Here is a 57,671-nt window from a genome sequence, read left to right as displayed (position 1 = left end):
AAGGAGCGCGCGGAGAAAGAAAAGAAGGACAAAGAGGAAAAAGACCGTATAGCCAAAGAACAAAAGGACAAGGAAGATAAAGAGCGCACAGAGAAAGAAAAGAAGGACAAAGAGGAAAAAGACCGTATAGCCAAAGAACAAAAGGATAAAGAAGATAAAGAGCGTGCTGAGAAAGAAAAGAAGGACAAAGAGGAAAAAGACCGCATCGCCAAAGAACAAAAGGACAAGGAAGATAAAGAGCGCGCCGAGAAAGAAAAGAAGGACAAAGAAGACAAAGACCGCATCGCTAAAGAACAAAAGGATAAAGAAGATAAAGAGCGTGCTGAGAAAGAAAAGAAAGACAAGGAGGAAAAAGACCGTATTGCCAAAGAACAAAAAGACAGGGAAGATAAAGAGCGCGCTGAAAAAGAAAAGAAAGACAAAGAAGAAAAAGACCGTATAGCCAAAGAACAAAAGGATAAAGAAGATAAAGAGCGTGCTGAGAAAGAAAAGAAAGACAAAGAAGAAAAAGACCGCATCGCCAAAGAGCAAAAGGATAAGGAAGATAAAGAGCGGGCTGAGAAAGAGCATAAAGAGAAAGAAGAAAAAGACCGTATAGCCAAAGAACAAAAAGAAAAAGAAGACAGGGAGCGGGCAGAAAAAGACCGCATCGCTAAAGAACAAAAGGATAAAGAAGATAAAGAACGCGCCGAAAAAGAGCATAAAGAGAAAGAAGAAAAAGACCGTATAGCCAAAGAACAAAAAGAAAAAGAAGACAGGGAGCGGGCAGAAAAAGAACGCATCGCTAAAGAACAAAAGGATAAAGAAGATAAAGAGCGCGCCGAGAAAGAGCATAAAGAGAAAGAAGAAAAAGACCGTATCGCCAAAGAGCTAAAAGAGAAAGAAGACAGGGAGCGGGCAGAAAAAGAACGCATCGCTAAAGAGCAAAAGGAAAAAGAAGATAAAGAACGCGCCGAAAAAGAACGCCTGGCTAAGGAACAAAAAGACAAGGAAGAAAAAGAGGGCGCCGGCAAAGAGCAGAAAGAGCAGGAAGAGCAAGACAAGAAAGAAGCAGAATCAAAGAACCAGCCTGTAAAACCGAATGGTCCGGCCAAAGAAAAAGGCGAGCTTGGTCCCGGCCGTTTCAGCCCCAGGCCCCGCGGTTAACAAAAAACAGTCATAAAAGTGAAGGATTAATAACAGGAAAGCCCCGACGCTGTCGGGGCTTTCCTGTTTAATAAGTTCATGCACCGATCCTTATTCTTCCGGTGCAATAATGCTCATGATGCTGCGCTTTAATGCCGGGTCGGGCTGCAGCATCTGGTATAATATTTTGGTAGATTCTTTCTCTGAATTCACAAGGTCATGCAGGGTCACTTTATCAAGTAACTGATCCAGGGTATACTGGATCATCTGCCACAACGAACGGGCCGAACAATCCACTGAGTTGGTACATAACTTCATGGTGCCGGCATGCGATCCACAAAACGTGTTATTGAACATGGGACCGCCCAATGCCTTTAAGGCATCATTGATCACAATTTCTTTCGCGGGTTTGGCCAGAACATAGCCGCCCTTATATCCCGGAGTACTGTTTATAAAACCTTTCATTCGTAATATACGCGTCAACTTGGCAACATATGTGCCCGTAAGCCCTTCCGCTTCACTTAACTGCGGAATGCTCATGCCATTCGTATCCTTGCAGGCTGCAAGTCGTATTAATATACGCAAACCGTATTCTTCCTGTGCAGTTATTTTCATGTAATTTTTATTTAAAACCAGCTACTTACTACCGCCTACATAAATCCCAATTCTAATTGAGCCGCTTCAGACATCATGCTCTTATCCCAGGCTGGTGTCCAGGTTACGGCAACATGCACATCATTCACGCCTTCTATCGCGCGCACTTTTTGATCTACTTCAACCGGTAAGGACTGGGCTGCGGGGCAACCAGGCGCCGTTAAGGTCATTACGATCTGAACATTGTTGATCGGCAGTATATTTATTTCATAGATCAAACCCAGTTCCCAAATACTTACCGGTAATTCGGGATCGAAAATGGTTTGCAATACCTCAATTACTTTTTGTTTCAGCACTTCGTTCTCCATGCGACATCGTGTTTTTGATTTTATAAGCCAGCGCAAAATTTTTCATCTGCTTAACCATGGCCAGCAGCCCGTTTGACCGGGTTTGCGCAAGGTGGGTCGTCATACCGATCTTTTGAATAAATCCCAGGCTCGCCTGAATGATCTCATCAGGTGTATGGCCCGACAGTACCCTGATCAGCATGCTGATCAATCCCTTCACGATCACGGCATCACTATCGGCTTTGAAATGTACTTTGCCATCGATATAATCAGCTACCAGCCATACGGTGCTCTGGCATCCGCGCACCTTATTCTCATCGAGTTTGTGCTTATCTTCCAATACAGGCAGCTTCTTACCCAGGTCGATAATATATTCGTATTTATCATCCCATGAATCGAACAGGGAAAACTCTTCCACTATTTCGTTCTCTATTTCCTGGATGGTCTTTTGATCGCTCATTGTTATAATAACATTTTTAAAGCCTTCTGCAATCCAACGATCAGTTTGTCAACTTCTTCTTTAGTATTATACATAGCAAAGGAAGCCCTGATGGTACCGGGAATGCCAAAGCAAAACATCAATGGTTGCGCACAATGGTGACCGGTTCTTACCGCAATCCCGCGGTTATCCAACAAGATGCCAATATCCTGCGGATGTACTTTGTCGATCACAAAAGAAAGCACGCTTACTTTTTCAGCAGCGCTTCCGATGATGCGAATGCCCGGTATCTGTTGTACCTGCTCGGTTGCATAGGCCAGTAATTCTTTCTCGTGGTTGCGGATCTTTTCCTTGCCTACCTTACTCACATAATCCAGGGCCGCTTTCAAGACCACCGCATCCCCAATATTCGGGGTACCGGCTTCAAATTTATAGGGCAGATCATTGAAGGTGGTTTTTAACATGGACACTTCCTTGATCATTTCACCCCCACCCTGAAACGGCGGCATGGCTTCCAGTATATGCTTCTTGCCATATAATACGCCGATACCGGTAGGGCCATAGACCTTATGGGATGAGAATGCAAAGAAATCACAATCCATCGCCTGCACGTCAATATCAAGGTGAACAGAGCTCTGGGCGCCATCGATCATTACCAATGCGCCGGCCTGGTGTGCCAGTTTGATAATTTCTTCTACCGGGTTCACGGTTCCCAGTGCATTGGATACATGCACCACAGAAACCAGTTTCGTTCTTGAGCTCAGTAGTTTTTTATATTCATCCAGCAGCAATTCGCCGTTCAGCTGCGGTATTACCCTTAAAGTAGCGCCTTTCTCTTCACATAATAACTGCCAGGGAACGATATTGGAGTGGTGCTCCATTTCAGTGATAATGATCTCATCACCGGCCTTGATATTTTTACGTCCCCACGTAAAAGCTACCAGGTTAATGCCTTCTGTAGTACCACGGGTAAAAATGATCTCTTCCCTTGAAGCAGCATTAATGAACTGCCGCGCGGCATCCCGGCTGGCTTCAAAAGCAGCAGTTGCTTCTTCGGCCAATGTATGTATGCCCCGGTGCACATTCGCGTTATAATTCGTATAATAATCAACCAGTGCATCAATCACCACCTGCGGCTTTTGTGTAGTCGCGGCATTATCAAAATATACCAGTGGCTGACCCTTCACCTGCCGGTTTAGCGCCGGGAACTGTTGCCGGATGGCATATACATCCAGTTCCTTTGTTATGGTGTTGCTCTGTATCATGCTAAATCAAATTCCAAGCGTTCTGAAATCAGTTTGTCAACATATTCCCGGATGGGAGCCAGTTTAATCTGTTCCAGAATATCCACTGCAAAACCGTGTAACAATAATGAACGGGCAGTGCTTTCTGAAATACCTCTTGAGCGCAGGTAGAATAAACTTTCATCGTCCAGCCGGCCAATCGTACAACCATGCGAACATTTTACGTCATCAGCGAAGATCTCCAGCTGCGGTTTTGTGTTTACACTCGCACCTTCAGCCAGCAAGATGTTCTTATTGCTCTGATAAGCATTGGTCTTCTGTGCATCCTGCCGTACAAAGATCTTTCCGTTGAATACGCCCGTGCTTTGATCATCCAACATGCCTTTATACAGCTCATTGCTTTCGCAATGGGGTTTGGCATGATCAACCACCGTATGATTATCGATATGGCTTTGGCCCTGTTGTAAATAAATTCCGTATAAATGTGCTTCGCAATACTGCTCGTCGAGCACAATGTTCAGGTTGTTACGAACCAGTCCGGCATTCAATGACACCGTTACTGTATGCGTATAGCTTTTACCGATCTGTTGTATATGGGTAGTAGCTACCTGGCTGGCATGCGAAGCGTCGGTTTGGATCTTGTAATACTCAGTGATAGCATCTTTCTCTACCACGATCTCGATCACGCGGTTGGTAAAGCTTTCCTGGGTGCCCAGGGTGTTGAAGGTCTCTACGAACTTCACCTGTGCGTTCTCCCCTACATAAACCAGCGTACGGGGTTGTGCCAGTACATTGGCCTGACGCGCGTCGGTAATATTATAAATGTAAATAGGATGCTCAATGATCTGCCCCTTCTTCACGTGTACAAACACACCATCCTGCACAAAGGCGGTACTCAGCGCCATAATACCGTCTTTCAGGTAATTACTGCTGTGGCCCAGGTGCTTCGAAACAATATCCTTGTACTCGTTCCTGGCAGCTTCCTGCAAAGGCTGTATGGTCAGTCCTTTCGAACGGATCACCGACAACTCAGGCGAATAGCGGCCATTGATGTAGACCATTTCATTGGCCTGCTCATAACCGGGCAAGCGAACGGCTGAAAGCTCATTGGCGCTTACTGTTGACTGGTTAGCCTGGTATTGATATTCTTTATTGAAGAAACTGCCGATACGGGTATACTTCCACTCCTCGTGCCGGGTGGTGGGAATACCCATTTTATTCAGCGCCTCAAATGCTTTTTGGCGAATAACGCCCAAACCATTCAGGTCGTTTATAGAAGGGAGCTGATTATAGCGTTCTTTTATATATTCCAGATTGTTCATTGTTATATCGTTTGTAACTGATCCTTTTTCACTTAAGCTTCTACCTTAAACTCGTTTTTAATAAAATCATAGCCCTTTTCTTCCAGCTCAAACGCCAGTTCTTTCGGACCAGATTTCACAATTCGTCCATTGTACAATACATGCACAAAATCAGGAACGATATAATCCAGCAGGCGCTGATAGTGCGTAACAACCAGTACCGCGTTATCCTTACTGCGTAATTTGTTCACACCATTGGCCACAATACGAATGGCATCGATATCCAGACCCGAATCGGTTTCATCGAGAATAGCCAGTTTGGGTTGCAGCATGGCCATCTGGAATACTTCATTCCTTTTCTTTTCACCGCCCGAAAAGCCTTCGTTCAGGGAACGGCTTAACAGCGACTGATCGATGTTCACCATCGCCATTTTCTCTTTCATGAGTTTCAGGAACGCTACTGCATCCAAAGGCTCTTCGCCACGGTACTTACGTACTTCGTTCACCGCTGTTTTTATAAAATTGGTGGTGCTTAAACCTGGTATTTCAACAGGGTATTGAAATGCAAGGAATAAACCTTCGCCGGCTCTTTCTTCCGGAGAGAGGTCCAGCAGATCTTTACCGGCAAACTCAACCGTACCTTCTGTTACTTCATAATCTTCCCGGCCGGCCAATACCGACGCCAGGGTGCTTTTACCAGATCCATTCGGTCCCATAATAGCATGCACTTCACCTGGTTTAATTTCGAGGTTAATACCTTTCAAAATTTTCTTATCGTCAATATTTGCATGCAGATTTTTAATTGATAACATAGTCGTTTTTATAATTTGATCTTGATCGTTAAAGTTGATTGTTGGTGTTGCCGGTTGATTAACCTACGCTTCCTTCAAGGCTGATCGCAAGCAATTTCTGGGCTTCAACCGCAAACTCCATAGGTAACTGGTTCATCACTTCCTTGGCAAAGCCATTAATGATGAGGGCAACGGCAGTTTCGGTATCAATACCCCGCTGGTTGCAGTAGAAGATCTGGTCTTCACCAATTTTAGAAGTGGTAGCTTCATGTTCCACTACCGCTGTATTGTTCTTTACTTCTATATAAGGGAAAGTATGAGCGCCGCATTTATCGCCTAACAATAAAGAGTCGCACTGGGAAAAGTTACGGGCATTGGCTGCATTTTTACCAACATGCACCAGTCCGCGGTAACTGTTGTTACTTACGCCGGCAGAGATACCTTTCGATACGATGCGGCTGCGGGTATTTTTGCCCAGGTGCATCATTTTGGTACCGGTATCGGCCTGTTGGTGATTATTGGTCACGGCTACAGAATAAAACTCACCTACTGAATGATCACCTTTCAGGATCACGCTGGGATATTTCCAGGTAATAGATGAACCGGTTTCTACCTGCGTCCAGGATATTTTAGAATGGGCGCCCTGGCAAATACCGCGTTTGGTCACAAAATTGTAAATACCACCTACGCCGTCCTTATCACCGGGATACCAGTTTTGAACAGTTGAATATTTGATCTCGGCATTTTCCATGGCGATCAGCTCAACCACCGCAGCATGCAGCTGGTTTTCATCGCGAATGGGCGCTGTACATCCTTCCAGGTAGCTCACATAACTGCCTTCGTCGGCAATCAGCAGCGTACGCTCGAACTGGCCTGTACCTTCTGCATTGATACGGAAGTAAGTTGATAATTCCATCGGGCAACGAACGCCTTTGGGAATATAGCAGAAAGAACCATCGCTGAAAACGGCTGAATTCAGGGCCGAAAAATAGTTATCGGTAATAGGTACTACAGATCCTATATATTTTTTTACCAGCTCGGGATGTTCCTGGATGGCTTCGCTGATGGAACAGAAGATGATGCCCAGCTCAGCCAGTTGCTCCTTGAAAGTGGTGCCAATAGATACGCTGTCGATAACCGCATCAATGGCTACGCCGGAAAGGCGTTTTTGCTCATCGAGGGAAATGCCCAGCTTTTCAAATGTTTTGCGCAGCTCGGGATCGATCTCGTCGAGGCTGTTTACCTTTTTCTTCTGTTTGGGAGCCGAATAATATTTAATATCCTGGTAATTAATGGCATCATACTTAATATTAGCCCAGGAAGGTTCCTGCATCTTAAGCCAGTGGTTATAAGCTTTTAACCGCCATTCCAACATCCACTCCGGTTCATTCTTTTTGGCCGAAATAAAACGGATAGTGTCTTCATTCAATCCGGGAGGCGCTTCATCCGCTTCTATTTCTGTTACAAAACCATATTTGTAATCACTAAGAACCGTTTTTTCAATTGCACTAAGCTCATTGTTCATATCAAAATACTTTTGAATTGACCTGTTTTCGAATTTGGAGCACAAAGGTACAACAATCTATACTAAAAAGTATAAACAGCATTACATCATTTCTATTTATGGCGGGATAAATTCTATTTATGAAGTCATACGCCCTGCTTTTCAGACAGTTAGAAGTGATTCAGCAGGGTGATGCGCTTTTGTTAAAAGTCTCTTCAGGAAAGAGTGCGAATGAAGACTATCGCATTGCGCCGCAAAGGTAGGTATTTATTGATTCCCGGTCACCGGTTTTCGGCCCGCAGGTACCAAAAGCAACAGGACGGTCAAAGCGACCGTCCTGCCAGTTATATTTTAATGTCAGGCGTATTGCTTTATAAGGGCTCAAGGCCAGCTCTTATTTACCGAAAGATCTAAAGCAATTGCTGCAACACCTTCCAAACGTTTTCAGCCACGATTCTGTGCCCCTCCGGGTTAGGATGAATGCCGTCGGGCTGGTTCAGCGATGCAATGCCGCCTACATGTTCAAGCAGGAAGGGAATAAGTACGAGGTTATTTTTAGTTGCCAACTGTTCAAATGTTCCACGAAAAGCGTTCGCATACTGGCGCCCCATATTCGGCGGCACCTGCATACCGGCCAGCACTATTTTGGCATCGGGATATTTCTCCCGTACACGGTCAATAATCGCTTGCAGGTTACGGGAAGTTTCTGCGATCGGAATACCGCGCAAACCGTCATTCCCTCCCAGCTCCAAAACAAACACATCAACCTGTTGCCGCAATATCCAATCAATGCGGCCCTTACCGCCTGCAGTGGTTTCCCCGCTTACGCCTGCATTAACCACCTTGTAAGGCAATTGCAGGCTGTCTATTTTTTCCTGCACCAGAGCGGGGAATGCTTCCGACGATGGGTCTACACCGTAACCAGCGGTAAGGCTGTTGCCGTAAAATACGATTGTCTTTGTTTTTTCATTTCCAGTTGTCGTCTTCACCTGCTCACGTTTCTGTTTTGTTGCCTCATTTGCTTTCTCCTCATTATTTCCGCAAGCGGCTGCCAGTATCCATATCAGCAGGCTGGCAGCCAGATACCTTCCACCCATATAAAAATTACTGCTAAACTGTTTCATCTGTACCTCCTTTAAGAATTGCCCATTTATTTTACTCAAATCACCTGCCGGATTTTCAGGATTTTGTTCCATTTAAACCGATCTTACAAGGTAGATTAGAAAGAACTATTCCTGTTTTTTCCGCTATTCCTGCCTGTGCGACCCTTCATCGGGTTTACACTCAAAATAACATTAAATTAAGCAACTTTATTACTACATAACTGTAATTAAAAGTTTAAAACTGCGGGTAGTAAATGGCAGGTGGCGAGTGGGTTTTGAATAAAGATCCCCACCAGCTATTACCATTAGCCACCAGCTTTTAAGCATATGGAAACAATTCTGAACGTAAAGAACGTAAGTAAAACGTACCAGGGCGCCGGTCAAACCCTGACGGTATTGAATGATGTGAATTTTGCGGTGGAAGCCGGTTCAACCGTTTCCATTGTGGGCCCCTCAGGCAGTGGTAAAACTACGCTGCTGGGCCTCTGCGCGGGACTTGACCGGGCCAGTAAAGGTTCCGTGGAACTGAACAATATCCGGCTCGATCAATTGAGCGAAGACGAGCGGGCACAGGTGCGCAACCGCTACGTAGGTTTTATTTTTCAGAATTTCCAGTTATTGCCCACCCTTACTGCACTCGAAAATGTGATGGTGCCGCTGGAGTTGCGGGGCGAAAAACATGTGCGTGCCCGGTCGATCGGCCTGCTGGAAAAAGTAGGCCTGCAAAACCGCATACATCATTACCCTGCCCAACTATCAGGCGGTGAACAGCAGCGGGTATCACTGGCCCGGGCATTTGCCAATAAACCGCGCATCTTATTTGCCGACGAACCAACCGGCAACCTCGATGTGGAAACCAGTGACAAAGTGATCAAACTCCTGTTCGACCTGAACCAGGAAGCTGGCACAACATTGATCATTGTTACCCATAACCTGGAACTGGCATCACAAACAAAACGAATTATAAAGATCAAAGGCGGGCATCTCGTAGCGGATGAACTGAACTAATGGACGATTGCTGATTTTGAGACTTCGGGATATTTCGATTGGAAAACATTTCCGGATAATTGCAATCTCAAAATCTCAAAATCAAGAAATCAGAAATACATACCGGATGGATTTAATGAGATTCAAATACAAAAGAAGACTTCGTTTTGGCTGGTTATTGAAAATGGCCTGGCGCGACAGCCGGCGTAACCGCTCCCGCCTGTTCTTATTTATTTCATCCATCGTTCTCGGCATTGCCGCCCTCGTAGCTATTTTTTCCCTGGGCGATAATGTGCGCAGCGACATCGACTCACAGGCAAAGACCCTCGTGGGCGCCGACCTGGTCGTTGAAAGCAACAAAAGAGTAAGTTCCCGCATTAGGCCCCTGCTCGACTCCCTCGGCGATCAGCGTTCCGTTGAACGCACCTTCGCCTCCATGATCTATTTTACCAAAAACGATGGCACCAGGCTGGTGCAGGTGCGGGCGCTTGAAGGCGATTACCCTTATTATGGTTCTATAGAAACCACGCCGGTGCGCGCTGCCCGGTCATTCCGCAAAGCGCGGCAGGCCCTTGTTGATAAAACCTTAATGCTGCAGTACAATGCGCAGGTGGGCGATTCTATTCAAATTGGCGATGTCAGCTTTGCCATTGCCGGCGTTATCACCAAAGCACCGGGCCGAACCGGCCTTTCCACCACCGTAGCGCCCCCTGTTTATATTCCGCTGAAATACCTCGACTCTACCGGACTTATTCAAAAAGGCAGCCGTATTGCAACCACCTACTATTACAAATATGCCAATCCCGATGCCATTGCATCGGTTATTTCGGATATTGAACCCCGTTTAGAGAAAGAGGGGCTCGACTACGACACCGTTGAAGAAAGAAAAAGAAATACCGGCCGCGCGTTTGAAGACTTTAACCAGTTTTTGACGCTTATTAGCTTTATCGCTTTGTTACTGGGCTGTATTGGCGTCGCAAGCGCCATTCACATTTATATGCGCGAAAAGATCGCGTCCATTGCTATCCTTCGATGCCTGGGCGTGAACTCATCACAGGCATTCCTGATCTATTTAATACAGATCGTTACTATCGGGCTCATCGGTTCTCTGCTGGGAGCCTTGTTGGGTATCGCCATTCAGCAACAGCTACCGGCCGTATTGAAAGATTTCCTGCCGGTGCAGGTAACTACCACCATCAGCTGGAAGGCTATAGGCCAGGGTATCATCTCAGGCGTAGTGATCTCTTTATTGTTTGCGCTGTTGCCACTGGTAAATGTGCGGAATATTTCTCCCTTGTATACGTTGCGCCTGTCGGTTGAAAATATTAGGTTCCGGGATCCGCTCAAATGGCTGGTGTACGCGGCTATCCTCTTTTTTGTTGCCGGCTTTACCTGGTGGCAGATCCACAACTGGCGGCAGGCGATCATATTTACCGGCAGCATTCTCGTTGCCTTCCTCTTGTTATCGCTTGTTGCGCTGACCCTGCGCTGGCTCGTGCGCCGCTTCTTCCCCGCTTCCTGGAATTATCTCTGGCGGCAGGGTTTTGCCAATTTATACCGCCCCAACAATCAAACCCTTATTCTCATTGTGACCATCGGTTTGGGCGCTGCATTTATTGGCACCTTGTACTTTATCCAGGATATTTTGATCAGCCGGGTAACCTTATCGGGCAGCGGCAACCAGCCGAACATGGTTTTATTCGATATTCAGAACAACCAGAAAGACAGTGTGGCCACCCTGGCCAAACAATATAAACTGCCCGTTATGCAGCAGGTTCCCATTGTTACCATGCGGGTAGAAGAGATCAATCACCAGACTGCCGCGCAGGTAAAAGAAGATTCCGGCTCAGGCTATCGTACGGAAGCATATGAGTGGGAATTCCGCGTAACCTACCGCGATACCCTTACCAGCTCTGAAAAACTTACCGCCGGTAAATTATACGGCCCGGTGACCGGGGAAGACGATGTGATCTATATTTCCATGGAAGACAGGTATGCCAAACGCATCCATGTGAACGTTGGCGATCATATCATATTCAACGTGCAGGGCACCCTGATCCCTACCGTCGTGGGTAGCCTCCGGCAGGTTGACTGGCAACGGGTGCAAACCAATTTCAGGGTCGTGTTCCCTACGGGTGTGCTTGAAGAAGCACCTCAGTTCCATGTGCTGGTGACGCGGGTGCCGTCACCGGAAGTATCAGCCCGCTTTCAGCAGGCCATTGTAAAAAAATATCCGAACGTTTCGGTCATTGACCTGAACCTGATACTCACCGTTCTGGATGAAGTGCTGGATAAGATCGGTTTTGTGATCCGTTTTATGGCAGGCTTCAGCATTATTACCGGTTTGATCGTGCTCATTGCTTCGGTGCTGATCAGTAAATTTCAACGCATTCAGGAAAGCATTCTCTTACGAACACTGGGCGCCAGCCGCAAACAGATATTGTTTATCACAGCGCTCGAATATTTCTTCTTGGGCGCCCTGGCTGCTGCTACCGGAATATCATTATCAATGGCAGCCAGCTGGGCATTGGCAACATATAGTTTCAAAGCGCCCTTTACGCCGCATGTGCTTCCGATTTTTGTGCTGTTTGCCGCCATTGCCTTGTTAACGGTGATCATTGGCCTGCTGAACAGCCGCAGCATCCTGAACAAACCACCCCTGGAAGTCTTGCGAAAAGAAGTATAAGCGTTCAGCGCAAGCGGTAAATGATCCGCAGCCCCCAGGGTACGGCCAGCAATATCCATTTGCGCGGCGCATTGTTCGCATTCACCTCATTTAAATTGATGCTTTGCGGCATCATACGCATGGCGCGGTCATACCGGCTATTGGCAGGCTGGTGGTATGGCCCCTCCTCTTTAAAATGTAAACCCAGCCCAAAATATAATTCCGTTAAAAAGCGGCGGTTACTGGTTAGATATTTCCTTCCGCCAATCATCAGATGTGCGCCCGTTACCGTTTTTTTATAGCGGAACCTGGTCAGCTCTTCATAGGAAGCCACACCCTGCACTACATCCCGCTCGATCCAGTCTTTGACATGATAGGTCACCTCTTTGTAGTGCAATTGCAGGTCGATAAAAAAGCTTTTGTATTTACCAGGGTATAGTCTTATGCCTGGTCGAAACAGCCAACCGGTGGCCTGCCTGGTTTTTGAAAAATATTGTGAATAGAAAATAAAGCCGGCATCCATGGTAGCCGACCAGTTTTTGTTCAACCGGTATTCTGCGCCCAAATTAACATTGTTGTCTAACAGATCAGCCCACCCCAGCGGATTGTGCCGCAGGTAAATGGTACCCGTATCGGCGCTCAGGCCCCGGTAGCTCATCGGTTGAGCGCTGCCCCTTCCTGCTACCAGCAGCAGCAAGAGGCACTGCAAATAAAAACGGACCATTATTTGATTTTTGTAATGAGGCCAGGCTCCATACGGTTGGAGATATCAAACAAATTCATCCCATCCTGCACCTGGCAGATAAGGGTATTATAGTATGGTATAACATCGAGGTACCAGCCATCACTGATCTTTTTAGTCAACTGCGGACTGAAAGCGCTGCTGATATTAAATACATACAAACCATCCCGGTTGCACACATATAATGCAGTATCGGCATAACCAAGGCCGTAAGGTTCAGATACCGGGTAACTTGCCTTCTGAACAGGCTTGGTAAGATCCTTAATATCATAAGCGGCCAGAATACTTTGCGCACCGCCGCAAACACCATTGGTGCGCAGGGTCGCATAGGCAACGGTATCTTTGGCAACAACAGGATCGCAGCGGCGGATCACCTCCGGAGATATAGCGGTGCTCAATTTCTGTGGGTTTTCAGGATCATCTACTGAGAATATATGCACTACGCTGGTTGAACCAATGAATAGCTTGTCTTTAAAGGGATAAATGGTCTCTATTTCAAAACCTACCGGTACTGTGTTTTTCAACACCGGATCAGCAGCATCCGCTATACTGAACACTTTCAGATTTGATTTATCAACTGTATACAGATGATCGCCACTGATGGCAAACCTGGCTGTGGAGCCTCCGCTGCCAGTGAACTTTCCTGAACTCGTAGCTTTATTGCATTGAACAACTGCCAGCAGCACTACTGATAGCAGTACAAAAGATAACAATTGCTTCATACCGAAATTTTTTAACGTCTGCAGTTAAAGGTTTTACCGGTTTGTACTTCCCAGGCGACCACGATGCCTTTTGCAGGATCAGGACATTCAAAATAACCTGCTTCCAGGGGATACTGCTGATTCACATAAGGGAAAGCATCCTCCAGTCTTTTCACTACAGAAGGATTGTTCATGTCCCGGATATCGATCACTACCAGGTCGTTTACATTGTTGGCATAGATATAATGGCCTTTTACCGCGAATTCAGTATTGTAGGGAATGTTCAGGAAACCGATCTTCCGGGGATGCAGCCGGTCAGCATTATCAATGATATGAATGCCTTTGTTCTGGTCGTTCTGAAAAATATAATTTCCATAAGCATATATCTTACCGGATCTTTCGGTTATTCGTGCGGTAGATAGCGAAATATTATTCTTTTCGGCAGCAGACATATACACTGGCACATAGGCGGTATCCGCAGGTGAGTCAGGCAGATCATTGGGCGTGCAACCGTACAGGCAAAGGCATAGCCCTATGCCCGAAGCAATTAGTAATGGTCGTCTCATGAGTTTAATTTGAAGGCATAAGACATTTGGCTTTTAATGCCCGTTGCAGCTGTTTTTAGGTGCCTTTCTGTTTAAGATTTCATTAACGTTTCGTCATTTCATACTGGTCATTATACTTACCTGGTGCTGGTTCCAACGCTTTACCAACCGAATCAACTTTATGGGTCACTTTAACCAGTCTGTCATCAACTTGCCAACTCATCAACTTTCCCTATCTTAGCGCCCTCTTTAACTACCTCTTCTCCACAAGAATTAAGAAACCGATAGGCAGCCCTCTTTCGCTGAATACGCAAAAAGCGTCAAAGGAAAGCACGGCTTTTCGCAGGCATTTATTTCCCGGTCCAAAGATGGTTCCCATAGCTGATTGCAGCGGGCAATGTCAGGATCGTACAGGTCCGCTATATCCTTTATGAAGCACCGTAAGCCGTTCCCGATCCTGTAACCCCTAACCAGAATGTATGCACCAGGCCTGTAAGCTGTCTGCCTTTTTTGTATTGCTGTTATTATCGCTCTTTCATGCCTCCACGGCATTCACCCAGGTGACAGCCGGCATCAGGGCCAATGGTAAAATTGTAAATCATGGCGACACAGTACGGGTATGTGAAGGCAATTCCGTGCGATACCTGAGTGCTGCGCAAGGCTCCCTGCTGATCACCTGGGCATTTACCGGCGGCAATATGTCAACCGCTGCCGGCATTGGTCCCGTTACGGTGAACTATCCTGCGGCTGGTTACTATACAACCAAACAACTTATCAGAGCCGGCTTTATGGCCGACTCCATGTTCATAGTGATACATGTTTCGAACGAAAAGCCGGCCGCCGGTTTTAGTTTCTCGCCCAATAATGTATGTGGTAATATCGATATCCAATTCAGCGATCATGCTACCGGTAGCGGTTTATCTTACTTCTGGACTTTTGGCGACGGCGCTACCAGCACTTTACCCAATCCTGCCCATCAATTCCTGCAGGCTGTAGGCATGCCCGGTACCAGCACCTATACCGTAAAGCAGGTTGTTACCAACCAGTTTGGTTGCAAAGATTCAACCACCCAGCAGGTTACCATCAAAAATGTACCCGACGCATCCATAGGAAATGCAGATGCCGCTGTTAGTTTTGGCAGTTTTAACGGCGTGGCTACTTTCAGGCGCTGCTCCAATATTGCATCCTACACCTTTAGCTTCATTAACCAGTCAGGCACTACTCCTATCAATACCAGCTATGCCATTTCATGGGGCGATGGTACGCCCGATACCTCTTTCAGCAGTTGGCCGGCGGGCACTATCATACGACATTCTTTCCCTTTAGGCAGCAGCAGCATGACCGTACGGGTATCAGGTGCACATGGCTGTATAGGCATAAAGAAATACATTGTCTTCCTCGGCTCTACACCTGCAGGTGGCCTGTCGAGTCTTGGCAATACAGATATCTGTGCTTCCGACTCCCTGCGTTTTGCGATCAATAATATTTCGGCCAATCCACCCGGAACGCAATACACCTTCCTGATCAATGATGGGTCAGATCCGCAGGTCTTTGTGCATCCACCTCCTGCTATTGCAGCGCATTTCTTTGCCCAGGGCTCCTGTTCCTTTTCCAGCAGCAGCGGTAACAACACTTTCAATAATGCATTTGGTGCTTACCTGACCATCGAGAATCCATGCGGTACCACAAGTCCATCAGTTGTACCGATCTATGTATCGGGAAAACCACGTGCAAGCATCGGCGGATCTCCTTCCGAAACGGTTTGTACCAACACAAATGTTTCCATCATCAGCACTTCCGCCTATGGATCAGTGATCACCCCCACGGGTGGTTCCAGTTCTACCTGCACCAATTCGGGCAAGCAGGTTTGGACCATCTCCCCTGCTACCGGCTATACGATCACTTCCGGCAACCTGGGCGCCTTGAACGGCAGCTCCCTGAATGGTTTTTTATGGACCGCCGGTTCCAATTCGATTGATATTAATTTTAATACCACCGGTACATACACGGTCAAGCTCTATGTTTTCAATGATAAATGCGGGCTCGACAGTACAGTAAAACTGATCTGTGTGCGCAATCCGCCCAATGCTCAATTCGCGATGAGCCGCAAAAGCAGTTGCGGTCCGGGCAGCGCCCTGTTCACGAATACCTCTCCTGTGAACGGCTGCCAGGGCGATGAGTATAAATGGGAAGTAACTTATGATGATCCATTGCATTGCGGATCGAACCAGTCGCCTGCCTGGCAGTTCTTACAGGGGGCAACAGAAGCCACCCCTTCCCCTGAGATCCGGTTCAATGTACCAGGCAGGTATATTATCCGGCTTACAGTAAGCGCTGTGGCGGCAAGATCTGCCTGCCAGGAATCATTTAAACAGGATACCTTTTATGTAAGCGGGTTACCGCAGGCAGCCATTGATCCCATTGGTGCTATCTGCATAACAAACGGCCTTGTTCCTTCTGCAACCGCAAGCACCTGTTATTCACAGGGACCGCTTGGTTATCAGTGGACCTTCACCGACGGTACACCTGCCCATTCAGATCTGCAGCACCCTGGTACGATCCAATATACCCATACCGGCCTTCATGCAATTCAGCTGAAAGTGATTGACAGCGCCTGCAATACCAGCGTATTGTTAAACACAGCCGTTACCGTAACGCCGAAGCCGGTTGCCGATGCAGGGCGTGATACCGCCATTTGCGGCCGGGCAGCTATTACCCTTGGTGCACCTGGCGTAAATGGCGTTATTTACCGGTGGTCGCCTGCAACGGGCCTCAGCGATCCGGCTATTGCCAACCCCGTGTTGCAGCTGGATTATACCGGTACGGGCAACGATACCACCTATGGTTATAAGTTAACTGCTTCCATTGGCGCCAGCTGCGCTACAGAAGACTCAGTTTATATCACCATAAAACGCCGGCCGCTAATTACCCTCACCACTGCCGCTTCAACTATTTGTATTGGCAACAGTACCCGCCTGGCAGCTGGTGGGGCTGACACTTATACCTGGTGGCCAGCCACCTCACTAGGGTATATAGCGCCTGATACGGTAGAGGTCAATCCCGGTGCTTCCACCACTTATTACCTCGCGGGCGCACTCGCCAATGGTTGTGCCGACACCAGCAGTGTGCAGGTGATCGTAAACCCCGATGCCAAAGCACAGTTCACCGCTACCGGTACCACCCAATGTGCACCGGTGAACCTGGATGCTGTAATACAAACAATGGCTTTTCCGCAAGGCAATGGGTTATATAACTGGTATGCCAACGGTACCCTCATCAGCTCAGGCGCCAATAGCGCCTTCCCCGGCTATCCCATAACCGCAGCGGGAGAAACGGTGGTCATTAAACTGGTTGCAACAAGTGTACATGGCTGTAAGCCCGACAGCATGGAATTGACATTTCATACTGTTGCCGGAGTAACAGCCGGTTTTACCAAAGACCAGTCAAAAGCCTGCGGGCCGGTGACAGTCAATTTTATCAATACCTCCAGTCAGTTGAACGGCATTCAGTTCTTCTGGAACTTTGGCAATGGCATTACCGGTAACCAGGTTTCACCTGCAGCCGTTACCTATAATCCCAGTCCTGATTTCAGGGATACCACCTATTACATCACGCTGAAGGCGTTCAACGGCTGTGATACTTCTTACCACCGCGATAGCGTATTGGTGTATGCCAATGCCAAAGCAAGGTTCACTGTTGATACCACCAAAGGCTGCTCGCCTTTCGATGTTACTATTACCAACAGATCGGCGGGAAATAATTTTGCCTACTACTGGGATTTTGGCGATGGATTTAAAGATACCACGAGCACCAACAACTCATTTGTGCATGTATATCATACAGGCACGATTAGCACCTATGAGATCCGGTTGATTGCCGAAAACCAATGCAGGCGCGATACACAGCGCATCAGTATGCTGGTGCTCCCTAACTCCATAGCGGCACACGTCACTATCAATGGCAACCAGTTGGAAGGATGCGCCCCACATGTTGTTACATTCAACAATAGCAGTATTGGCGCATCAACGCTTACCTGGGACTTCGGTGATAATTCCGCAAAAATTACCACCCCCAACGCACAGAACGTTGTAAGTTATACGTACCGGCGCAAGGGAATATTTACCGTAAGCATCAGACTGCAAAATGAGTGTTCTGATACTGTTATCTATCGCAAGGTTACCGTTCATGCGCCACCCATGGCAGGTTTCTACCTCACCAATCCGCTTGTGTGCACGGGTAACAATGTGGTTACCGTGAATACTGGGCAGGAAGCCACAGCTTATGAATGGCTCTGGGGCGATGGTCAGACCTCATCCACTGCCAATGGCTCACATGTCTACGCTTCGGCAAGCAACTATACCATTCAACAGGTAGCTAAAAAGACAAACAACGCCGGTATGGTCTGTACAGATACCGCCTCGCAGCAGGTGGTTATCACAGACAAAATAAAACCACAGATAAGCATACGGGCCGGTAAAGCCTGCATCCCCTACACATTGCAAACGAGCGCCACAGGCGCTGCCCATGCTATTAAAACAGCCTGGACATTTTACGACAGTGCGCAGGCGCCTTATACCTTCCAGGCCTCCGGTACTTCCGCCGCTCATGTATATAGGAAACCAGGAAAGTACTGGGTAAAACTGGTAGTGCATACAACCGAGGAGTGTGCCGACAGCACCATCTATTCTTTTGAAGTGTTCAATACACCGCTGGTGCTGGGTACCCCGGCCAGCAACAGCACCTGTAACCATGATACAACTTTCTCATTCAAGGCCCACCTGAGTTATACAGGAACCGATGCAGTGCAGCTGAAATGGTTTGTCAATAACGATCTGCAGGGCATGAACAATCCTTTCAGTTACCGCTTCCAGGCGCCGGTAGCCGCTACGGTCCCAACGGTGTACCAGATCCGGGTACTGCCCGAAAATGCCGCTGGTTGTGGCGATACTACTGCGGCCGGCTCAGTCAGCATCCAGCCGTTGCCAGGGCCTGCCATTGCATTGTCACCGGCCAATGTATTGCATCAACCCGATTATACATTCAGCTTCTGGGATACAGTGGCCACCAATGCCAATAAAGTGTATACCTGGGATATGGGCGATAAAACGCGGCAGCAATTATCGGGGCAGAAAATATCCTATCAATATGGCGATACCGGCGCATATAAAGTACAGTTATATGTACACGATTTCGGCACCGGCTGCAGCGGGTACGATACGGTGAACGTTCGTATTCTGCATGTACCTGGCTATTTATACATACCCAACGCCATTTGTCCGGGCTGCAGCAACCACGCATTACGGCAGTTCCTGCCCATGGGTAAAGGTTTATCGCAATACCGCTTACGCATTTTCAATACCTGGGGACAAAAAGTGTTTGAAACTACCCGGCTCGATGGCAATGGATCGCCCAACGAACCCTGGGACGGACGTTATAATGGCCAACCTGTGCAGCAGGACACCTATGGCTGGCAGATAGAAGCAAGGTATATAAATGGCACGGAGTGGAAGGGCATGCAGTTTCCCGGAAGCAATAAGGCGGTGAAGGCGGGGTTTATTACTGTTGTTAAGTAGTTGAGGAGTTGATATAGTTACATAGATAATAAGTAATAGTTATTCAGTTGTATGAAATATTTACTAGCCACCATTATGACGCTGTTTATCATTCGCCCGGCGCAGGCCCAGGACCCGGTATTTTCGCAGCCGTTCTTGTCACCAGTCTACCTCAATCCGGCGGCCACGGGTGCAGGTGATTACGATCTGCGGTTCAGCGCCATTTACCGCCGCCAATGGTGGAACATTCCATCCGAGATCTCTTACAGTGCTGTATCTGTTGATAAATTCCTGCCATCCCTGCATGGCGGTTTTGGCCTGTTGGGCACTCACTCTAACGAAGGCTATTTAAAAAAGACCGGTATTTACGGGTCTTATGCCTACACCATTTGTTCAGGCACTTTGTCCCCTGCCGAAAATGGCGATGTTCCGCGCTGGTTTGCGAGCGGCGGCTTGCAATTTGGCTTTGTGCAGCGGCGGCTCGACTACAGCAAGCTGGTGTTTGCCGATCAGTTGGATGCTGATGGAATCATTCCAGGCAGCGTATCTGCGGCCGACAAAGCCGTGAACAGTGGTAAATGGTATCCTGATTTTTCCGCCGGCCTTTTCTTCAATTATAACTGGAATGACAATAATCGCCTATTGCTGGGAGGCAGTGCACACCATATTAACCGCCCCGATGAGTCGCTCACCAATTCAGCCGATTCATTTCGCAGCCAGCTGCCCATTCGCTGGACGGGCAATATCATGTACACGTATACCAATCCTGAACAAAGCTGGTCGTACAGTGTAGCCGGAATTGTATACACGCAGGCAAAACATAACTCATTTCAGGTAGGTACCGAAATAACGCAAAATGAATACGACATCAGCCTGGGCCTATGGTATCGTGGCAGTATTAATTTCAGGAATTATGATGCCTTTACGGTTACCCTTTCAATAAACCTGGCTGGCCGCAGTGGCGATGGTTATAAAGTGCGGGCCGGCGCCGCCCACGATGCGCCTATCGGTCAAAACCGGTATTCTTATACCACCGGTAGTTCAGAACTTGGTTTCGTGTGGGACCAAAGTACTTATGACCAGGAATCGGGTAATGCGTGTAAACCACGCATAAACAGCAAAAGCGCCTGTCCGATCCAATAAACTTCAAATATGTAAACTAAACACTATCGCTCATCTCATATTACATCAACACAGGCCTCACTATTACCCTTATTGCCTTTTGTTTACCCCAGGCCTACCCCTGGATCGCCTTTGGGTCGTGTCAGATTCGCCCATATTTCGTATATGTTCCGTACATATCCCGTACATGTCTCGTATATAACCCGTTCCTATAAAGGAACGGGATATGTACGGCAGATCCACGAAAGATGTATCCGATACGAATTAGATATGGGTGAACTAAACCCGAAGCAGATGCGATCCAGGGGTTACCCGGGATGAATCAACAGGTATGAAAACTCTAAAGCATTAAATACACTGGAGATTACAAAGGATCATGGTCCTTTGCCTTGAACTTATAATCATTAAAAAGCGGAAGCGGCTCTTTTACATACAGTTTATTCGGAGCCTTTGTTTTGGAAACAGTCTTTTCCTCTTCTTGAATAACTTCTTCGTTCTTATAAACCAGCCTCAACGCGGGAGATTCTTCCAAAGCCGGTAATTCAATGAGTTGAGTAGTTCCTTTGATTTTCATGAGCGGTGCATTTAGTAAGTTATGAGGGACTTACATAGTAAAAAAAACAGACCACCGGTTTTAAGGCAGGTGATCCGCTTCGCTGCACCCCATGTGTTGACGAATTTCCTCAGTCGTACCAACAAGATCTAACAATGGGCAACCATCAGTCGGGTAACAATTCCACAAGCCCGCTTTCATGAATGGTAACGGTATCGCCTATGGTTATACTGCCGGATCCCTGGAACAATAGATTTTGTCCGAAAATGATCTTTTTATTTTTCACGCGGTAGGTACCAAGCGTTTTCAACGGTTCTTTGGCCTTTTCGGCGGTTTGTTGATCAATTGTCGTTATTACGCAGCGTGAACAGGGCTTCACCCCAAAGAAAGAGATGCCATTGATGTCAAAATGTTTCATTGAATCTTCCTGGAAAGGGGTTCCCCCTGTGAATACAATGTTTGGCCGGAACCGGTTCATCGGCACGGGCGATTCCAACCGGCTGTTCAGATCGTCGAGGGAAGCCTGGCCGATCAGCAGTAATGGATAGGCATCTGAAAAACTGGTTATTTCTTTATTACGGGCATAGCGGCCGTCAACATAGCGGCGGGTACTGTCGGTCATATATACCAGCTTGCACCGCAAGCCCAGCTGTTCACTGAACCAGGCGTCTGCAGCCTCACTTACTCTTTGTGCCCGGCAGTGGTTGCTCCACACGGTAACCGTTATGGTTTCGGAATTAGCCGGTTCAAAAGGCACCAGGTATTCGGTACTGGCAACAGCTGTATTTTTAACGAGCAGTCCTTCGCCGCTGAGCGCTACCTTCAGCAAAGCCATGCTACTTACTTCCCGTTGCGACAGGAAGCGGTCATTTTCATCGACCAGCATCCATCTTCTGTCATATGCAAAACCGCGATCGGTGAGTATGGCGGAGTTCACTGCAATGCCGCCCAGGGATTTGATGGGATAAATGTATAATTCGCTGACTGTAAGCATACGCTAAGGTAGCAAGATCAATGTTATTGGGACAGCCGTTAAAATAAAAAAAGCCATCCCGCTTGTAGTGGAATGGCTCTCCCGACACATTAGTTCGGGACAGATATTTTGATGGAACATACCCCGGCTAGGCGATACCAACCGAAAGTGTCCATGAATGATCTGTAGATTTCATGAATACCTCCTTTTCTTTGGTGAACTGTAAATATACGCAAAAAACGTCATTAACCGCCACGTAAAAACACATGCATACTCTTATAAAAATGTTATTTACTGAACAATACTATATTGTCTGTATAAGCTGGTAAATAATTTCTGGTATTAACTTTGCATTACCAGAGGCCCTGATAGCAGCACCGGCAGTTGGCGCCAGTTGGTTCAAAGGGCCTGAAATTCTATAGCAGCAAATCTACGTTAATACTTTTCTATGATACTTTCGCCTTCGGCAAAGAATATTTGCAACACCTGTGGTGTGCGCTACGGAACTTCTATTGTCCCTGCTGTTTGCGATATCTGCGCCGATGACCGGCAATACCTGGGCTTTACCGGTCAGGTTTGGACCAGTTACAACGAACTGGCCGCCAAAAGCAGCATTCGTTTTTCGCGCTTACTGTCTACATTATACGACCTCAGAATAACTCCGGCTTTTGCCATTGGCCAGAAAGCACACCTGGTATTGTCTTCCGCAGGAAATGTGCTATGGGACTGCCTCCCTTTTATCGACGATCAGACCATTGCATTTATCCGGGCGCTGGGCGGTATCAGCGCCATTGCCATTTCACACCCGCACTATTATAGTTTGATGCAGGATTGGGCAACCGCCTTTGACTGTCCTATTTATTTACATGCAAGCGATAAAGAGTGGATCAAAGATCCCGGTGGTTATATTGAATTATGGTCGGGCAGTGTAAAAACCTTATGGGACAATATAAGTATCGTACACGTAGGGGGTCATTTTGCCGGCAGCACCATCCTTCATTTGCCCGATCATGGCCGGTCGGGTTGTTTGCTGACTGGCGACAGCATTTACATTGCGCCCAGCCGCCGCCATCTGGCCTTTATGTACAGTTACCCCAATCATATTCCACTGCCTAAAAAAGACATAGAGTTTATTTACGAGCGGGTGCATCCCCTGTCATTCGATGCCATGTATGGCGCTTTTGAATGGATGAACATCACCGAAGGCGCGCGGGCCATTTTCGAAAGATCGGTCAGCCGTTATCTTTCCATTTACTGACCGCCGGAAGTTTTACTATTTAGTGACAAACGAAGACCACCGTTTTTTTGCCTTCTTAAAATGGGGTAACTACTTATTGCCAATTAGAGAAAACACTTAAGCCATTTTATAATATATTTTTGTAAACTTGCATCCCGCTGTTTCTGTGCTACAAGGCGCAGATAAAGCGATTTCAGGTTCCGCAACCGCACTGATTATAGCAACAATCTCCAAGATTTGAAACTGGAAAGTAATTCCTGTACCACAGCAATTTATTGATAGTCACTAACCTTATCTTTATAGAGTTCGGCGGTTTGCCGGGTTTTATAAAGATGTTTTGCCCATAGCTGGTTCCCGATAACAGATGATCATAAATTGAAACCCGATGAAGAAGAAATTTTTGGAAAAGGAAGATTGGCTCACAGCGTTTAATCAAGGGAATAGTAGTGCCTTTCGAATAATTTTCGAGAACTACAACAAGCTGCTTTTTACCTGTGCTGTGCAACTGGTAAAGGATAAGGAGCAAGCTGAAGATATTGTATCTGAAGCGTTTACAAAATTATGGCAACGTCGCGATGTTTTTCAGACCGAAGATCACGTAAAAGCGTTCTTATTTGTAACCACCCGCAACGCCAGCCTCAATTACCTTCGGCATATACAAAGGAAAACCGCCTCCCAGAACGAACTGTCTTATTTGCAAAAAGATAAGGACGACCAGGATGTTATAACCGACATGATAGAAGGCGAACTATTGAACAGGATCTATCCGCTTATAGAGACCCTGCCGCAGAAATGCAAGATCATCTTTAAAATGATCTATTTCGAAGACGCCAGTACCGATGAGGTAGCCGAAAAGCTTCATATTACAGCCAGAAATGTTTTGAACCAGAAAAGCCGGGCAATTCAGTTACTGAAAAAGAAATTACTGGTGGCCGTATTTATTAGTTTTTGCCTGAGTGGTTCTATTGCATGTAATCATAAAAAAGGAGGCCCGAATGAAAACATGGGGGTTTTTACTATATGCGCTGAATAACCATCACCTTTATTTATTTTTCGATTTTTTTTTGTCAAATACATCCAACGGTTGTTTATATAGTAAGAAAGGTTTTAAAGGCTCCGAGAGGTATGCGCCTTCCAAGTGAGTTAGGCCACTTTCAAAGATTTAAATACCATTGTTATGCAGGAAAAGGTAAGTAGAATCACAAGTCTGATAGAGAAGTTCCTGGAGGAAAGCTTAAGTGCGGAAGAACAGCAGGAACTAAATGAGTGGCTGGCAGAAGCTGCGCATAACGATTCGTTTTTCCGGCAGATCACAGATAAAAATGTATTGCGGGAAAAGCTGAAGATCTATGCGAGCACTGACAGTGAAGCTATCTGGAAAAAGACGCTTCAAAAAATAGACGAAGAGGAGTTGGAAGGAGCCAAGCTGGTAGATCTGTATCCGGAAAAAAGATCTTTCAGAATACCTTTTGGCAAGATCGCCGCAGCGGCAGCCATTGTACTGGTGCTCTCCGGCGGCGCCTGGTATTATTTAGGCCGGTCGACGACTAAAGACACTGCACAAACCGAGAATAAACAAACTGACACCAAAGGTCAGATCGTTCCCGGCAGCAATAAAGCCATATTGACGCTGGCAGACGGATCGGAGATCGCCTTGAATAGTGCAGCGGATGGCCAACTGACCAATCAGGGTCAGATGCTTATAACCAAGACTGATGGACGGTTGATATATAACATGAAGCCGGATTCCGACGACTTAATCCCTAAACAGGATTTGTACAACACAGTAACTACCCCAAGGGGGGGTGAATTTAAGATCACTTTACCTGACGGAAGTAAAGTGTGGTTAAATGCGGCTTCATCATTGCGTTTTCCTATAGCCTTCGCCGGGAATGAGCGAATTGTCGAACTCACCGGCGAAGCTTACTTTGAAGTTAATCCCCAGCCAGAGCCAACTTTAATAAATGAAGAGGCTAAACAGAGTGAAAAAATCGCCAAAACGCCTTTCATTGTTAAAATAAATACTCCTGCCGGCAACAGGAACGAAGTGGAAGTGTTGGGAACACATTTTAACGTAATGGCTTATGCTGACGAAGGGGCCATTAAAACCACGCTGGTAGAGGGTAAAGTAAAGGTTACATCCGGAACTAATTTTAAAACCATTCGCCCGGGCGAACAGGCAAAACTGAAAGAAGGCAATATCTCGGTTCAAAAGATAGATGCACAAAACGTAATAGGCTGGACGGGCGGCTTTATTCCGGTAGCCGGTCCGGATATCGAATTTACCATGCGCCAAATTGCCCGCTGGTATGACGTAAATATTAAATACGAAGGAGGCAAAATACCCGAAGGTTCGTTTGATGGTAGCCTTCCTAAATCAGCCTCTATTGAAAACGTTATAAAAGTGCTGGAACAAAATAATATAAAGGCACGGCTGAACAGGAAAGAAAGAACGATTATAATAACATCATAGTTATCAACTGTTTGAATCCCTAACACCTACCGGTAACAGTAAAGATATTGTTCTCCGTTAATCATTAAACCACATCTAACGCTGTTCTTCCATGGAACGATATGAGCAGCGTTGAGCTTAAAGCTACCCTGCGACCATGAGCTTTTCACGCTCATGGCTCGCAGTGAGGTGGCTTAATTTTTTTTATATTTGTTCTTTCTTCAATACGAAAGTGTAATTTTATCTACCACTTTACACATGGATACCCTTATTATTGGAAAAAGCTGAATTTAGTCAACTTTTCTTCGCTTGTGCGGGATTGCGGTTGACTATTTTTATTTTTACACAAAATAAAGGTTGCAGGGGGCGGGTAATAGTGATACTTAGGATTCGTATTTGGAGGAGGTTCTGATTATGAAATACTTTACTGCTTTTCTAATCATTGCTTGTATGTTGCTAAGTGTATCAACACTTGCACAAACAATCACATTCTCCAAAAAGAATGTAACCATCGGCGAACTTCGAAAAGTATTAGAGAAGCAGGCAGGCTACACCATCTTCAATTCAAACTCAATTTCATCGCAATTAAAGCCGGTAAACATCAATATCACCAATGGTACGGTGGAGCAGTTACTTGATGAATATTTCCGGTACCAGACCTGCACTTACACTATCATTGATAAAATGATAACAGTGATCCCCAGAGGAAGACAAACAGTTTCCGGCTCCAAACTAACAAATATCAAAGGCAAGATCATCAATGAACAGGGAGAACCGGTTCCGGGAGCAACCATTACCATAAAGGGCAGTCAACAGCAAACCAGCACCAATGAAAACGGAGAATTCCGGTTAAACGGCATTAATGAAATTGACCTTAATATCGTTGTTACCAGTGTAAATTATGAGCCCGAAGTAGTAAGCTGGCGCCAGGGCGATGAACCGGAATTGAATGTTCGCCTCAAACAACATATCAGCGAACTCAATAAAGTACAGGTGGTATCTACCGGCTATCAGAAGATCTCAAAAGACAAATCGGCCGGTTCTTTTGTCAAGATCGATAATGAATTGTTGAACCGCCGCGTGTCGACGAATGTCATCGACCGCCTGGAAGGCATCACCAGTGGACTGTTATTTAATAAGAACGTAAACACAAATACCAATCAGTCGAACCTCTCCATCCGCGGCAGAACCACCATTTTTGCCAATCCCAACCCATTGATCGTAGTTGACAACTTTCCCTACAATGGCGATTTCAACAACATTAACCCCAATGATGTAGAAAGTATTACGATATTGAAAGATGCTGATGCGGCTTCGATCTGGGGCGCTTATTCAGGCAACGGTGTAATTATCATAACCACCAAAAAGGGTAAGTATAACCAGTCGCTTAAGCTATCGTTTAACAGCAATGTTACAGTTAGCCAAAAGCCGGACCTATACTATCAGCCCATTATGAACTCCTCAGATTATATAGACGTAGAGCAGTTCCTCTTTGACAATAAATACTACTATCTGTCTGAATCGGATCTCGGCCGGCCGGCATTATCGCCTGTGATAGAAACACTGATCGCGGAGAGAGACAAGGTGATCTCCCCCACTACAGCAGCTGCAAGATTAAATGAATTAAGAGGTCAGGATCAAAGAAAAGATATTGAGAAATATTTTTACCGCAGAGGTGTTAACCAGCAATACGCTGTAAACGCCAGCGGTGGCAGTGTAAATAATCACTATTATTTTTCGCTGGGCTATGATAAGAACCTCGAAAACCTGGTTCGCAATGAGTTTGACCGGATAAACCTGACCGCTAACAATTCTTTTTCCTGGCTGAAAAAGAAACTCGAGTTCAATACAGGAATTATTTATACGGAAACGAATCTCAGGAATAACAACACCGGTTTCGGAAATCTCATTTACCCATATTACGATCTGGTAGATGACAATGGGTTTGCCATGACCGTACCTGCCAATATAAGGCAGTCTTTTAAAGACACAGCGGGTAAAGGAATTCTGCTTGACTGGAATTACAAACCTTATGACGAGTTAAGGCTTAGTGATAATAAAACTAAAACCACCGATTACCGGATCAATGCCGATATAAAATATACCCTTTTTAAATGGCTCGATGCTACGGTACTGTATCAATACAACAAAGGATTTGTTGAGCAGGAAGATTATAAAAGCCAGCAAACCTATTTTACCCGCAACCTGATCAACCAGTTTACCGAAGTTGATTCTTCAGGCCTTATAAACAGGCGTGTGCCATTGGGTGGTATATTCGACCAGGGCGCCATCCGTTATGATGCACATAACATCAGGACCCAGTTAAATTTCAATTACAGCTGGTATAACCGGAACCATAGCAAACACCACCAGGTCACCTCCCTGGCAGGTTCGGAAGTAAGAAGTTACCGATCCTTTGTTGAAACGCTTAGATTATACGGTTATAATAAGAACCAGCCGAACAATAACCTGGTAGATTATGAAAAGGAATTTCCTTTATATCATGCTCCCTTTGTTTATCAGCAGATTCCCTTCCTGAACCACAAGAGAACCATGGCAGACCGGTACGTATCGTACTACATGAATGCAAAGTATATTTTTCAAAGGCGGTATATTTTGTCTGCCAGTGTACGAAAAGATGAATCGAATCTCTTTGGGGTAAGTACAAACCAGAAAGGTATTCCACTTTGGTCAGTAGGCGCCAGCTGGGAAATTAACCAGGAGACATTTTACCGTATAGGATGGTTGCCCTTCCTGAAATTACGGGTCACCAATGGTTACAAAGGGAATGTTGATAAAACAGTATCGGCTTTCACAACTGCCCGTTATGATCAGCTGAATGCATACCGTGCATTGCCGGCTACGATCGTTAATCCACCCAATCCCTCTTTACGTTGGGAAAAGAATCACATGGTCAATTTCGGGGTTGACTTTGCCACCAAAAACGGCATTTTGGAAGGCAGCCTGGAATATTATCTTCGCAAAGGAACTGATCTCATTGGCTATAGCCCGCTTGACCCTACCACCGGTGTAACGCAATTCAGGGGCAATACAGCGGATATGAGGGGAAAAGGCGCAGATATCGTCCTGCGCTCAAAAAACATCAATGCCAGGCAGTTTAAATGGATAAGTACCCTTTTGTTCAGTTATACCTCCGACAAGGTTACCAGCTATAAGGTAAAGCAAAGCGCGATCTGGTTGTATTGTGATCCCCGGTTAATTAGCCCCATAGAAGGAAAACCATTATACTCCATATTCAGCTTACAATGGAAGGGACTGGACCCTCAAAACGGTGATCCCCAGGGCTTCTACGATAAACAGATCAGTAAAGATTATAGAGTCATCTTAAATTCAACGAATCTGGATGAGCTTATTTACCGCGGTCCTGCAAATCCCACATATTTCGGCAGCCTGCGAAACAATTTCAATTACAAACAATTCGAATTATCTTTTGCCATTAGCTGGAAAATGGGATATTATTTCAGGCGGAACTCTATAAACTATAATACCCTGTTCACTGGGGGCTCAGCCGGTCATTCGGACTTTGAAAAGCGTTGGCAGCAGCCGGGCGATGAAGCATTCACCGATATTCCTTCCCTGCGTTATGTTACCGCTGTTGAGCGAAGTAATTTTTATACCTATTCAGATGTTTTGGTTGAAAAAGGCGACCATATACGATTACAGGATATTCAGCTAAGCTACCAGCTCGATAAAAACGAGATGAAGTGGTTGCCGGTACACCAGTTCAGGGTATACGTGTATGCCAATAACCTGGGGCTTTTATGGAAAGCCAATGATAAAGGGATTGATCCGGATTATATTTCTAACGCTTTCCCCAATCCCAGAACAATAGCAGCCGGTTTAAAAATTGATTTTTAACCAGCAAATTCCTTTTCCAATGAAAGTAAGAATTCATTATCTGAAACTATGTGTACTTTGTTTGTGGTTGCTGGGCTGCAATAAAAAAGAGTTTCTGGATGAAAAGCCCGATTCTGATCTTTTTGTACCTACTACTCTTGAAGATTGCCAGACGCTGCTGGACAATGAGATCATTCTCGGTGTCACCCCTACTTTAGGTGAATTATCGTCAGACAATCTTTACCTGCTTCCTGCCCTCTGGCAATCGATCACTACGAAAGAACGCAATGCTTATATCTGGGCCCCGGATATTTACATGGACGAAGGCCGGGTGGCTGATTGGAATGCGCCCTATGAACAGGTACTGTATGCCAATGTAGTGCTTGATGCGCTGGACGATATTCCTGAAATGCCAGGAAACGAACAACAAAGGAATACCATCAAAGGAGCCGCTCTTTTTATCAGGGCTTATGCGTTTTATAACCTGGTCCAGGTATTCGCCCTGCCCTACAACCCGGAAACTGCAAAGTCAGATCTGGGCATTCCGTTGAAGTTAACGCCCAATGTTGATGAGTCAATACAACGATCAACAGTTGAGGAAACCTATTCACGAATGCTGAATGACCTGCTGGAAGCACAGACGCTTTTGCCGCCTGACGTTACAAATTATCGTAACCGGCCCAATAAACCGGCGGCCCTGGCCCAACTGGCCCGGGTATATCTGAGCATGCGCCAGTATGATAAAGCGGGCGCCTATGCTGATAGCAGTTTGAGACTGTACAATAAGCTTATTGATTATAATACAAGGGATGCCGCTACACTCAGGTTTTTCGAACGCACCAATGATGAAACCATCTATCAAAGCAGGTTTGTTGAAACGAACGTACTAAAAAGCACTTCCACTACAAGGGATTGTATGGTTGATTCAATCCTTTACAGTTCTTATTCAGCTAACGATCTGAGGCGTTCCATGTTTTATGTCAATAATGCCGGCAGGATCAATTTTAAAGGATATTATAGTGGATCGCTGATCGCCTTTACCGGTTTGGCAACCGATGAGATATACCTCATGCGGGCAGAATGCCGGGCAAGGGCAGGCCATGTAGCAGAAGCGATGGATGACTTAAATATACTGCTGCAGAAAAGGTGGAAAACCGGCACATTCATTCCCTATACAGCTTCCACGGCAAGCGAGGCACTGGATATTATTCTTTTGGAGCGAAGAAAAGAACTGCCCTGCCGTGGGGTACGCTGGACAGATATCCGGCGGCTCAACCTGGAAAATGCAGGGATTACGCCCAAACGAAGAATAAATGGCCAGGAATATGTATTACCGGTGAACAGCCGGTTATATGCCCTGCCTCTTCCGCCCGATGCCTTACAATTAGGTAATTATGAACAAAACGACAGGGAGTAAGATCAAAAAAAAGCCAGCCATTTAGAAAATGGCCGGCCATATAGGAATGTTTTTATAACTGACAGGCGTGTGTAACAAATTTCTCTGCCCTATCAATTAAACCAGAGCTCTCGTCATCCATTACTGCGGCGCATAAACACCCATGTGGCAAGGTGAATACATATTCGGTTTCAACACAGGTTCCGGTCTGTAAAAAGTGCAGATCCCGGAACTAACCCAGCAGTCAAAATCTATTCCATATTCACCAACGGGCGTATAACTGCTACCGTTCCAAATGTACTGCTGAGAGTACTCACAGGACAGACAGGGTCTTGTTGCAAATGCGCCGCCAACAGCAGCTAATATTGCGATAGCAATAAATGCCATCTTGATTTTGTTCATACTTGTTCCTTTTACTAATGGTTAATTTTTCTGCCTACTCTTTTATTCAGGTTTTCGGCATCTCCTTACCCGTTATTTCTGGACGCACTTACTCCGGAATAAGTGGACGCAGCATCAACAGGAAAAAATTATTCGTATTTAACTGTGCCATTTACATGTTAACTGCAACTACCGGATCCCGCTTTTTCAGGATGATACCCAGTAATGAAATTCCCACAAAAAAAAGATTAAAGAAAAGATGTTGAGGCCAGCTGAGTGATCTGATGACTCCCCCACAGGAACAAGGAATATACTTGAAGGCATGTAACAATATTGCCACGGTATATACGGTAAACGCCAACATCAGGAAGAAAGATGCATACAACGAAGGCACCCTGGTTCTTTCAAAGATCAGCCCTATAGCAATGAGTACTTCGATGATGGGAATGCTCCACACCAATAAAGGAGTCATCCAGTTTGGGAAGGGCTGGTTATTCATTTCGCCAATAAACAATTTAAAAGCAAGCCATTTACTTACACTTGCATAGAGAAACAGCAATATCAATAAGGAAGATATTATTTCAATAATAATCTTTCTTTTCATAATATGAAAGGGTTATAAGGGGGCAACAGTTATTGACGAATGGAAGCATCCCAAATTCACAGGTCCTGCGAAACGTTAGATAGTAGATTAGAATAAGGCATTAAGGGGGATAAGGTAAATTTGGTAGAATTGAGGGCGATGGTAGAATTAAAGTTATATACTAAAAGACTATGTTCAAAGATTTATATCAGTTATTTTTAGTTTATTTAATTCACTAAAAATTTATGGTACCAATTATGCAAAAAATATTCCGCTCTCTACCTGTTGCATGAAATTTATTGCACAACTGCAGTCCTGGTTTAGCGAATTATACTTATTACAATTTTTTATTGTCTATTTGACATTGTCACCATCTACCTGTTATCCTCATTGCTTTACTGTACCGGTCGGAGCAAATATTTAGCTAATGCAATGTAACAATAAAACAATTTGAACCCGGCCGCATTACCTACACAAAAAACCGGCCATTTGAATAATAACTTTTAATTAATAAAAAAATCATTGTGAATTATCACATTAAAATACACCTGTTTGTTACCGCACGAACTGCCATAGAACGAAGGGTACTTAACATTCCATTGACCTGGTACATAGCTCGCTTGCAACAATACAGGTTTCTGGGTATTCCCGACTATATGTTTTCCCGGATTCTTTTCCGGTAACTATAACAAGGGATCGCTGCTGCCGCTGGGGTATCATTTACCGGAAGGAATATACCTTCCCTGCCGGTAAGGTAAATATTCCCCCGGGCGGGTAACCGAGTCTGGTTGATAATAGGTGCACACGCCAGGAGAATCAGCGCAATTGTAATCTATACCATAATCGCCTGCAGGTGTAAAGGCTTCAAAGGCGGGAATATATTGAGGCTGGTTGTCGTGCATGTAGTAATGAGTGGCAAAAGCACCACCAATAGCAACAGTGACGGCAATAGCATTTAAAATAAGCTTGATCTTTTTCATTTCTAGGTGTTTAATGGTTAATGAGACCCCCGCTTTGCGAAGGCCGTTTTATGCATCTAAGTCTTATAAGTAACGATTATCTGAATTGGGCATGTATATAAAACATGCGCGCTATTGATAATCTGCCTACATCAATGTTAATTTTTGCAAAAAAGCTGTATCAGTTGGAGGGTCACCATAACCAGAAAACGGCAGCGCATTCAAACCATATGAATACAATCAGGCCGAATACCGGCTTTGAGCTTGAAAAACATTTGGAATATCTCACCAGGGGAATCTGGTTAAAAATAAAAAGAAAATAGTGGTTTCAAAAAAAATCATCCAACAATATTTGTAGCAAATATTAATATCCGTTACACTTTCATATATAACCGCTCATCAGCGGAAGCATGTACCTTGTTTCAGAGCTTATTGCATTATGGGAAGAAAAAAAAGAAGCTGCTATTGCACACACAAATTGCAGGCTCGCTTATCAGATTGATAAGCGATTGTAAAAGGGAAGATGTTGAATATTATTAGATGCGCGGGCGGGACCTAACTGTTATCTTCATTGTCTTCCTTCCTGTGCAACATCCGGATAATTGCATTCATAACAGGAAAGCGAATTAATTTCCCTCTTGCCACCCAAACAATAATACCCAATAACATATAAATTCCTGCTACAATTAAAAAACCCGCATATGGTTTTCCGATCCAGTCACTCAGGGCCCAGGCGCCTGCGATACTGCCAAATAACAGAACAAATAAAAATAACAGTGCTATTATACCAACAGCAATGAAGTTACCGACTACCAGTGAAGTTTTCTCAGCGATGCGTAGTTTGGCTATTTCAATCCGGGTATTGACATACTCCTTTACATGATCAGATAGCCCTTCAATTTTGTCGAATGTGTCATTCATATTGCCCGTATTAAGGTGATTTCTGTTTATGCAATTAAAAATTATTCAGTTCTTCATACCAAGACTTTAAGGTTTTTAAATCAACTGAACCGGATAGTGCCCGTACACAAAGATAACGGCCAGTCACTTATGCTGTGAATGATTATTATCATGCTAGCCGTTCATGTTGATCCACATTTTACCTGCTAACTGTAGAAGTTAAACCGCATGACCGAATTAATTATAAAACAACTGGTTATGCGGCTTTTGTAAAGGCGCGTTCATGTTGGCATAACTTTTTACAATCATGTAATATAAGTACACGAGCAATATGAAATCAAAAGAGATGCCTCAGTTTGAAGGCAAGCATAAAAACGGTAGCGATACCCCGCCCACCTTCCGGCTTACCCCCGAAAACAATGCTGATAACGACGCTAATAACCGTGATGAAGGAATGAGTGGTCTTACAACAACCGGCGCTTCTACCAGTTCCGATGCGCTAAGAGAGATCGAAAGTAAGTATCAACAACTCATACATGGGTTACCGGCAGCCATCTATACCTGCGATGCCAATGGTTATATCCTAACTTACAATAAAGCTGCTGTTGAACTTTGGGGGCGCGAACCGGAAGCTGGTAAAGACCGCTGGTGCGGTTCCTGGAAGATTTATACAGCAGAAGGTGTGCCCATGCCATTGGAGCAAAGCCCTCTGGCCATCGCCTTAAAAGAAGGAAAGGACGTCACTGATGTAGAGATCATTGTTGAACGCCCCGACGGCCAAAAGCGAATCATAATGCCCTGTGCAAAACCCCTATTCAATGATTCGGGTAAAGTGATAGGAGCCGTAAATACGCTGGTTGATATAACAGACCGAAAGCTCATCGAAGAAAGAAATGGACATTTCGCCGCCATCATTCAATCCTCTGATGATGCCATCATCAGTAAAACGCTGGATGGCATTGTTACCAGTTGGAACAATAGCGCAGAAAGGATCTTTGGATACACCGCCGAAGAGATGATCGGCGAACATATCACGAAAATTGTTCCGCCCGACAGATTGGATGAAGAATTTCAGATCAGGGAACGCCTGGAAAAAGGGGAACGGATCGATCATTTTGAAACAAAACGTATCACCAAAGATGGAGTATTGCTCAATATCTCATTAAGCATTTCACCGATCAAGAACAACAAAGGCATCATTACTGGCGCATCAAAGATCGCCCGCGACATAACCGCTCAGAAAAAAGCCGAACGGCAGATCAGGGAAAACGAAGAACTAATCAGGGAAAGCGAAGAGCGCTTGCGCCTGGCAGTAGAAATTGCTGAACTGGGCACCTGGGAACTTGACCTGGCAACAGGCCTAACGGCTACCTCAACAGAACACCGCAAGATCCTTGGCTATTCAAAAGAAGAGCAATGGGGCAAACAAAAATTTATGAACATCCTGCATCCGGCTGACCAGGCCCGGGTACAACAGGCATTTGAAACAGCTTTGCAAACAGGAAAAATATCTTACGAAGCCCGGATCATAAGACCAGATAATAATCAACAACGATGGATCCGCGTGAATGGAACTACCATTTATGATAAAAAGCATACACCGGTAAAAATGCTCGGTACGGTGCTGGACATTACCGATCAAAAGAAAGCAAAAGAGGACCTCGAAAGAATGGTGCTCGCCAGAACCAGTGAATTGCTTACCTCCAATTCAGCGCTCGAAAAATCGAATCATGAACTGGAACAATTCGCCTATATCGCCAGCCACGACCTGCAGGAACCATTACGGAAGATCCAGACCTTTGCCGATATGGCAAAAGATCATCTGCAGGGCAATGAGATGGCTGAAAAATACTTTCAAAAAATTTACTCTTCGGCCAACCGGATGTCGCGGCTCATTAATGATGTATTGAACTATTCGCGGCTTACAAAAACCGGTGAGCAATTCATAAACACAGATCTGAATAAAGTCCTGAAAGATGTATTATCTGATTTCGAACTATTGATCGAACAAAAGCAGGCTGTTATTACTTCCACCGACCTGCCGACGATTAAAGGCATTCCTTTACAATTGCATCAGCTGATGGCCAACCTGATCAGTAATTCATTAAAATTCACAGAGGAAAAACCGGTGATATCGATCACAGCCAAACAACTTACGCCCAGGGAAGTGCGGCAATATCCCGCTTTACATTTGGATAATGAATATGTTCAACTCGTTTTTGCAGATAATGGGATTGGATTTGAACAACAATACGCCGAGCAGATCTTTATAATCTTTCAAAGACTGAATAACCAAAGGACCTATAGTGGTACGGGAATCGGACTGGCTTTGTGTAAAAAGATAGTAGACCACCACGACGGAATTATTATGGCTCAAAGTGCCATCGGCCAGGGCGCCACATTTACTGTTATTTTACCGGTATATCATTAAAAAAACTGCATTAGGTAGACCCGCGCACGATCAATTTTGCCGTAAGCTCTACCTCCCGCTTATCAAATTTAATTTCTGTGTTTTCGCACTGGTCCATCAAAAGCGCAACCGCTTTTTTGGCAATGGCTTCAACAGGTTGCTGAATGCTTGTTATGCCGGGGGGATACAACCTGAAAATATCGTGGTCATCAAAACTTATAACGGCTATATCATCAGGAATCGACATCTTTAAGCGGTTAATACTCTCAAGTCCTAAAATGCCAAGGTAATTGGTAGCAAAAAACAAAGCATCCAACTGGGGATTGTTCTTTAACAGGCTTGCAATAAGTTCAATGGCATCTTCACGTTGATGGGTATAAGGGATCTTCAGGATAATATCTTTATTCAGCCGGATGCCTTCGCGGGAAAGAGCGCCAATATATCCATCGAGCCGCTGTTCTATCTGAATAACATCGAGGTCTACTGTAACAAATCCTATTTCCCGGTACCCCTGGGCAAACAAATGCGACATCCCCTGGTTTACCGCTTCGGCGTTGTTCACCAATACATGGGAAGCTTCTACCGCAGGCAAATAACGGTCGATCAAAACAACAGGCCGCTGCAGCTGAACCAGTTGCTGAATATCTTCTTCCATATGCGGAGCGGGCGTTATCAAATAACCATCTACCTGCCGTTGCGAAAGCATACTGATCAATTCCTTCCCCTTCGATGCATTATTCTCTGTACTGCAATACACAACCCGGTATCCATATTGCTCAGCTTCTTCTTCAATCGTTTTTGCTAATGTGGCAAAAAAAATGTTGCCGATATTCTCTACGATCAGGCCCAGGGTTTTTGATTTACCGGTGCGCAAACTTATGGCCAGTTGATTGGGATAATAGCCGGCAGTACGGGCTACTTCCAATACGCGCTTTTCAACTGTTTCACTGATGCGCATTTTGCGGGCTTTTCCGTTCAATACAAATGATACGGTCGACGAGGCTACGCCCGCCATTTGGGCAATATCTTTTATCGATACTTTTTTCATACGCTTAATGTCTTACCGGTTCGGGGCCGGAGATACTGAAAATGGAAATGCTGCGGGTGTTGTTCCTCTGTTGTATGATGGTTCTTTCCTGATGTCGTACTGCAAAGTGCCGCCTTTTTGCAATTGACCGTGGTCTATCCAGTTCTTCGGATGCGCAATGCCGTTCAATGAAATATTATGGATGTAAAACGAGTTCTTGGCAGTTCCCGGCGCCTGGATCACCAGTTTCTTTCCATTCTCAAAGGTGAGGGTCATTTTGGGGAACAAAGGAGTTCCAAAAACATATTGCGTTGTACCCGGGCAAACAGGATAGAAACCCATTGCGGAAAATACATACCAGGCCGAGGTTTGTCCATTGTCTTCATCGCCGCAGTAGCCGTCTGGCGAAGGATGATATAATTTATCCATTACCTGCCGGATCCAGTATTGTGTTTTCCAGGGTTCGCCGGCATAATTGTATAAATAGATCATATGCTGAATGGGTTGGTTGCCATGGGCATACTGTCCCATATTCATGATCTGCATTTCACGTATTTCATGAATAACACCGCCATAATAACTTTCATCAAATACCGGTGGCAGCGCAAATACCGAGTCGAGCATTTTAGCGAACATTTTCCGGCCGCCCATAAGCTTCGCCAAACCCTGTACGTCATGAAACACGCTCCAGGTATAATGCCAGCTATTGCCTTCCGTAAATGCATCGCCCCATTTAAATGGATTGAATGGCGATTGAAAGCGGCCATCTTTGTTTTTCCCACGCATCAGCAATGTTGAGCTATCGAACAGATTGCGATAGTTCATGCTTCGGCGCGCAAAGCGATCGATCTCTTCCTTCGGCCGGTTCAAAGCTTTCGCCAGCTGGCTGATCGTGAAGTCGTCATAAGCATATTCCAGCGTACGTGCGGCGTTCTCATTGATCTTTACATCATAGGGAACATAACCCAGCTCATTATAAAATTGAACGCCTTTTCTGCCAACGGAGGTAAGCGGGCCTTCGTTTTCTGAATTCTTTAGAAGCGCTTCGTACAATGTATTAACATCATAGCCACGGATCCCTTTTATGTATGAGTCTGCAATCAGCGAAGCAGAATTAGAACCGATCATACAATCCCGATGGCCCGGACTGGCCCATTCGGGCAACCAGCCGCTTTCTTTGTAGGTATTCACCAGTCCCTGCATGATCTGGCTGTTCAGGGTTGGGTACATCAATGTAAAGAAAGGAAACACTGCCCTGAAGGTATCCCAGAAGCCATTGTCGGTAAACATATAACCCGGTAATACCTGTCCGTTATACGGACTATAATGTACTATTTCATTCGCTTTATTGTATTCATAGAATTTGCGGGGGAACAAGAGCACCCGGTACAAACAGGAATAAAAAGTTTTCAATTGCTCTGGGCTGCCACCTTCTGCTACCAGGCGGCCTAATTCGCGATTCCAGCTCTGGCGTGCTTTTTTACAGGTGTTATCAAAAGAATCATTGCCGAGTTCGCGCTGTGCATTCAATTCAGCCTGCTCAAAACTGATAAATGAAGAAGCTGTTTTTACGTGCACCTTTTCGCCTTTAGCCGTTTTAAAGCCTATGATAGCACCGGTATGATCGGCCTGAAGCTCCAGTGTATCTTTGGCCAGTGTTTTATTATGCCAGGTATGAGCAATGGTGAATGCTTTATCAAAATACACTACAAAATAGTTCTTGAAGTTTGCGGGCACGCCTCCGCTATTGGCAGATGTATAGCCGATGATCTTTCTTTCGGCGGGAATAATTTTAATATAGGATCCTTTATCAAATGCATCTACCACAATGAATGAGCTGTCGCATTCAGGAAATGTAAAACGCAATTGTGCAGCACGTTCGGTAGGCGTTATTTCGGTGGTAACATCAGGATCAGCCAGGTACACGCTATAGTAGTAGGGCGTGGATCTTTCTGTTTTATGTGAGAACCAGCTGGCGCGTTTGTCCTGGTCAAAATGCATTTTCCTGGTCACCGGCATAATGCTGAACTGGCCATAATCATTGATCCAGGGAGAAGGCTGATGCGTTTGTTTGAATCCGCGGATCTTGTCAGCAGCATACTGGTAGGTCCAGCCATTACCCATGGTATTGGTTTGCGGCACCCAGAAATTCATGCCCCAGGGAAGGGCTATGGCCGGATATGTATTTCCGTTCGAAAGACCGGGTTTTGAATCTGTACCCATCAATGGATTCACATAATCTACAGGTTCGAAGGCGTTTTGCCCTACCTGGGCGTAGGAATTCATACAACAAACAGCAATCGTCAGGCAAATAATCAGTCTCATGTACACAGTCAATTTAATTGTATCCATAGAGTGTAAGTAGCAGTAAATTTGTAACAATGTTACACTTCTAAAACGATTTTGCAAAATTTAAAAGACGCCAGCTTCATATATTTTTTTCTAAAATCAGCTAAGCAATTGACAAGGAATTGAAAGGAACCGGTTGCAGGAAAAGTCACATCCATTATAGCGGATACTATAACGGCTATATAAACCAATACGCAGGGTAAAAGTTCATTGCGGAAAAAACAGAGGTATTTGCAAGTCGCCCAATCATTATCGTTTACCAACAGGCAGGTGCTTTGGTAAACTAAATGAAGGGCATACAATATGAGAGTAATCGACCCATTAATTTTTTACACAGCGGAAGCCGGTATGTTCAAGGCCAGTATCGGGAGATGTTTTCATGCGGGCCGATACCCGGTAGCTGGCACAGTAGGATGCATGGCATAAAAATGAACCACCGCGCACCACCCGTTTGGGAACACTGGGCTCTTCAGGGTCATAACTGGCTGCTGGTCCGGCAGGATTTGCCGATTTGCTTCCAGCCTGACCATAATAATCCGACCTGTACCAATCTGAACACCATTCCCATACATTTCCAGCCATATCATATAATCCATACGCATTTGCAGCATAATATCGTACCGGAGCTACGCCGGTAAACCCATCCGCCGCGGTATTACGGTCGGGAAAATGCCCCTGCCAGATATTTGCCCTGGGCTTTCCTTTTTCTACCGGTTCACTGCCCCAGGTAAAAGGCTGATTGGCCAGCCCTGCCCTGGCAGCCCACTCCCACTCTGCTTCTGTGGGCAAACGTTTACCAGCCCATTTAGCATAAGCCATGGCATCGTCCCAGGATACATGTACTACCGGAAAGTTTTCTTTTCCTTTGATGCTGCTGCCGGGTCCCTGCGGATGTTTCCAGTTGGCCCCTTTTACCCATTGCCACCATTGGCTAGCATCATGCAGCGGTACTGGTTGCAATGAGGGGGTAAAAACCAGCGAAGCTGCTACCAGTAAACTATCAGCGGGTTTTGGTGTACCAGGCGGCAATTGCTTTTTTAATTCATTCCAGTCGGGCGCTCGTTCGGCCGTAGTAATATAGCCGGTTGCTTTTACAAATTCCAAAAACATGGCATTGGTCACCTCATTAGCATCCATATAAAAGCCATCTACATGAACGGCATGTTGCGGATATTCATCGGGCCTGCCTTCTTTGTCAGCCGAACCCATTAAGAAATCACCAGCCGGAATTTTAACCATGCCTTCGTAAGAAGCGTTTTTACTCGGCATTATAGTTGAATCTGCTGGCGTGCCAGCGGCAAACCGGGCTGGGATCTTAGCTGTACACGACATCACCGTATCTTCTGCTGGCAGGCTATCTTTTTGTACGGCAGTTGTTCCACTGGTTTGCTGGCAACCGGTATTTGCTGTAACCACTGCTACAACACAAAACCAACTGAATACTCTTTTGTAATTTCCTGGTAAGCTCATGTACTATTTTTACTGCTATTCTTGTTTTGCCGCTCTGGTAAATAAAGGGAAATCGGCACTTTCGCGATGCTGTTGCTGCATGATCTTTCTGATGGCCTCTACTACATCGGGATGTTTGCTGGCAATATTATTTTTCTCGCCAACATCTGTTTGCAGGTCATATAATTCTATTGGTCCGTCCGGTGCGCTGGCAGCATTCAATTTAATGCCTTTCCATTTACCCATACGCACGGCCTGCTTTCCGCCCTGTTCATGAAACTCCCAATATAACCAGGGATGTGTTGGTGCATTTTTCCGGCCCAGTAAAACCGGCACTATTGAAATGCCGTCGATGTTGCGGGGTTCCGGTTGCTTTGCCAAATCGGCAAAAGTGGGCAGCAGGTCCCAAAAGGCGCCGGTAAAATCAGAAGTGCTGCCTGCCTTTATTTTTCCCGGCCACCAGGCGATCATCGGTTCCCGGATGCCGCCTTCATACAGGTCTCTTTTTACGCCGCGCAATGGCCCGCTACTGTTGAAGTATTCGGGATCATTTCCCCCTTCTTTATGCGGACCGTTATCACTTGAAAAGAGTACCAGGGTATTTTTATCAATGCCGAGCGCGCGTAATTTTTGCAATACCTCGCCCACATAAACATCCAGCCGGCTAACCATTGCAGCGTATGCAGCGCGTGGATACGCCTGTGGGGCATAACCTTTTCCATTCCAGGCCTTCACCTCGACCGGCTGTTCATTAAAAAGTTTTTTATATTTCTCAAACAGGCTGTCATCGGGTACCTGCAATGCAGCATGCGGTAATGTATAAGACAGATATAAAAAGAATGGCTTGCTCTTTTGCTGATCGATAAATGCGAGTGCCTTTTGCTGGATCAAAGCGGCTGAATAGTCCGTGAATTTCTCCCTTGTGTTCCCGGGAAATTCGATGCGTTGATCGTTTTCCCATAGATGATCGGGATAGTAGTTATGCGCTTTACTCTGGCAGTTATATCCATAAAAATGATCGAAGCCCTGTTTTACGGGGTCACCGGAAGAACCTACGGGCCCCAGCCCCCACTTTCCAAAATCACCGGTGGTATAACCGGCCTTTTTCATTACTTCGGCAATGGTAATGGCAGAATCCGGAAGGGGCCACTGCCCTTCGGGTTCTACTCCTTTATTGCCGCGAATGGGCGTATGGCCCGTATGCTGACCAGTAAGCAGGGACGAACGTGATGGGGCACAAACGGAGGTGCCTGCATAAAACTGCGTAAACCGCATACCCTGTTTGGCCATGGCGTCGAGATGAGGTGTCTGGATCAACTTTTGTCCATAACAACCAAGGTCACCGTAACCAAGATCATCAGCAAGAATAAAAATAATATTTGGCCGGGCAGGGTTCAACTGCTGGGCTGCAGTCTGGCCAGGTTGAAACAATCCGAAAATACTTATCAGGGCAATCGTACTGAATGGTTTGCTGATCTGCATTGGCATTTACTTGGCTTTTGTGAAGTATACCCCACTAAATTAGTGGATTTTACAATTCAATCATATGTAAAGAATACAAATAATCTGCCGAAGAAGGCTGTCATATCTCTGCATTACAGTCAATAAATGTATCCAAATGCTTCAAAATAACCGCCGGAATACTTTATTTTGAAAAAAAATCGCGGGATGAACGACATTCTTGAAAAAATAGCAGAAACGGCTGGATTTTTAGCAGAGCAAGGATTTACGGGCGCCACCACAGCCATTGTTTTAGGAACGGGGCTGGGAACATTTATCGACCGGGTGGAAGTGATCCGGCAAATATCCTATAATGAGATCCCGCATTTTCCGACCTCTACTGTTGAATCGCATAAAGGAAAACTTTCCCTGGCCAACGTAAATGATAAAAAGATTTTGATCATGCAGGGGCGTTTTCATTATTATGAAGGCTACACCATGCAACAGATCACTTTTCCGGTACGGGTGTTCAAAAATTTAGGTGTTAGCAGCTTGTTGTTAAGCAATGCTGCCGGCGGTATGAATGCGGAATATAAAAAGGGAGACCTTGTTTTGCTTACGGATCATATCAACCTGCAACCGGAAAATCCTTTACGCGGCATGCATGCACCAGCATTAGGCCCCCGGTTCCCGGATATGAGCCAGCCTTATGATATCCGCCTGAATAAACTTTTCATTAAAACGGCTCTGGAGTTATCGGTGCCCCTTAAACAAGGCGTTTATGTAGCTGTACCCGGACCTAACCTGGAAACAAGAGCTGAATACCGCTTTCTTAGAGTGATCGGTGCTGATATGGTAGGAATGAGCACAGTGCCGGAAGTAATTGTGGCCAACCAGATTGGCCTGCCATGTGCCGCCGTCAGTGTTATAACTGATGAGTGTGACCCCGATAACCTGCAACCCGTAAAAATTGAAGAGATCATTGCGGTGGCGGCCAAGGCCGATCAAAAATTAAGCACTGTTTTTAAAAGAGTCATTGAACAACTATGATCTTTGCAGCATAACGCCCGGCCCATTGCTTATACCTGCTGCGATTTGATCAACGACTGCAAAAGATTGCAAAGTTCTGCAAAGCGGGAAGGTTTGGTAACAAATGAAACAGCCCCCAGTTCTTTCGTTTTGGCAATATCGCCCGGATGCGAGCTTGTAGAATAAATGATCACCGGAATATTTTTTAATCCATCCTGTTGCTTTATTTCTTTAAGGAACTGTAATCCGTTCATGCGGGGCATGTTGAGGTCAACGAAGATATAATCAGGCAAGGTAGCGGCCGCTAATAATGTATTCAACGCTTCATAACCGTCGGAAGCTGTTAATAATTCAAGATCACCATCCACTTTTGCCAAAGCCAGTTTGAAAATTTCCTGATCGTCTATGTCGTCATCTACCAGAAATAGCAGTTGATTTTGAAGCATTGGCCGTAATTTTCGAATAATAGGTGGTACCACTCCTATTTCAAGATAAGGCTTTTTTCCGAAAGTGGCCGGTTTTGAACAACGCGTTCACCGCTAACTGTATTTCTATTATCTTCGATGTATAACTACCGTTATGACCATTTATCCGAAAATAAACATCTTGTTTTGTAGCCTTTTCCTTATTTGTGCCTGTTCAAACCGTATGACATTAGACAAACTGAAAGACCAGATCAACGACAAACTGGCTGAGCAACCCGGGAAATTCTCCGTTGCTTTTAAAGACCTTTCCACAGGAGAAACGCTGCTCATCAATGAGCAAACCTATTTTCATGCAGCAAGCACCATGAAAACACCTGTAATGATAGAGGTATATAAACAGGCGGCTGCCGGCAGTTTTTCCCTGAACGATTCCTTTGTATTGAGAAATCAGTTTAAAAGTATTGTTGACAGCAGTACGTTCAGTCTGAACCCCGATGATGACAGCGAGCAGGAACTCTATCGTCATTTAGGAGAAAAAAGATCCTTGTATAACCTGGTGTATGATATGATCATTATGAGCAGTAACCTGGCTACCAATATGGTCATTGAACTGGTAAATGCAAGGAATGTTACCCAAACCATGCGGCAGTTGGGCGCCGGTAAAATACAGGTATTGCGGGGTGTGGAAGACGCCAGGGCCTATGCGAAAGGGTTCAATAATGTAACCACCTCTCTTGACCTGCTGGTGATCTTTGAAAAAATGGCGCGGGGCGAAATCATCGACAGTACTGCCTGCGATGCCATGATCAGGATCTTATTAGATCAACACTTCAACGAGATCATACCTGCCCGTTTACCCAGGGAGGTGAAGGTCGCCCATAAAACAGGCAATATCTCACATGTGCAGCACGACTCGGGTATCGTTTTTTTTCCCAACGGAAAAAAATATGTGCTGGTCTTATTATCAAAAGATCTGCAGGATGAAGAGAAGGCCAAAAAGGCCATGGCCGAAGTTTCGGAAATGATCTATAAATATGTGAGCCGTTCCGATAAACCAATAGATTAGTGAGCATGTGGCTCCAGCCGCTCATTCTCATCGGGACAATGAATGGTCTCCGACTCCAGTTCAATAGTACTGTGGTGAATATTATGATGCAACAGCTCATGTTTGAGCTGCCGGATCACTTTTAATTTTTCATTAAAGGGCAAACATTCTTCAATAATAACATGCGCAGTTAATGCATTTTCCGTTGTGCTTAATGGCCAGATATGAATATGATGCACATTCACGATATGTTTCACAGCTAAAATAACCTTTGAGATCTCGTCCAGCTCAATACCTGCCGGCACCGCATCAACCGACATTTTAAAACTGTTTGTCAGCAGCGACCAGGTGCCAACGAGCACGATGAACATGATGGTCAGCCCGATCAGGGGATCCAGCCAGTACCAATTCGTAAAGGAAATGACAATGCCGCCCACCACTACGCCAATCGATACCAGCGCATCGGCGACCAGGTGAAGGTAGGCGCCTTTTATATTGAGATCGGCATCTTTGTTCCGGAAGAAAAGAAAGGCAGAAATACTGTTCACGGCAATGCCAACGGCGGCCACCCAGGCAATACCGGTACCTTGTACAGGCGGCGGCGCCTGTAAACGAAGTACCGATTCATAGCCAAGTATACCAATGGCCAGCAGCAGCAATAGTGCGTTTAGAAAAGCCGCCAGGACCGTGGTCTTTTTATAACCGTAGGTAAAACGCATGGTTGCCTGCCGGCGGGCGAGCTTGAAAGCAAAATAGGAAAGCAGTAAACTGGCCACATCTGCCAGGTTATGACCCGCATCGCTCAGGAGGGAAATAGATTTATATGCCAGCCCCGCGCCTACTTCCACGAGCACAAAGAGCACATTCAGCCCAATGCCTACCTGAAACGCTTTCAGGCTGGCTTCATTGAACGATACATGCGAATGAGCATGTGCATGTGAATGGTCGTGCCCCATAAAACAGGCCTTTAAATGAGCCTGCTGCAAATTACCGAATTTGTTTTTTATGGGTTAAATACCCATTTACCCGCAGGGCATAAAAAAAGCAGGTGGTAGAAACCACCTGCGAGTCACATGAGAAAAATTCTATTACCGCAACTGGTTTTATATGATCCAGGGATGAGTTGCGATAGGCTATAGAATGAAAATCCCCGGAGTGTCTTGGGTCTTCGACCGTAAACGGTCAAAAACAACTATTTAATCACTTCTTTAGAATAATGCAAAGGCCGTTTATGCAAAATTTCCATCAACAGCTCAAAAAGATCATTTTCCCTGTAGTTGTACCTGAACTCAGTTTCTTTAACGTGAAGATAAAGCGTACCGCTGTTTAATCCACGGAATTTAATTAACCGCGATTTCAGCATGCCCCAGAACATATCGATCTCGTCGATATGCGACTTACTGCGGCTAACACCCGTAACCGATTCATTGATGCGGTATAAGCGGATGCTGTTGAAATCGGCAATGCCGTTGAATAAATGCAGGCGATGCTTTTCAATGATGTCGCGTTCACCTTCGGTTTTTCCTTTTAACCAATCGTACATCCACTCCGAATCGATGTTTGCGATCTTATCGGCATAAATGGTGTCATCGTTTTTAAAGATGCCGTAAAACGATTTCTTTGATACTGCTCCGTTACCGGCTACAGTGCCATTTTCCGATGCATGATAAGAAACCGTTCCATTCGTAAAATGAAATGGGTTCCTTTCTTCGCAAAATTTCGCAATGTGTGTACGAATTAGTTTGAAGTACGCATTTACCGTAATCCGACTAATTCCAGTGATGTTGGCGATCTGTGTGGCTGTCAGATCTTCCGAGAATAATTTAATAAGTTCCCGAACTTTCCGCTCAGAAAGATGGGCCCCCTTCAGGTATCTGTTTTTCATGGCTGCTTAGGTAGTTTGAAGTACGTAACTCTACGTAAATAAGACAAATTTTATTATACGCTACGTGTTAAAATATTATAAACGGCAGAAGGATAGGATGTACGATTCAACCTACTTATCTTGTAGAATAAAACGCTATAATAAAATTATCTAGAAGTGTATATAACTGATCTTGATCAGGAAACTAACAAGTGTTTAATCAACGCTGCCACTTTTTCACCATTCGGTAACATCGCTTGTTCCAACTGCATATTCATGGGCACCGCAGGTACATTTAACGCACCTAATACAACAACCGGCGCATCGAGCCATTGAAAACAGGTATAGGAAATTCTTCCCGCTAAGGCTTCTGCAAAGGAATTGTTCTGCTGTTCTTCAGTAAGCACTAAACATTTACCGTGTTTTTTTACGGTTTCAAAGATCAGTGCTTCATCTAATGGGTACAAGGTACGCAAGTCAATAATATCAACCTGACCAGGAAATTGCTTTGCAGCAGTGCGGGCCCAGTAAACGCCCATTCCGTAGGTGATGATACAACAGGAGTCACCAACCGTAACTTTTTCTGTATCTGCCTGCAAAACCAAGTTCGCTTTTCCTAATGGCAAAATATAATCACGGGATGGCTCTATAGTTTTTGCGTCTTCGGTACCAGGTACCTTGCTCCAATACAAACCCTTATGTTCAAGCATTACGACCGGGTTGGGATCAAGAAAAGCTGCTTTCATCAAGCCTTTCATGTCTGCGGCATTGGAAGGGTACACTACCTTAATTCCTTTAACAGATAGTAATGTAGTTTCAACACTGCCGCTATGATAGGGCCCGCCGCCACCATAAGCGCCAATAGGCACGCGTATTACTGTTTGAACAGGGAACTTGCCACAACTGAGATAACATGATTTAGAGATCTCTGTCACCAGCTGATTAAAGCCGGGATAGATATAATCAGCAAACTGTACTTCAACGATCGGCTTTACACCTGCTGCACTCATGCCAACGGTAGAACCAATGATATAAGCTTCCTGGATGGCCGTATTGAAGACCCGCAGATCACCGAATTGCTCGGCCAGGGTAGCCGCTTCGCGGAAAACCCCGCCAAGGCGCCGGCCTACATCCTGCCCGTACAACACAGCTTCGGGATGATCTTCCATAATTTCTCTTATGGCGAAGAGCGCTGCATCTACCATAATGATCTTTTCATTACCGGCAGGTTGCCTTTGTCCTTTTTCTGCTGTAACAGGAGTTGGAACAAATACAAAGTCGGTTACAGTAGCCGGGTCGGGCTCCGGCGATGCCAGGGCCTCCTGAAATTGCCGGGCAACATCTTCCCAGGCTTTCTTTTCTATATTCAGCAGCTCCTGTTCTTCAACACCATACTGCAATAAATGCTTTCTCAATTTGGGCGCCGGATCACTCAGGGCATGCAGTTCGAGGTCTTGTTGCGAGCGGTAAAACTCTTTGCGCACGCCGCTGGTATGATGGCCGAGTAATGGCACTTTTGCCTGCACCAGGTAAGGCGTTCTATATTGCCGTACATATTGTACCACCCGATGCATGGCATCGAAACATTCTTCAAAATTACTGCCATCGATCCGTACGCGATCCAGGCCGGGAAAACCACCGGCATAATCATATGCATCCATAACGCGCACTTCATCGGCACTGGCACTAATGCCCCAGCCATTGTCCTGCACCAGATAGATGATCGGCAGCTTTTTCAATACGGCAAACTGAAAGGCTTCACTCACTTCCCCTTCTGTAACACTCGCATCACCGAGTGAGCAGATCACTACCGGCAATTCGCCATTAGGGCCTTTTAATAGTTTGGCTGAATGTATTTGTTCAAGATACTGAAGCCCCTGTGCCACACCGGTAGTAGGGATCACCTGCATGCCGGTGGCGCTGCTTTGGTGGATGATGGTGGGTTTATCGCCTCCGCGGTAATTGGGATGAGAATAGTATTCACGGCCGCCGGTGAAAATATCATCCCGTTTGGCCAGCAGCTGCAGCATCAGCTGATAGGGTGAAAAACCCAGCCCCAGCAAAATACTTTCATCGCGGTAATATGGACTGATATAATCGCATGGAAGCAATTGGAATGCGGCCGCCAGCTGAATAGCTTCATGCCCCCGGGATGTAGAGTGCACGTATTTGCAGGCGGTACGATTGGCTTCATAGGTTTCGGCCATGGCTTTGGCGGTGCACATGAGCCGGTAGGCCTTTAATAAAGTATCGGTATGCATCATAGTTAACCAGCAAAAGTAACAATAACAAATGTTAGTTTGGCTGAAAAAATGAGGCTAAAAAAAAGCCCTTCCCGAGGAATCGGGAAAGGCTATTTCCTTGTAGTGATGATCTATTTGTTATTTGATCTCTAAACTTAATAAGCTGTCGTCTTCGATAAAGGCTTCCAGCTCGTCACCAACCACGCATTCGCCTACACCAGCTGGTGTGCCGGTAAATACCAGGTCGCCAATATTCACTGAAAAATAGTTAGAGATATAAGCAACTACTTTATCAAAGTTATTGATCATTAAACCCGAATTACCCTGCTGTACCAGCTCCTTATTTTTATACAGGCAGAAGTTGATGTCTTTTTTGTTCTTGATATTTGTGAGTGGTATCCACTTTCCGATCACGGCAGAATTATCCCAGGCTTTTGCTTTTTCCCAGGGCAATCCCTTTTCCTTCAATTCAGTCTGAATATCGCGGGCCGTAAAGTCGATACCAACTGTTACGGCATCATAATACTTACTGGCAAACCTATCCTGAATGTATTTACCATTCTTTGATATGCGTAATACCAATTCACATTCGTAATGCAATTCGTTAGTGAACTCAGGGTAATAAAAAGGGGTATGAGCCTGCAGTAAAGCACTTTTAGGTTTCATAAAAACGATAGGTTCTTCTGGAACCTCGTTACCCAATTCTTTTGCGTGAGCCACATAATTACGGCCTACACAGAAAATTTTCATACTCAACAAAGGGTTTAATTGAGATAATTGTTTTCAAGTTTCATGCGCCTGGAAAAGCCGGGGTACGTGGACATAGAGATATTGAATATCAAATTATTACTCACCTCAAATATTGGCATTGCGAAAATAAAGATTCAAATTAACAAATCATAGTGTAAACTCCAATTTATTCGCTTCATTCATAGTTCGTTCGATGCCAATGGTGATAAAATTTTCTATCACTTCCACACATTTATCAACCTTTCGTTTTACTAAGGGCGCTTCCTGGGGCGTCCAGCGGCTTAGCACAAAATCCGCCTGCCCTCCTTTGGGGAAATCGTTGCCGATACCAAATCGTAATCGGGGATATTTATCGGATAGAAGGGTCTCCTCGATGCTCCGCAATCCATTATGACCAGCAGAGCTACCCGAAGGTCGAAGCCGTATCCGGGAAAGCGGTAATGCAATATCGTCTACTATTACCAATAATTGTTCCAAAGCGACCGATTCTTTTTCCATCCAATACTTTACAGCCTTTCCACTAAGGTTCATATAGGTAGTAGGCTTGATAATTGTCAACTTTTTGCCCTTCCACTTTATATCACAAACCTGTGCCAGCCTTCCCACCCCAAAAAATCCACCATGCTTTTGTGCAAAAGCATCTACTACATCAAAACCGATGTTGTGACGGGTATATGCATATTCATCTCCTATATTACCTAAACCAATCAACAGGAATTTCATAAAAAAAGGCAATAATGATACTGGGTGGTGGGGTAAGCTAGATGCAGAAAAGGCTCAAAATGATCAAAACAGTCTGATGGATCAAAAAGGTCTGATCGGTTGAACCGTCAAATGAACCACAATGGTCAAATGAGCCCTTGTCCAAAGGTCAGATCAGTAAAACGGTCAAATCAGTCAATGATTCCTTTTATTCAGATCCTCATGTGACTCACTTGACCGCTTTATATTGACTTAAAAGCCCAGCTAAAGCCGGGCTTAATCTATCTTAAGTTACTTTTTAGCAGCAGGTGCTTTTGCAGCAGCAGCAGCGGGTGCTTTAGCTCCGGCAGCAGGTGCAGCAGCAGCTTCTTCCTGTTTCAACTGACGCGTCATTACAACGGATGCAATGGGAATACGCGGTGAGTTCAGGATCTCGTAGTTCGATTCTTTCACATCTTCAACGCGAATGTTGCCATTCAGCTGCAGGTTGGTGATATCAACTTCGATATTCTCTTTCAGGTGTTGAGGAAGCGTCTTTACTTTTAAAGCTTTCACTTTGGTAATGAGACGGCCACCATCTTTTACGCCCTGAGAAGCACCAGTGAACTTAATAGGAATAGTTGCGATTACTGCTTTATCCTGAACCAGCTCCAGGAAGTCAACGTGTGACAGCTGATCTGTTACCTTGTCGAACTGGAGATCTTTCAGAATACATTTGTAGCTTTTTCCGTCAACTTTAATGTCAGCTAACTGGAAATCAGGAGTATATACGATGGATTTGAAAGCCAGCACAGGTGCTGCGAAAGCAATTTCCTGTGTACCGCCGTAAATTACACCAGGCACCAGTCCCTGAGAGCGAAGTTGTCGGGTGGCTTTTTTCCCGGTTCCGGTCCTCAGTTGTCCTTCGATTGTAATTGTTTTCATTGTTTATTTTAATTTATAAAGTCCGTAAATCGTAATGTCAATCCTGACGCTTCAATGGCTCGATCCCGGCCATCCTCAATCATTTCTTTCGCCGCGGCATCTTCACCTAACTATTTCTCCTTTGGCTATGGATAAATAACCCGGTGATACTTCTGTTCTCGTAGGCGTTGCGAATGGCTACTGCAAACAGTTCGGCCACGCTTAGGATCTTCACTTTTGATATTTTCTGTTTCAGCGGAATGGTATCACATACTACCAGTTCTTCCAGTACACTTTTCTCAATATTAGAGTATGCATTCCCGCTTAAAACAGGGTGTGTACACAGTGCCCGAACGCTGCGGGCTCCTTTTTCCTTCAACAAACCGGCTGCTTTGGCCAGTGTGCCGCCTGTATCACAAATATCATCTATCAGCACTATGTCCCTGTCGGTAACGTCACCAATCACCACCATACTGGCAATCTCATTGGCCCGTTTACGGTGTTTATCGCATATTACCATTTCTGCATTGAAGTAAGAGGCAATTTCACGGATGCGATTGGCACTTCCCACGTCAGGGGCCGCAAAGGTAAGGTTTTCCAACTGAAGTTGCTGGATGTAAGGAATAAAAATAGCGGAGCTGTCGAGATGGTCTACGGGGATGTCAAAATAGCCCTGGATCTGTGGAGCGTGCAGGTCCATGGTGATCACGCGATCGGCGCCGGCAGCCACTAACATATTGGCAACCAGCTTAGAACCAATGGCTACGCGGGGCTTGTCCTTTCTATCCTGCCGCGCGTAGCCATAATATGGTATTACCGCCACCACTTTGTAGGCCGAAGCCCGCCGGGCGGCATCGATCATCAATAATAATTCTAAAATATTCTCGGCCGGGGCAAAGGTACTTTGCACCAGGAAAACCATATCGCCCCGGATACTTTCCTGGAATACAGGCTGAATTTCTCCATCGCTGAACTTCGAGATGGTTATTTTTCCAAGGGTAGCTCCGAATTTCTGAGCTATTTTTTCGGCCAGGTATTGTGAGCCTGTGCCTGAAAAGATCTTGACTGACATTTGCATACCGCAATAAAATGTGCGGCGAAGATAAAGCGAAGCATGGGATTTGACCGATAACCTATGTACAAAAAATTTATTTCATCGTTGTACAGAAAAAAATAGTGTTTCAATGGTTTTTGATTAATCGGTGATCCCCAGATCACATGTTATTTGGTTACTGTCAGCAACATCCTTGACCCACCGTTTGTGGTAGCGGCTGTTTTATGCCCGGTAGCGTCTTTCGCAATCTTTTTAGGATAGAATGCATAAAAAACAGCAGAACATATAAAAATGGAGAAGAAAAGGGCCACAAAGTACATTCCGATGCAAAAAAGGAAGGGTTGATAACCTCCAATAGCGGCTAAAGTAGTCTTTCTATTCATGGGGATATAGATTATGTATTTCTAAATAAGATTTGGATTTATATATGAAATAACGCACATACTAGTACATAACGTACATTTTGTGGTTATAGTATTTGTCCGAAAAGTACTAGAAATATTTGAACTATGCAAGAAACTAAATTTTCAATAAAAAAGTGGGCTAAAGACGACCGCCCCCGGGAAAAGCTACTTGGGAAAAATCCATCCACTTTAAGCGACTCGGAACTACTGGCCATCCTCATCGGTAACGGTCATCGGGAAAAAAATGCCGTTGATCTGGCAAAAGAGGTCCTTCGACTGGGCAAGAACAACCTAAATGAACTAGGTAAAGTTACCATCCAGGAGATGCTGCGCATTAAAGGGATCGGAAAAGTGAAGGCAATCACCATCACGGCTGCTCTTGAACTGGGGCGCCGCCGCCAGGCTTCCCTGTGTATGGAAAAGCCCTTTGTGAAGAGCAGCCGCGATATCGCCAGCTACCTGCAGGCGCTGCTGCGCGACCTGCCGCATGAGGTATTTGCAGTGGCTTATTTGAACCAGGCCAACCGCATTAATCATTTTGAGATCGTTAGTATGGGCGGTCTTACGGGAACCGTAGCTGATCCCAGGGTAATATTAAAGAAAGCCCTGCTCGAAGAGGCCGTGAGCCTGATCCTGTGCCATAACCATCCATCAGGCAGCTTACAGCCCAGCCGTGCCGACCAGGAGCTCACTAAAAAACTGAAAGATGCGGCCAAACTGTTCGATATCTCGCTGTTCGACCATATTATAGTCAGTGATAACGGCTATTTCAGTTTTGCCGACGAGGGAATAATATAGTTTGTGGTTTGTGGTTTCTGGTTTGTGGTTACCCGCATTTTGCGATTGCCGATGATTTTTCAAGGCTGAAATTTGAGAATTCAAATGCCCCTGAAATCAATGACTGCACATCAAGATCTCAGCCCTCCGAAATAAGACAACCATAAACAACAAACTATAAACAATAAACTTTTAAAGTGGTTTATCGTTTGTGGTTACCGGCATTTTGCGATTGCCGACTATTTCTTCAAGGCTGAAATTTGAGAATTTAAATGCCCCTGGAATCAATGACTGCACATCAAGATCTCAGTCTTCCGGAGCAAAAGAACCATAAACAACAAACTATAAACAATAAACTATTAAAGTGGTTTGTGGTTTCTGGTTTGTGGTTACCCGCTTTTTGCGATTGCCGACTATTTCTTCAAGGCTGAAATTTGAGAATTCAAATGCCCCTGAAATCAATGACTGCACATCAAGATCTCAGTCTTCCGGAGCAAAAGAACCATAAACAACAAACTATAAACAATAAACTATTAAAGTGGTTTGTTGTTACCGGCATTTTGCGATTGCCGACTATTTCTTCAAGGCTGAAATTTGAGAATTCAAATGCCCCTGAAATCAATGACTGCACATCAAGATCTCAGCCCTCCGAAATAAGACAACTATAAACAACAAACTATAAACAATAAACTTATTACGCCTGCGCTGTTGGTCCGCCGAAAGTCATGGGGATCTGAACTTCTTCCAGGTCCTGGATCTTTCCATTGGCTGCTTCAAAACGCTGGATATTCTCCGTTAATGCCTTCATAAAGCGCTTGGCATGTTGCGGCGTTAATATAATGCGGGATTTTACCTTGCTTTTGGGAGTGCCGGGCATTACGTTCACAAAATCTATTACAAATTCTGCATGAGAATGGGTAATGATGGCAAGATTGGCATATTCCCCTTCTGCTACTTCTTCAGAAATCTCGATATTTAGCTGATTTTGCGGCTGGTTTTGCTCTTCCATCATTACAAAGTTTAAGACCCAAAAGTAAGAAACCGGGCGTAATGGTTCATACTGAATTTTATTTTTCTGCAATAAACGCTAAAAACGCAAAAAGGGAGGCCCCCCCTTCTGCAAGAGAAGCTCCCCCCTTTTTATAAAAGCGTTCAATTAAAATTTATCCCAGAACAGTTTGAATTCTACTTTATCATTACCCATTACAGCGGCTGCTGCAGAGTAATTGGTACCATTTAACTGCTGCTCATTGTTCGGGTACGGGAACCTATTGGGAAATCCCGAAACGGCATTTACTGCCAGCGGCAATACCGGATAATCAAGCCTTCTCAGTTCCACCCAGCCGTCGAATGGACGGTTGTATAATGCGATCCATTTCTGAAAACCGATCTTTTGTTTCCAGCCACCTGTAGCGGTTGCATAGGCCACGCCAGGCTGCGCCAGGTAAGCATTGGCATCCGCTTCGGTTCCACCCCAATACAAAATAGACGCTTTAATGGCATTGTTATAGTGTTCTTCGGCAGTGCCGGCAACATTATAACCACGTTCTTTGGCTTCCGCCCTTAAAAACTCGGTCTCTACATAATCGCCCAGCACCAGCGGCGCATCCGGTGCAGAGACCTTGTCACTTGGTTTGCTGAAATCGGCATAGGTATTTACGGTACCTACGGTACCACCTGCATAAACCCCGTTATTGTTGGTACCGAAATACAAAGATTTACGCGGGTCATTCAATGCGATCAATGGATCCATCAGGTCTTTCGCAGCAACATAATCAGAACGTCCGCCTACCACTATATCGGTATACAAGGGATTTGTGTTCGGACTCGTGGGTAAATATTTCAGCAAGGCGTCATCAGCCGATGAAGTAAATGCTTTTGCATCTGCTGATTCAATAGCTGCTTTTGCTGCTGCATTATCAACATCAGCCATGACCATACCCATTTTCATTTGAAGCGAATTGGCAAACTTTATCCATTTCGCAACACTACCCTTATACACCAGGTCATCGGTAGCTGCAAATCCGCCACTGGCGGCATTCAATTTACTGATGTCCTCGGCCAGCCTTTTTAACAGGTCGGTATAGATGGTTTTGGCATCGTCATATACCGGGAACAGGTTGTTCGGGTCCAAGGCTTCCTTGTATGGAACATTACCGAAAGAATTTACCAGGATGTTATAGGCATACACCTGCATGATATCAATAATTGCCAGTTGGTTTTGCTTAACGCCCGGATCCAGGAAGGCATCTGCAGAGATGATCTTTGCCGACTCTTTCAAGTCATTCAATACATCCCGGTACATCCTCGTCCACCAGGCTTGGGGTATGGCGCGCGTATTGAAATCATACTGCGCTTCATCCTGATACACAGCCATGGCCCAGTGTTTTACCGTAAACCTGAATACATTCACGTTCACGCTGGCATTGGCCAGGCCATCGGAAATATTTTTCACTGCATTTGAGAACAACATGGGGCCAGGAACCACTGAGGGCTTTTTTGTTTCCTGGTTAAAACGGGAGATATCTTTTGTACATGCCGCTAAAAACAATATGGGCAATGCTATATAAAGGAACTTTCTCATGATTTTTCATTTTTAGAATTTCAACCTAACATTCATACCAACGGAACGGGTAGTGGGATAAGCACCACTTTGCATACCCACCAGGTTACCTGCCGACAGGTTTTCTTCCGGATCGGAATAAGGAAGATTTTTATGAATGATCCATAAATTCCTGCCAAATACAGATACGTCGATCCCTTTAATGGCTTTCACTTTATTGAAGAGGCTGGATGGTAAGGAGTAAGTAATATTAGCTTCTCTTAACTTAATGTAGCTGGCATCGTACGCATAGTTAGATTGCGGATTGGCTGGTGAATTGGCGTCAATAACCACGCGTTTGGTATTTGCTTTGCCATCTGCGGTTACGCCATCCAGTATTACACCGCCGCCATCGGCGAGGCTGTTACGAACAGGATTACCCAGATCGTTCAACCCAGCAGATTCTTTCAACACGCCTGTATATTGCGCATAGAACATATCGAGCGACCAAACCTCGCCGCCTTTACGCATATCTACCAGGAAACCGACGGAAAGGTTTTTGAATTTGAAAGTATTGTATACACCACCAATCCAGTCGGGGTTTACATTACCGATCACATTGGTGGTAGTTGAGGTAACAGCATAATAACCGTTGCTATCAACCAGGCGTTTGCCATCCTTCATTTGCCAGGTTCTTCCCTGGATGGTTCCATAAGGCTGGCCCAGGGTGGCATTTATACTAACGCCGCTCTGGAATGCGCCGATCTGCAGGTTCTTACTGTCATTGTATAATGAAAGTACTTTATTGCGGTTGCGGGTCCAGTTTACATTGATGGTCCAGGAAAAGTTCTGGGTGCGAACCGGAGTTGCATATACCGACAATTCAATACCCTTATTCTCCACTTCGCCGGCATTCACATATTTGCTGGTGTAACCAGAGGCGGCTGATACAGAAACAGGGATGATCTGATCGATGGTATTCGTTACATAATATGTCGCATCAAAACCAAGGCGGTTCTTAAGAAATGCCATTTCCAGACCAATTTCGCGGCTCTTGGTCTCTTCCGGTCTTAATTCACTGTTGTTCTTTGTATCGGGCAAAGAATACAGGATCACACTACCGAATGGATTGGGTTTGTCATAAGCATCTCTTACACTACCCCAGGGAGCGCTGTTACCTACAGTTGCATAGTTCACACGGATC

47 protein-coding genes (2 of these 47 running past the window's edge) are annotated in these 57,671 nt (G+C 45.3%); 15 read left to right on the top strand and 32 right to left on the bottom strand.

What is annotated here, in order from left to right:
* Nucleotides 1–1,146 carry the 3' portion of a hypothetical protein gene (locus tag JT717_RS18745; protein WP_205512377.1) on the top strand. Its footprint begins 690 nt before the window's first position, so 1,146 of the gene's 1,836 nt are visible here — the last part of the coding sequence; the start codon falls outside the window, past its left edge; the stop codon is at nt 1,144–1,146.
* 90 nt (nt 1,147–1,236) lie between these two features.
* On the opposite strand, the gene JT717_RS18740 is transcribed toward JT717_RS18745, so the two are convergent.
* Genes JT717_RS18740 through sufB form a run of 7 tightly spaced genes read right to left on the bottom strand, consistent with a single transcriptional unit; the run spans nt 1,237 to nt 7,366 of the window.
* Nucleotides 1,237–1,740, bottom strand: coding sequence for an RrF2 family transcriptional regulator (locus JT717_RS18740; RefSeq protein ID WP_205512375.1), 504 nt, complete (start codon nt 1,738–1,740; stop codon nt 1,237–1,239).
* A gap of 35 nt (nt 1,741–1,775) precedes the next feature.
* Nucleotides 1,776–2,087 carry an iron-sulfur cluster assembly protein gene (locus JT717_RS18735; RefSeq protein ID WP_205512373.1) on the bottom strand — a complete coding sequence of 104 codons (312 nt, stop codon included), beginning with the start codon at nt 2,085–2,087 and terminating at the stop codon, nt 1,776–1,778.
* Entirely contained in the window at nt 2,053–2,526 is a 474-nt protein-coding gene (locus JT717_RS18730) for a SufE family protein (protein ID WP_205512371.1), read from the bottom strand. The genes JT717_RS18735 and JT717_RS18730 overlap by 35 nt, the downstream gene beginning before the upstream one ends.
* Nucleotides 2,527–2,528: 2 nt before the next feature.
* Entirely contained in the window at nt 2,529–3,770 is a 1,242-nt protein-coding gene (locus JT717_RS18725) for a cysteine desulfurase (protein WP_205512370.1), read from the bottom strand.
* Complete coding sequence (sufD, locus tag JT717_RS18720; RefSeq protein ID WP_205512368.1) at nt 3,767–5,071, bottom strand: Fe-S cluster assembly protein SufD; 1,305 nt, start codon at nt 5,069–5,071, stop codon at nt 3,767–3,769. Before sufD ends, JT717_RS18725 begins: the two co-directional genes overlap by 4 nt.
* Before the next feature lie 32 nt (nt 5,072–5,103).
* Complete coding sequence (sufC, locus tag JT717_RS18715) at nt 5,104–5,862, bottom strand: Fe-S cluster assembly ATPase SufC (protein ID WP_205512366.1); 759 nt, start codon at nt 5,860–5,862, stop codon at nt 5,104–5,106.
* A gap of 58 nt (nt 5,863–5,920) precedes the next feature.
* Nucleotides 5,921–7,366, bottom strand: coding sequence for a Fe-S cluster assembly protein SufB (sufB, locus tag JT717_RS18710; RefSeq protein ID WP_205512365.1), 1,446 nt, complete (start codon nt 7,364–7,366; stop codon nt 5,921–5,923).
* Nucleotides 7,367–7,485: 119 nt separating this feature from the next.
* Here sufB and JT717_RS28660 point away from each other — a divergent pair, with 119 nt between their 5' ends.
* The gene (locus JT717_RS28660; protein WP_255553011.1) at nt 7,486–7,608 is read left to right on the top strand and encodes a hypothetical protein; all 123 of its coding nucleotides are present in this window, start codon (nt 7,486–7,488) and stop codon (nt 7,606–7,608) included.
* 147 nt (nt 7,609–7,755) lie between these two features.
* On the opposite strand, the gene JT717_RS18705 is transcribed toward JT717_RS28660, so the two are convergent.
* Nucleotides 7,756–8,469: an arylesterase gene (locus JT717_RS18705; protein ID WP_205512363.1), complete on the bottom strand. Its 714-nt coding sequence runs from the start codon at nt 8,467–8,469 to the stop codon at nt 7,756–7,758.
* A gap of 306 nt (nt 8,470–8,775) precedes the next feature.
* Between JT717_RS18705 and JT717_RS18700 the strand changes: the two genes are divergently transcribed.
* On the top strand, nt 8,776–9,456 hold the full coding sequence (locus JT717_RS18700; protein WP_205512361.1) for an ABC transporter ATP-binding protein: 681 nt from the start codon (nt 8,776–8,778) through the stop codon (nt 9,454–9,456).
* Nucleotides 9,457–9,562: 106 nt separating this feature from the next.
* The gene (locus tag JT717_RS18695; RefSeq protein WP_205512359.1) at nt 9,563–12,121 is read left to right on the top strand and encodes an ABC transporter permease; all 2,559 of its coding nucleotides are present in this window, start codon (nt 9,563–9,565) and stop codon (nt 12,119–12,121) included.
* A 4-nt stretch (nt 12,122–12,125) separates the two neighbouring features.
* Here the strand turns inward: JT717_RS18695 and JT717_RS18690 are convergent, their stop codons facing one another.
* From JT717_RS18690 to JT717_RS18680, 3 genes are read right to left on the bottom strand one after another with little or no spacing between them, the layout of a single operon-like run.
* Complete coding sequence (locus tag JT717_RS18690) at nt 12,126–12,824, bottom strand: DUF3575 domain-containing protein (protein WP_205512357.1); 699 nt, start codon at nt 12,822–12,824, stop codon at nt 12,126–12,128.
* A complete protein-coding gene (locus tag JT717_RS18685; RefSeq protein WP_205512356.1) occupies nt 12,824–13,564 on the bottom strand; it encodes an LVIVD repeat-containing protein in 741 nt (246 codons plus the stop codon). Before JT717_RS18685 ends, JT717_RS18690 begins: the two co-directional genes overlap by 1 nt.
* A gap of 11 nt (nt 13,565–13,575) precedes the next feature.
* Nucleotides 13,576–14,109 carry an LVIVD repeat-containing protein gene (locus tag JT717_RS18680; protein ID WP_205512354.1) on the bottom strand — a complete coding sequence of 178 codons (534 nt, stop codon included), beginning with the start codon at nt 14,107–14,109 and terminating at the stop codon, nt 13,576–13,578.
* Between the two features lie 458 nt (nt 14,110–14,567).
* On the opposite strand from JT717_RS18680, the gene JT717_RS18675 reads away from it, so the two are divergent.
* Nucleotides 14,568–19,661, top strand: coding sequence for a PKD domain-containing protein (locus tag JT717_RS18675; RefSeq protein ID WP_205512353.1), 5,094 nt, complete (start codon nt 14,568–14,570; stop codon nt 19,659–19,661).
* A gap of 51 nt (nt 19,662–19,712) precedes the next feature.
* On the top strand, nt 19,713–20,783 hold the full coding sequence (locus JT717_RS18670) for a PorP/SprF family type IX secretion system membrane protein (RefSeq protein WP_205512352.1): 1,071 nt from the start codon (nt 19,713–19,715) through the stop codon (nt 20,781–20,783).
* A gap of 343 nt (nt 20,784–21,126) precedes the next feature.
* Here the strand turns inward: JT717_RS18670 and JT717_RS18665 are convergent, their stop codons facing one another.
* Nucleotides 21,127–21,336 (bottom strand): hypothetical protein, encoded by a 210-nt coding sequence (locus tag JT717_RS18665; RefSeq protein WP_205512351.1) that lies wholly within the window; start codon nt 21,334–21,336, stop codon nt 21,127–21,129.
* A 145-nt stretch (nt 21,337–21,481) separates the two neighbouring features.
* Nucleotides 21,482–22,309, bottom strand: coding sequence for an MOSC domain-containing protein (locus tag JT717_RS18660; RefSeq protein WP_205512350.1), 828 nt, complete (start codon nt 22,307–22,309; stop codon nt 21,482–21,484).
* Between the two features lie 427 nt (nt 22,310–22,736).
* Here JT717_RS18660 and JT717_RS18655 point away from each other — a divergent pair, with 427 nt between their 5' ends.
* The 5 genes from JT717_RS18655 (at nt 22,737) to JT717_RS18635 (ending at nt 31,252) form a co-directional block, all read left to right on the top strand.
* Nucleotides 22,737–23,546, top strand: coding sequence for an MBL fold metallo-hydrolase (locus JT717_RS18655; RefSeq protein WP_205512349.1), 810 nt, complete (start codon nt 22,737–22,739; stop codon nt 23,544–23,546).
* 364 nt (nt 23,547–23,910) lie between these two features.
* Nucleotides 23,911–24,558, top strand: a complete 648-nt coding sequence (locus JT717_RS18650; RefSeq protein ID WP_205512348.1) for an RNA polymerase sigma-70 factor — start codon at nt 23,911–23,913, stop codon at nt 24,556–24,558.
* A gap of 144 nt (nt 24,559–24,702) precedes the next feature.
* Nucleotides 24,703–25,998 (top strand): FecR family protein, encoded by a 1,296-nt coding sequence (locus tag JT717_RS18645; protein WP_205512347.1) that lies wholly within the window; start codon nt 24,703–24,705, stop codon nt 25,996–25,998.
* A 429-nt stretch (nt 25,999–26,427) separates the two neighbouring features.
* The gene (locus tag JT717_RS18640) at nt 26,428–29,856 is read left to right on the top strand and encodes a SusC/RagA family TonB-linked outer membrane protein (RefSeq protein WP_205512346.1); all 3,429 of its coding nucleotides are present in this window, start codon (nt 26,428–26,430) and stop codon (nt 29,854–29,856) included.
* 19 nt (nt 29,857–29,875) lie between these two features.
* Nucleotides 29,876–31,252, top strand: a complete 1,377-nt coding sequence (locus tag JT717_RS18635) for a RagB/SusD family nutrient uptake outer membrane protein (RefSeq protein WP_205512345.1) — start codon at nt 29,876–29,878, stop codon at nt 31,250–31,252.
* A 120-nt stretch (nt 31,253–31,372) separates the two neighbouring features.
* Here JT717_RS18635 and JT717_RS18630 read toward each other — a convergent pair whose 3' ends face one another.
* The 4 genes from JT717_RS18630 to JT717_RS18615 form a co-directional block, all read right to left on the bottom strand.
* The gene (locus JT717_RS18630; RefSeq protein WP_205512344.1) at nt 31,373–31,633 is read right to left on the bottom strand and encodes a hypothetical protein; all 261 of its coding nucleotides are present in this window, start codon (nt 31,631–31,633) and stop codon (nt 31,373–31,375) included.
* 151 nt (nt 31,634–31,784) lie between these two features.
* Nucleotides 31,785–32,216 carry a MauE/DoxX family redox-associated membrane protein gene (locus tag JT717_RS18625; protein WP_205512343.1) on the bottom strand — a complete coding sequence of 144 codons (432 nt, stop codon included), beginning with the start codon at nt 32,214–32,216 and terminating at the stop codon, nt 31,785–31,787.
* A gap of 695 nt (nt 32,217–32,911) precedes the next feature.
* A complete protein-coding gene (locus tag JT717_RS18620; RefSeq protein ID WP_205512342.1) occupies nt 32,912–33,175 on the bottom strand; it encodes a DUF6520 family protein in 264 nt (87 codons plus the stop codon).
* Between the two features lie 534 nt (nt 33,176–33,709).
* Complete coding sequence (locus JT717_RS18615; RefSeq protein WP_205512341.1) at nt 33,710–34,075, bottom strand: phage holin family protein; 366 nt, start codon at nt 34,073–34,075, stop codon at nt 33,710–33,712.
* A gap of 310 nt (nt 34,076–34,385) precedes the next feature.
* On the opposite strand from JT717_RS18615, the gene JT717_RS18610 reads away from it, so the two are divergent.
* Nucleotides 34,386–36,485, top strand: a complete 2,100-nt coding sequence (locus tag JT717_RS18610; RefSeq protein ID WP_205512340.1) for a PAS domain-containing sensor histidine kinase — start codon at nt 34,386–34,388, stop codon at nt 36,483–36,485.
* A 10-nt stretch (nt 36,486–36,495) separates the two neighbouring features.
* Here the strand turns inward: JT717_RS18610 and JT717_RS18605 are convergent, their stop codons facing one another.
* From JT717_RS18605 to JT717_RS18590, 4 genes are all read right to left on the bottom strand, one after another.
* Nucleotides 36,496–37,512, bottom strand: a complete 1,017-nt coding sequence (locus JT717_RS18605) for a LacI family DNA-binding transcriptional regulator (RefSeq protein ID WP_205512338.1) — start codon at nt 37,510–37,512, stop codon at nt 36,496–36,498.
* Nucleotides 37,513–37,524: 12 nt separating this feature from the next.
* On the bottom strand, nt 37,525–39,816 hold the full coding sequence (locus JT717_RS18600) for a GH92 family glycosyl hydrolase (protein ID WP_205512336.1): 2,292 nt from the start codon (nt 39,814–39,816) through the stop codon (nt 37,525–37,527).
* Nucleotides 39,817–40,161: 345 nt separating this feature from the next.
* A complete protein-coding gene (locus JT717_RS18595; RefSeq protein WP_205512334.1) occupies nt 40,162–41,310 on the bottom strand; it encodes a formylglycine-generating enzyme family protein in 1,149 nt (382 codons plus the stop codon).
* A 15-nt stretch (nt 41,311–41,325) separates the two neighbouring features.
* A complete protein-coding gene (locus JT717_RS18590) occupies nt 41,326–42,771 on the bottom strand; it encodes an arylsulfatase (RefSeq protein WP_240348235.1) in 1,446 nt (481 codons plus the stop codon).
* 186 nt (nt 42,772–42,957) lie between these two features.
* Here JT717_RS18590 and JT717_RS18585 point away from each other — a divergent pair, with 186 nt between their 5' ends.
* Nucleotides 42,958–43,779 carry a purine-nucleoside phosphorylase gene (locus JT717_RS18585; RefSeq protein ID WP_205512330.1) on the top strand — a complete coding sequence of 274 codons (822 nt, stop codon included), beginning with the start codon at nt 42,958–42,960 and terminating at the stop codon, nt 43,777–43,779.
* A 29-nt stretch (nt 43,780–43,808) separates the two neighbouring features.
* On the opposite strand, the gene JT717_RS18580 is transcribed toward JT717_RS18585, so the two are convergent.
* The gene (locus JT717_RS18580; protein WP_205512328.1) at nt 43,809–44,204 is read right to left on the bottom strand and encodes a response regulator; all 396 of its coding nucleotides are present in this window, start codon (nt 44,202–44,204) and stop codon (nt 43,809–43,811) included.
* Between the two features lie 202 nt (nt 44,205–44,406).
* Between JT717_RS18580 and JT717_RS18575 the strand changes: the two genes are divergently transcribed.
* The gene (locus JT717_RS18575) at nt 44,407–45,249 is read left to right on the top strand and encodes a serine hydrolase (RefSeq protein WP_240348233.1); all 843 of its coding nucleotides are present in this window, start codon (nt 44,407–44,409) and stop codon (nt 45,247–45,249) included.
* On the opposite strand, the gene JT717_RS18570 is transcribed toward JT717_RS18575, so the two are convergent.
* The 7 genes from JT717_RS18570 to JT717_RS18540 form a co-directional block, all read right to left on the bottom strand.
* Nucleotides 45,246–46,184, bottom strand: coding sequence for a cation diffusion facilitator family transporter (locus tag JT717_RS18570; RefSeq protein WP_205512324.1), 939 nt, complete (start codon nt 46,182–46,184; stop codon nt 45,246–45,248). The two genes, JT717_RS18575 and JT717_RS18570, sit on opposite strands and share 4 nt — an antisense overlap.
* A gap of 236 nt (nt 46,185–46,420) precedes the next feature.
* On the bottom strand, nt 46,421–47,113 hold the full coding sequence (locus tag JT717_RS18565; protein ID WP_205512322.1) for a hypothetical protein: 693 nt from the start codon (nt 47,111–47,113) through the stop codon (nt 46,421–46,423).
* 176 nt (nt 47,114–47,289) lie between these two features.
* A complete protein-coding gene (locus JT717_RS18560) occupies nt 47,290–49,356 on the bottom strand; it encodes an alpha-ketoacid dehydrogenase subunit alpha/beta (protein WP_205512320.1) in 2,067 nt (688 codons plus the stop codon).
* 117 nt (nt 49,357–49,473) lie between these two features.
* Entirely contained in the window at nt 49,474–50,085 is a 612-nt protein-coding gene (locus JT717_RS18555; protein WP_205512319.1) for a fumarylacetoacetate hydrolase family protein, read from the bottom strand.
* A 147-nt stretch (nt 50,086–50,232) separates the two neighbouring features.
* Nucleotides 50,233–50,808, bottom strand: a complete 576-nt coding sequence (pth, locus tag JT717_RS18550; RefSeq protein WP_205512318.1) for an aminoacyl-tRNA hydrolase — start codon at nt 50,806–50,808, stop codon at nt 50,233–50,235.
* 270 nt (nt 50,809–51,078) lie between these two features.
* Nucleotides 51,079–51,711, bottom strand: a complete 633-nt coding sequence (locus tag JT717_RS18545) for a 50S ribosomal protein L25 (protein ID WP_205512315.1) — start codon at nt 51,709–51,711, stop codon at nt 51,079–51,081.
* Nucleotides 51,712–51,817: 106 nt separating this feature from the next.
* Entirely contained in the window at nt 51,818–52,768 is a 951-nt protein-coding gene (locus JT717_RS18540; RefSeq protein ID WP_240348231.1) for a ribose-phosphate pyrophosphokinase, read from the bottom strand.
* Between the two features lie 485 nt (nt 52,769–53,253).
* Here JT717_RS18540 and radC point away from each other — a divergent pair, with 485 nt between their 5' ends.
* A complete protein-coding gene (gene radC, locus JT717_RS18535) occupies nt 53,254–53,946 on the top strand; it encodes a RadC family protein (protein ID WP_205512313.1) in 693 nt (230 codons plus the stop codon).
* Nucleotides 53,947–54,619: 673 nt separating this feature from the next.
* Here the strand turns inward: radC and JT717_RS18530 are convergent.
* From JT717_RS18530 to JT717_RS18520, 3 genes are all read right to left on the bottom strand, one after another.
* Nucleotides 54,620–54,937 carry a DUF3467 domain-containing protein gene (locus JT717_RS18530; protein ID WP_255553009.1) on the bottom strand — a complete coding sequence of 106 codons (318 nt, stop codon included), beginning with the start codon at nt 54,935–54,937 and terminating at the stop codon, nt 54,620–54,622.
* Between the two features lie 144 nt (nt 54,938–55,081).
* Complete coding sequence (locus tag JT717_RS18525) at nt 55,082–56,509, bottom strand: SusD/RagB family nutrient-binding outer membrane lipoprotein (RefSeq protein ID WP_205512311.1); 1,428 nt, start codon at nt 56,507–56,509, stop codon at nt 55,082–55,084.
* A gap of 12 nt (nt 56,510–56,521) precedes the next feature.
* Nucleotides 56,522–57,671, bottom strand: partial view of a SusC/RagA family TonB-linked outer membrane protein gene (locus tag JT717_RS18520; protein WP_240348229.1) — the 3' portion only. 1,997 nt of this gene lie beyond the right edge of the window; the window shows 1,150 of its 3,147 coding nt (coding positions 1,998–3,147); its start codon lies off the right edge, out of view; the stop codon is at nt 56,522–56,524.

Origin of the sequence: Longitalea arenae (assembly GCF_016924755.1) — a bacterium.
Lineage (GTDB): Bacteria > Bacteroidota > Bacteroidia > Chitinophagales > Chitinophagaceae > Niastella > Niastella arenae.
This window is presented reverse-complemented; position numbering and strand designations above follow the sequence as displayed.

Excerpts from the sequence above, each read along its gene's own strand:
- JT717_RS18630 (WP_205512344.1), bottom strand. The coding sequence starts at position 31,633 with ATGAACAAAATCAAGATGGCATTTATTGCTATCGCAATATTAGCTGCT.
- JT717_RS18615 (WP_205512341.1), bottom strand. The coding sequence starts at position 34,075 with ATGAATGACACATTCGACAAAATTGAAGGGCTATCTGATCATGTAAAG.
- JT717_RS18545 (WP_205512315.1), bottom strand. The coding sequence starts at position 51,711 with ATGAAAACAATTACAATCGAAGGACAACTGAGGACCGGAACCGGGAAA.
- JT717_RS18675 (WP_205512353.1), top strand. The coding sequence starts at position 14,568 with ATGCACCAGGCCTGTAAGCTGTCTGCCTTTTTTGTATTGCTGTTATTA.
- JT717_RS18560 (WP_205512320.1), bottom strand. The coding sequence starts at position 49,356 with ATGATGCATACCGATACTTTATTAAAGGCCTACCGGCTCATGTGCACC.
- sufB (WP_205512365.1), bottom strand. The coding sequence starts at position 7,366 with ATGAACAATGAGCTTAGTGCAATTGAAAAAACGGTTCTTAGTGATTAC.
- JT717_RS18570 (WP_205512324.1), bottom strand. The coding sequence starts at position 46,184 with ATGGGGCACGACCATTCACATGCACATGCTCATTCGCATGTATCGTTC.
- JT717_RS18705 (WP_205512363.1), bottom strand. The coding sequence starts at position 8,469 with ATGAAACAGTTTAGCAGTAATTTTTATATGGGTGGAAGGTATCTGGCT.
- JT717_RS18585 (WP_205512330.1), top strand. The coding sequence starts at position 42,958 with ATGAACGACATTCTTGAAAAAATAGCAGAAACGGCTGGATTTTTAGCA.
- JT717_RS28660 (WP_255553011.1), top strand. The coding sequence starts at position 7,486 with ATGAAGTCATACGCCCTGCTTTTCAGACAGTTAGAAGTGATTCAGCAG.
- JT717_RS18655 (WP_205512349.1), top strand. The coding sequence starts at position 22,737 with ATGATACTTTCGCCTTCGGCAAAGAATATTTGCAACACCTGTGGTGTG.
- JT717_RS18640 (WP_205512346.1), top strand. The coding sequence starts at position 26,428 with ATGTTGCTAAGTGTATCAACACTTGCACAAACAATCACATTCTCCAAA.
- JT717_RS18740 (WP_205512375.1), bottom strand. The coding sequence starts at position 1,740 with ATGAAAATAACTGCACAGGAAGAATACGGTTTGCGTATATTAATACGA.
- sufD (WP_205512368.1), bottom strand. The coding sequence starts at position 5,071 with ATGAACAATCTGGAATATATAAAAGAACGCTATAATCAGCTCCCTTCT.
- JT717_RS18600 (WP_205512336.1), bottom strand. The coding sequence starts at position 39,816 with ATGAGACTGATTATTTGCCTGACGATTGCTGTTTGTTGTATGAATTCC.
- pth (WP_205512318.1), bottom strand. The coding sequence starts at position 50,808 with ATGAAATTCCTGTTGATTGGTTTAGGTAATATAGGAGATGAATATGCA.
- JT717_RS18660 (WP_205512350.1), bottom strand. The coding sequence starts at position 22,309 with ATGCTTACAGTCAGCGAATTATACATTTATCCCATCAAATCCCTGGGC.
- JT717_RS18555 (WP_205512319.1), bottom strand. The coding sequence starts at position 50,085 with ATGAAAATTTTCTGTGTAGGCCGTAATTATGTGGCTCACGCAAAAGAA.
- JT717_RS18725 (WP_205512370.1), bottom strand. The coding sequence starts at position 3,770 with ATGATACAGAGCAACACCATAACAAAGGAACTGGATGTATATGCCATC.
- JT717_RS18695 (WP_205512359.1), top strand. The coding sequence starts at position 9,563 with ATGGATTTAATGAGATTCAAATACAAAAGAAGACTTCGTTTTGGCTGG.
- JT717_RS18565 (WP_205512322.1), bottom strand. The coding sequence starts at position 47,113 with ATGAAAAACAGATACCTGAAGGGGGCCCATCTTTCTGAGCGGAAAGTT.
- JT717_RS18700 (WP_205512361.1), top strand. The coding sequence starts at position 8,776 with ATGGAAACAATTCTGAACGTAAAGAACGTAAGTAAAACGTACCAGGGC.
- JT717_RS18730 (WP_205512371.1), bottom strand. The coding sequence starts at position 2,526 with ATGAGCGATCAAAAGACCATCCAGGAAATAGAGAACGAAATAGTGGAA.
- JT717_RS18595 (WP_205512334.1), bottom strand. The coding sequence starts at position 41,310 with ATGAGCTTACCAGGAAATTACAAAAGAGTATTCAGTTGGTTTTGTGTT.
- sufC (WP_205512366.1), bottom strand. The coding sequence starts at position 5,862 with ATGTTATCAATTAAAAATCTGCATGCAAATATTGACGATAAGAAAATT.
- JT717_RS18685 (WP_205512356.1), bottom strand. The coding sequence starts at position 13,564 with ATGAAGCAATTGTTATCTTTTGTACTGCTATCAGTAGTGCTGCTGGCA.
- JT717_RS18625 (WP_205512343.1), bottom strand. The coding sequence starts at position 32,216 with ATGAAAAGAAAGATTATTATTGAAATAATATCTTCCTTATTGATATTG.
- JT717_RS18590 (WP_240348235.1), bottom strand. The coding sequence starts at position 42,771 with ATGCAGATCAGCAAACCATTCAGTACGATTGCCCTGATAAGTATTTTC.
- JT717_RS18650 (WP_205512348.1), top strand. The coding sequence starts at position 23,911 with ATGAAGAAGAAATTTTTGGAAAAGGAAGATTGGCTCACAGCGTTTAAT.
- JT717_RS18575 (WP_240348233.1), top strand. The coding sequence starts at position 44,407 with ATGACATTAGACAAACTGAAAGACCAGATCAACGACAAACTGGCTGAG.
- JT717_RS18605 (WP_205512338.1), bottom strand. The coding sequence starts at position 37,512 with ATGAAAAAAGTATCGATAAAAGATATTGCCCAAATGGCGGGCGTAGCC.
- JT717_RS18580 (WP_205512328.1), bottom strand. The coding sequence starts at position 44,204 with ATGCTTCAAAATCAACTGCTATTTCTGGTAGATGACGACATAGACGAT.
- JT717_RS18540 (WP_240348231.1), bottom strand. The coding sequence starts at position 52,768 with ATGCAAATGTCAGTCAAGATCTTTTCAGGCACAGGCTCACAATACCTG.
- JT717_RS18645 (WP_205512347.1), top strand. The coding sequence starts at position 24,703 with ATGCAGGAAAAGGTAAGTAGAATCACAAGTCTGATAGAGAAGTTCCTG.
- JT717_RS18665 (WP_205512351.1), bottom strand. The coding sequence starts at position 21,336 with ATGAAAATCAAAGGAACTACTCAACTCATTGAATTACCGGCTTTGGAA.
- JT717_RS18680 (WP_205512354.1), bottom strand. The coding sequence starts at position 14,109 with ATGAGACGACCATTACTAATTGCTTCGGGCATAGGGCTATGCCTTTGC.
- JT717_RS18690 (WP_205512357.1), bottom strand. The coding sequence starts at position 12,824 with ATGGTCCGTTTTTATTTGCAGTGCCTCTTGCTGCTGCTGGTAGCAGGA.
- JT717_RS18635 (WP_205512345.1), top strand. The coding sequence starts at position 29,876 with ATGAAAGTAAGAATTCATTATCTGAAACTATGTGTACTTTGTTTGTGG.
- JT717_RS18620 (WP_205512342.1), bottom strand. The coding sequence starts at position 33,175 with ATGAAAAAGATCAAGCTTATTTTAAATGCTATTGCCGTCACTGTTGCT.
- JT717_RS18530 (WP_255553009.1), bottom strand. The coding sequence starts at position 54,937 with ATGATGGAAGAGCAAAACCAGCCGCAAAATCAGCTAAATATCGAGATT.
- JT717_RS18525 (WP_205512311.1), bottom strand. The coding sequence starts at position 56,509 with ATGAGAAAGTTCCTTTATATAGCATTGCCCATATTGTTTTTAGCGGCA.
- JT717_RS18670 (WP_205512352.1), top strand. The coding sequence starts at position 19,713 with ATGAAATATTTACTAGCCACCATTATGACGCTGTTTATCATTCGCCCG.
- JT717_RS18735 (WP_205512373.1), bottom strand. The coding sequence starts at position 2,087 with ATGGAGAACGAAGTGCTGAAACAAAAAGTAATTGAGGTATTGCAAACC.
- radC (WP_205512313.1), top strand. The coding sequence starts at position 53,254 with ATGCAAGAAACTAAATTTTCAATAAAAAAGTGGGCTAAAGACGACCGC.
- JT717_RS18610 (WP_205512340.1), top strand. The coding sequence starts at position 34,386 with ATGAAATCAAAAGAGATGCCTCAGTTTGAAGGCAAGCATAAAAACGGT.